The organism is Synechococcus sp. PCC 7502 (assembly GCF_000317085.1).
In the GTDB taxonomy this organism is placed as follows: domain Bacteria; phylum Cyanobacteriota; class Cyanobacteriia; order Pseudanabaenales; family Pseudanabaenaceae; genus PCC-7502.
On the sequence record NC_019702.1, the window covers coordinates 1,894,754 to 1,952,424 of the forward strand.

58 protein-coding genes (1 of these 58 cut by a window edge) are annotated in these 57,671 nt (G+C 40.6%); 30 read left to right on the forward strand and 28 right to left on the reverse strand.

Translation table 11 applies throughout. The annotated features are described in order from the left end of the window. Positions 1-30 precede the first annotated feature (30 nt). Positions 31-480 (reverse strand): universal stress protein, encoded by a 450-nt coding sequence (locus tag SYN7502_RS09310; protein WP_015168584.1) that lies wholly within the window; start codon positions 478-480, stop codon positions 31-33. Positions 481-822: 342 nt separating this feature from the next. Here SYN7502_RS09310 and SYN7502_RS09315 point away from each other — a divergent pair, with 342 nt between their 5' ends. Next, on the forward strand, positions 823-4,026 hold the full coding sequence (locus tag SYN7502_RS09315; RefSeq protein ID WP_015168585.1) for an efflux RND transporter permease subunit: 3,204 nt from the start codon (positions 823-825) through the stop codon (positions 4,024-4,026). Between the two features lie 21 nt (positions 4,027-4,047). Here the strand turns inward: SYN7502_RS09315 and trpS are convergent, their stop codons facing one another. Continuing rightward, the gene (trpS, locus tag SYN7502_RS09320) at positions 4,048-5,055 is read right to left on the reverse strand and encodes a tryptophan--tRNA ligase (protein WP_041430080.1); all 1,008 of its coding nucleotides are present in this window, start codon (positions 5,053-5,055) and stop codon (positions 4,048-4,050) included. 112 nt (positions 5,056-5,167) lie between these two features. Here trpS and lpxD point away from each other — a divergent pair, with 112 nt between their 5' ends. Beyond that, positions 5,168-6,214, forward strand: coding sequence for a UDP-3-O-(3-hydroxymyristoyl)glucosamine N-acyltransferase (gene lpxD, locus SYN7502_RS09325; RefSeq protein ID WP_015168587.1), 1,047 nt, complete (start codon positions 5,168-5,170; stop codon positions 6,212-6,214). 33 nt (positions 6,215-6,247) lie between these two features. Here the strand turns inward: lpxD and SYN7502_RS09330 are convergent, their stop codons facing one another. The 6 genes from SYN7502_RS09330 to SYN7502_RS09355 form a co-directional block, all read right to left on the reverse strand. Continuing rightward, positions 6,248-7,309 carry an Hpt domain-containing protein gene (locus tag SYN7502_RS09330; RefSeq protein WP_015168588.1) on the reverse strand — a complete coding sequence of 354 codons (1,062 nt, stop codon included), beginning with the start codon at positions 7,307-7,309 and terminating at the stop codon, positions 6,248-6,250. Between the two features lie 68 nt (positions 7,310-7,377). Continuing rightward, a complete protein-coding gene (locus SYN7502_RS18295; protein ID WP_015168589.1) occupies positions 7,378-7,863 on the reverse strand; it encodes a GUN4 domain-containing protein in 486 nt (161 codons plus the stop codon). Between the two features lie 6 nt (positions 7,864-7,869). After that, positions 7,870-9,738 carry a chloride channel protein gene (locus SYN7502_RS09340; RefSeq protein ID WP_015168590.1) on the reverse strand — a complete coding sequence of 623 codons (1,869 nt, stop codon included), beginning with the start codon at positions 9,736-9,738 and terminating at the stop codon, positions 7,870-7,872. 23 nt (positions 9,739-9,761) lie between these two features. Next, positions 9,762-12,056 (reverse strand): ribonuclease R family protein, encoded by a 2,295-nt coding sequence (locus SYN7502_RS09345; protein WP_015168591.1) that lies wholly within the window; start codon positions 12,054-12,056, stop codon positions 9,762-9,764. A gap of 318 nt (positions 12,057-12,374) precedes the next feature. After that, on the reverse strand, positions 12,375-13,379 hold the full coding sequence (locus tag SYN7502_RS09350; RefSeq protein ID WP_015168592.1) for a cysteine synthase A: 1,005 nt from the start codon (positions 13,377-13,379) through the stop codon (positions 12,375-12,377). Between the two features lie 310 nt (positions 13,380-13,689). Then, positions 13,690-15,039 (reverse strand): ABC transporter ATP-binding protein, encoded by a 1,350-nt coding sequence (locus SYN7502_RS09355; protein WP_015168593.1) that lies wholly within the window; start codon positions 15,037-15,039, stop codon positions 13,690-13,692. 418 nt (positions 15,040-15,457) lie between these two features. Between SYN7502_RS09355 and apcA the strand changes: the two genes are divergently transcribed. The 3 genes from apcA (at position 15,458) to SYN7502_RS09370 (ending at position 16,884) form a co-directional block, all read left to right on the forward strand. Further along, on the forward strand, positions 15,458-15,943 hold the full coding sequence (apcA, locus tag SYN7502_RS09360; protein ID WP_015168594.1) for an allophycocyanin subunit alpha: 486 nt from the start codon (positions 15,458-15,460) through the stop codon (positions 15,941-15,943). A gap of 77 nt (positions 15,944-16,020) precedes the next feature. Next, entirely contained in the window at positions 16,021-16,509 is a 489-nt protein-coding gene (gene apcB / locus SYN7502_RS09365) for an allophycocyanin subunit beta (protein WP_015168595.1), read from the forward strand. Between the two features lie 171 nt (positions 16,510-16,680). Then, positions 16,681-16,884, forward strand: a complete 204-nt coding sequence (locus SYN7502_RS09370) for a phycobilisome linker polypeptide (RefSeq protein WP_015168596.1) — start codon at positions 16,681-16,683, stop codon at positions 16,882-16,884. A gap of 161 nt (positions 16,885-17,045) precedes the next feature. On the opposite strand, the gene SYN7502_RS09375 is transcribed toward SYN7502_RS09370, so the two are convergent. Both SYN7502_RS09375 and SYN7502_RS09380 read right to left on the reverse strand, forming a co-directional pair. After that, positions 17,046-17,504: a hypothetical protein gene (locus SYN7502_RS09375; protein ID WP_015168597.1), complete on the reverse strand. Its 459-nt coding sequence runs from the start codon at positions 17,502-17,504 to the stop codon at positions 17,046-17,048. Positions 17,505-17,616: 112 nt separating this feature from the next. Next, entirely contained in the window at positions 17,617-18,699 is a 1,083-nt protein-coding gene (locus SYN7502_RS09380; RefSeq protein WP_015168598.1) for a DUF389 domain-containing protein, read from the reverse strand. A 177-nt stretch (positions 18,700-18,876) separates the two neighbouring features. Between SYN7502_RS09380 and pstS the strand changes: the two genes are divergently transcribed. The 4 genes from pstS to SYN7502_RS09400 all read left to right on the forward strand — a co-directional run bounded on the left by pstS (position 18,877) and on the right by SYN7502_RS09400 (position 22,613). Then, complete coding sequence (gene pstS / locus SYN7502_RS09385) at positions 18,877-19,965, forward strand: phosphate ABC transporter substrate-binding protein PstS (protein ID WP_015168599.1); 1,089 nt, start codon at positions 18,877-18,879, stop codon at positions 19,963-19,965. Positions 19,966-20,106: 141 nt separating this feature from the next. Further along, positions 20,107-21,207 (forward strand): glycosyltransferase family 4 protein, encoded by a 1,101-nt coding sequence (locus SYN7502_RS09390; protein WP_015168600.1) that lies wholly within the window; start codon positions 20,107-20,109, stop codon positions 21,205-21,207. An 88-nt stretch (positions 21,208-21,295) separates the two neighbouring features. Beyond that, positions 21,296-22,231 carry a 2OG-Fe(II) oxygenase gene (locus SYN7502_RS18300; protein ID WP_015168601.1) on the forward strand — a complete coding sequence of 312 codons (936 nt, stop codon included), beginning with the start codon at positions 21,296-21,298 and terminating at the stop codon, positions 22,229-22,231. Positions 22,232-22,304: 73 nt separating this feature from the next. Beyond that, positions 22,305-22,613: an ArsR/SmtB family transcription factor gene (locus tag SYN7502_RS09400; protein WP_041430085.1), complete on the forward strand. Its 309-nt coding sequence runs from the start codon at positions 22,305-22,307 to the stop codon at positions 22,611-22,613. Here the strand turns inward: SYN7502_RS09400 and SYN7502_RS09405 are convergent. Beyond that, the gene (locus tag SYN7502_RS09405; protein ID WP_015168603.1) at positions 22,610-23,095 is read right to left on the reverse strand and encodes a hypothetical protein; all 486 of its coding nucleotides are present in this window, start codon (positions 23,093-23,095) and stop codon (positions 22,610-22,612) included. The two genes, SYN7502_RS09400 and SYN7502_RS09405, sit on opposite strands and share 4 nt — an antisense overlap. A 130-nt stretch (positions 23,096-23,225) precedes the next feature. Here SYN7502_RS09405 and petM point away from each other — a divergent pair, with 130 nt between their 5' ends. Further along, entirely contained in the window at positions 23,226-23,330 is a 105-nt protein-coding gene (gene petM / locus SYN7502_RS09410; RefSeq protein WP_015168604.1) for a cytochrome b6-f complex subunit PetM, read from the forward strand. 21 nt (positions 23,331-23,351) lie between these two features. Here petM and SYN7502_RS09415 read toward each other — a convergent pair whose 3' ends face one another. The 3 genes from SYN7502_RS09415 to lysA all read right to left on the reverse strand — a co-directional run bounded on the left by SYN7502_RS09415 (position 23,352) and on the right by lysA (position 26,430). Continuing rightward, positions 23,352-24,095 (reverse strand): isoprenyl transferase, encoded by a 744-nt coding sequence (locus SYN7502_RS09415; protein WP_015168605.1) that lies wholly within the window; start codon positions 24,093-24,095, stop codon positions 23,352-23,354. Then, on the reverse strand, positions 24,092-24,979 hold the full coding sequence (gene cdaA / locus SYN7502_RS09420; RefSeq protein ID WP_015168606.1) for a diadenylate cyclase CdaA: 888 nt from the start codon (positions 24,977-24,979) through the stop codon (positions 24,092-24,094). The genes SYN7502_RS09415 and cdaA overlap by 4 nt, the downstream gene beginning before the upstream one ends. 113 nt (positions 24,980-25,092) lie before the next feature. Next, entirely contained in the window at positions 25,093-26,430 is a 1,338-nt protein-coding gene (gene lysA / locus SYN7502_RS09425; protein ID WP_015168607.1) for a diaminopimelate decarboxylase, read from the reverse strand. Positions 26,431-26,699: 269 nt separating this feature from the next. Between lysA and SYN7502_RS09430 the strand changes: the two genes are divergently transcribed. From SYN7502_RS09430 to SYN7502_RS09445, 4 genes are all read left to right on the forward strand, one after another. Further along, on the forward strand, positions 26,700-27,173 hold the full coding sequence (locus SYN7502_RS09430; RefSeq protein ID WP_015168608.1) for a DUF5412 family protein: 474 nt from the start codon (positions 26,700-26,702) through the stop codon (positions 27,171-27,173). A gap of 181 nt (positions 27,174-27,354) precedes the next feature. Continuing rightward, positions 27,355-30,192: a M16 family metallopeptidase gene (locus SYN7502_RS09435; protein WP_015168609.1), complete on the forward strand. Its 2,838-nt coding sequence runs from the start codon at positions 27,355-27,357 to the stop codon at positions 30,190-30,192. A gap of 211 nt (positions 30,193-30,403) precedes the next feature. Continuing rightward, positions 30,404-32,182: a SpoIIE family protein phosphatase gene (locus SYN7502_RS09440; protein WP_015168610.1), complete on the forward strand. Its 1,779-nt coding sequence runs from the start codon at positions 30,404-30,406 to the stop codon at positions 32,180-32,182. 132 nt (positions 32,183-32,314) lie between these two features. Next, a complete protein-coding gene (locus tag SYN7502_RS09445; protein WP_015168611.1) occupies positions 32,315-32,860 on the forward strand; it encodes a hypothetical protein in 546 nt (181 codons plus the stop codon). A gap of 35 nt (positions 32,861-32,895) precedes the next feature. Here SYN7502_RS09445 and SYN7502_RS09450 read toward each other — a convergent pair whose 3' ends face one another. The 8 genes from SYN7502_RS09450 to SYN7502_RS09485 form a co-directional block, all read right to left on the reverse strand. After that, on the reverse strand, positions 32,896-33,249 hold the full coding sequence (locus tag SYN7502_RS09450) for a 4a-hydroxytetrahydrobiopterin dehydratase (RefSeq protein WP_015168612.1): 354 nt from the start codon (positions 33,247-33,249) through the stop codon (positions 32,896-32,898). A 40-nt stretch (positions 33,250-33,289) separates the two neighbouring features. Further along, positions 33,290-34,615 (reverse strand): DNA cytosine methyltransferase, encoded by a 1,326-nt coding sequence (locus SYN7502_RS09455; protein ID WP_015168613.1) that lies wholly within the window; start codon positions 34,613-34,615, stop codon positions 33,290-33,292. 62 nt (positions 34,616-34,677) lie between these two features. After that, positions 34,678-35,130, reverse strand: coding sequence for an HNH endonuclease (locus SYN7502_RS09460; protein WP_015168614.1), 453 nt, complete (start codon positions 35,128-35,130; stop codon positions 34,678-34,680). 9 nt (positions 35,131-35,139) lie between these two features. Continuing rightward, positions 35,140-35,505: a hypothetical protein gene (locus SYN7502_RS18305; RefSeq protein ID WP_015168615.1), complete on the reverse strand. Its 366-nt coding sequence runs from the start codon at positions 35,503-35,505 to the stop codon at positions 35,140-35,142. 9 nt (positions 35,506-35,514) lie between these two features. Continuing rightward, a complete protein-coding gene (locus SYN7502_RS09470; RefSeq protein WP_015168616.1) occupies positions 35,515-35,961 on the reverse strand; it encodes a hypothetical protein in 447 nt (148 codons plus the stop codon). Positions 35,962-36,264: 303 nt separating this feature from the next. Further along, positions 36,265-37,062 carry a precorrin-4 C(11)-methyltransferase gene (gene cobM, locus SYN7502_RS09475; RefSeq protein WP_015168617.1) on the reverse strand — a complete coding sequence of 266 codons (798 nt, stop codon included), beginning with the start codon at positions 37,060-37,062 and terminating at the stop codon, positions 36,265-36,267. Then, a complete protein-coding gene (locus tag SYN7502_RS09480; protein ID WP_015168618.1) occupies positions 37,059-37,520 on the reverse strand; it encodes a hypothetical protein in 462 nt (153 codons plus the stop codon). Before SYN7502_RS09480 ends, cobM begins: the two co-directional genes overlap by 4 nt. 19 nt (positions 37,521-37,539) lie before the next feature. Next, entirely contained in the window at positions 37,540-37,773 is a 234-nt protein-coding gene (locus SYN7502_RS09485; protein ID WP_015168619.1) for a hypothetical protein, read from the reverse strand. A gap of 242 nt (positions 37,774-38,015) precedes the next feature. Here SYN7502_RS09485 and SYN7502_RS09490 point away from each other — a divergent pair, with 242 nt between their 5' ends. Further along, positions 38,016-38,303: a ssr2422 family thylakoid membrane protein gene (locus SYN7502_RS09490; RefSeq protein ID WP_015168620.1), complete on the forward strand. Its 288-nt coding sequence runs from the start codon at positions 38,016-38,018 to the stop codon at positions 38,301-38,303. Positions 38,304-38,321: 18 nt separating this feature from the next. Here SYN7502_RS09490 and cbiD read toward each other — a convergent pair whose 3' ends face one another. Continuing rightward, entirely contained in the window at positions 38,322-39,404 is a 1,083-nt protein-coding gene (cbiD, locus tag SYN7502_RS09495) for a cobalt-precorrin-5B (C(1))-methyltransferase CbiD (RefSeq protein ID WP_015168621.1), read from the reverse strand. An 87-nt stretch (positions 39,405-39,491) separates the two neighbouring features. Between cbiD and SYN7502_RS09500 the strand changes: the two genes are divergently transcribed. Next, entirely contained in the window at positions 39,492-41,045 is a 1,554-nt protein-coding gene (locus SYN7502_RS09500; RefSeq protein ID WP_015168622.1) for a cation:proton antiporter, read from the forward strand. Between the two features lie 11 nt (positions 41,046-41,056). On the opposite strand, the gene SYN7502_RS09505 is transcribed toward SYN7502_RS09500, so the two are convergent. Next, positions 41,057-41,734 carry a potassium channel family protein gene (locus SYN7502_RS09505; RefSeq protein WP_015168623.1) on the reverse strand — a complete coding sequence of 226 codons (678 nt, stop codon included), beginning with the start codon at positions 41,732-41,734 and terminating at the stop codon, positions 41,057-41,059. Positions 41,735-41,881: 147 nt separating this feature from the next. Then, positions 41,882-42,751 carry a phosphate/phosphite/phosphonate ABC transporter substrate-binding protein gene (locus tag SYN7502_RS09510; protein ID WP_015168624.1) on the reverse strand — a complete coding sequence of 290 codons (870 nt, stop codon included), beginning with the start codon at positions 42,749-42,751 and terminating at the stop codon, positions 41,882-41,884. 101 nt (positions 42,752-42,852) lie between these two features. Between SYN7502_RS09510 and SYN7502_RS09515 the strand changes: the two genes are divergently transcribed. Further along, entirely contained in the window at positions 42,853-43,752 is a 900-nt protein-coding gene (locus SYN7502_RS09515) for a c-type heme family protein (RefSeq protein ID WP_015168625.1), read from the forward strand. Between the two features lie 35 nt (positions 43,753-43,787). Here SYN7502_RS09515 and SYN7502_RS18310 read toward each other — a convergent pair whose 3' ends face one another. Continuing rightward, positions 43,788-45,335, reverse strand: a complete 1,548-nt coding sequence (locus tag SYN7502_RS18310) for a serine/threonine protein kinase (protein ID WP_015168626.1) — start codon at positions 45,333-45,335, stop codon at positions 43,788-43,790. 175 nt (positions 45,336-45,510) lie between these two features. On the opposite strand from SYN7502_RS18310, the gene SYN7502_RS09525 reads away from it, so the two are divergent. After that, positions 45,511-47,130: an adenylate/guanylate cyclase domain-containing protein gene (locus tag SYN7502_RS09525; RefSeq protein ID WP_015168627.1), complete on the forward strand. Its 1,620-nt coding sequence runs from the start codon at positions 45,511-45,513 to the stop codon at positions 47,128-47,130. 2 nt (positions 47,131-47,132) lie between these two features. On the opposite strand, the gene nadB is transcribed toward SYN7502_RS09525, so the two are convergent. Further along, positions 47,133-48,740: an L-aspartate oxidase gene (gene nadB, locus SYN7502_RS09530; protein WP_041429344.1), complete on the reverse strand. Its 1,608-nt coding sequence runs from the start codon at positions 48,738-48,740 to the stop codon at positions 47,133-47,135. Positions 48,741-49,002: 262 nt separating this feature from the next. On the opposite strand from nadB, the gene SYN7502_RS09535 reads away from it, so the two are divergent. The 4 genes from SYN7502_RS09535 (at position 49,003) to SYN7502_RS09545 (ending at position 52,410) form a co-directional block, all read left to right on the forward strand. Continuing rightward, on the forward strand, positions 49,003-49,812 hold the full coding sequence (locus SYN7502_RS09535; RefSeq protein WP_015168629.1) for a fatty acid desaturase: 810 nt from the start codon (positions 49,003-49,005) through the stop codon (positions 49,810-49,812). Between the two features lie 49 nt (positions 49,813-49,861). Further along, complete coding sequence (locus SYN7502_RS20195; RefSeq protein ID WP_168130352.1) at positions 49,862-49,999, forward strand: hypothetical protein; 138 nt, start codon at positions 49,862-49,864, stop codon at positions 49,997-49,999. Between the two features lie 30 nt (positions 50,000-50,029). Beyond that, on the forward strand, positions 50,030-51,172 hold the full coding sequence (locus SYN7502_RS09540) for a class I SAM-dependent methyltransferase (RefSeq protein WP_256377874.1): 1,143 nt from the start codon (positions 50,030-50,032) through the stop codon (positions 51,170-51,172). 128 nt (positions 51,173-51,300) lie between these two features. Then, on the forward strand, positions 51,301-52,410 hold the full coding sequence (locus tag SYN7502_RS09545) for a CO2 hydration protein (RefSeq protein ID WP_015168630.1): 1,110 nt from the start codon (positions 51,301-51,303) through the stop codon (positions 52,408-52,410). Positions 52,411-52,475: 65 nt separating this feature from the next. On the opposite strand, the gene SYN7502_RS09550 is transcribed toward SYN7502_RS09545, so the two are convergent. Beyond that, positions 52,476-53,153, reverse strand: a complete 678-nt coding sequence (locus tag SYN7502_RS09550; RefSeq protein WP_015168631.1) for a PFE-CTERM domain-containing protein — start codon at positions 53,151-53,153, stop codon at positions 52,476-52,478. A 187-nt stretch (positions 53,154-53,340) separates the two neighbouring features. Here SYN7502_RS09550 and rpsP point away from each other — a divergent pair, with 187 nt between their 5' ends. From rpsP to thrB, 8 genes are all read left to right on the forward strand, one after another. Beyond that, entirely contained in the window at positions 53,341-53,589 is a 249-nt protein-coding gene (rpsP, locus tag SYN7502_RS09555; RefSeq protein WP_015168632.1) for a 30S ribosomal protein S16, read from the forward strand. Beyond that, positions 53,582-53,917, forward strand: coding sequence for a KH domain-containing protein (locus SYN7502_RS09560; protein WP_041429346.1), 336 nt, complete (start codon positions 53,582-53,584; stop codon positions 53,915-53,917). Before rpsP ends, SYN7502_RS09560 begins: the two co-directional genes overlap by 8 nt. Before the next feature lie 23 nt (positions 53,918-53,940). Further along, positions 53,941-55,191 carry a competence/damage-inducible protein A gene (locus SYN7502_RS09565; protein WP_015168634.1) on the forward strand — a complete coding sequence of 417 codons (1,251 nt, stop codon included), beginning with the start codon at positions 53,941-53,943 and terminating at the stop codon, positions 55,189-55,191. Between the two features lie 54 nt (positions 55,192-55,245). Continuing rightward, entirely contained in the window at positions 55,246-55,380 is a 135-nt protein-coding gene (locus SYN7502_RS21165; RefSeq protein WP_015168635.1) for a hypothetical protein, read from the forward strand. A 10-nt stretch (positions 55,381-55,390) separates the two neighbouring features. Beyond that, positions 55,391-55,750, forward strand: coding sequence for a hypothetical protein (locus SYN7502_RS09570; RefSeq protein ID WP_015168636.1), 360 nt, complete (start codon positions 55,391-55,393; stop codon positions 55,748-55,750). A gap of 44 nt (positions 55,751-55,794) precedes the next feature. Then, a complete protein-coding gene (smpB, locus tag SYN7502_RS09575; RefSeq protein WP_015168637.1) occupies positions 55,795-56,253 on the forward strand; it encodes an SsrA-binding protein SmpB in 459 nt (152 codons plus the stop codon). 105 nt (positions 56,254-56,358) lie between these two features. After that, positions 56,359-57,291 (forward strand): biotin synthase BioB, encoded by a 933-nt coding sequence (gene bioB, locus SYN7502_RS09580; RefSeq protein WP_015168638.1) that lies wholly within the window; start codon positions 56,359-56,361, stop codon positions 57,289-57,291. 73 nt (positions 57,292-57,364) lie between these two features. Beyond that, positions 57,365-57,671: the start of a homoserine kinase gene (thrB, locus tag SYN7502_RS09585; RefSeq protein WP_015168639.1), read on the forward strand. It continues 602 nt past the right edge of the window; only the first 307 of its 909 coding nucleotides appear in the window; its start codon is at positions 57,365-57,367; its stop codon lies beyond the right edge, outside the window.

Here is a 57,671-nt window from a genome sequence, read left to right on the forward strand (position 1 = left end):
TGTCTCAGATTATTCTAAATCCTTTGGGAATTATCTGACTACTAAAACTGGGCAAGGGGCATGGTGTACAACATAATCACTTACACTACCGAGCATGAGCCGTTCCATTGAGCCTAGCCCCCTAGAGCCAACTACTAAAACATCAATATCTGTTTTTGCTAATTTACAAATTAAATCCCGTGGTGAGCCAAACTCTAGACTGGTAGTACATTCTACCTCTGCTTCTTGGCAGGATTTCTCAGCTTCTTGGAGAAGCGATCGCCCTTTTTCCACTAAAGCTTTTTCTAGTTCAGGATTAGGATGTGCTTGCCAACTAACCCAGTCTCCGGTGGGCATGATTAATTCAGGGTAATAATCCCTCAATGGTTCGATCACATTAATTGCCAAAATTGATGCATGGGAACTTTTGGCTAAACTAATCGCCGACTGTAAGGCTTTATAACCAGCATGGGAGCCATCGATCGCTACTAAGAACTTCATAGACTTAACCTCCCTTTCAATAACTTTAAGATTCTAAGAATTATGATTTAAGAATTATGTAGTTAAGCGTAGATTCTTTTAGGGGAATTACTATGCTTTGTAATTCTTTATACAATTCTCCCACAACAGTAGAGAGTAGTTAAGGTTTGTTTATGTAAATACACATATGGCAATCCTAAATTATCTCTTAATTTACAGAGAAATGCGCGGGAAATAGGTGGAAAAATAACGAAGGAATTAAGCTTAGTTCCAAAAATTGGAATTAGGTTATCATGGTCAAAAAGTTTTTGTCTGTTTTGATGAGAGCAATAAATAGCAAGATATAAAACTACTCACAAACCCATGATCCTATCAATCTCTAGCTTTTTTATTCGCAGACCAGTATTTGCGACTGTTTGCTCGTTGATTATTACGCTTTTGGGAACAGCTTGTATATTTTTGCTACCGATCGCCCAATATCCCGAAATTGCACCAACCAAAGTTACCGTCAGTTCCAATTATGTGGGAGCAAATGCCGAAGTCGTAGAGTCAACGGTTACTAATATCCTCGAAAGAGAACTAAATGGGATTGAAGGGGTGCGTTATATTACCTCAACCAGTGCCAATAATGGTTCTAGCTCCATTGATCTGGTATTTAATCTGGGTAAGAATAAAGATATTGCGGCAGTAGATGTGCAGAATCGGGTGTCAACGGTACAGTCACAACTACCAGGTCCTGTACAGCAAACTGGAGTCACGATTAGTAAGGAATCAACGGGTTTTCTATTTGCGATCGGGGTATATTCGGAAAAAGGTGAGTTTGATGATCTATACCTGAGTAACTATGCCGATCTGTATATAGTTGATGCCATTAAAAAAGTTAAGGGAGTGGGCGGGGTTATTATCTTTGGTGAACGTAAGTATGCCATGCGGATTTGGCTAGACCCAAGTCGTTTAGCAGCCAGAGGTTTAACTTCTCAGGATGTAGTTTCTGCCATTCAACAGCAAAATCTCCAAGTTGGCGTGGGACAGATTGGACAGCAACCGAATCTACCTGATCAACAGTACCAACTTTCCATATCAGCCACGGGTAGGCTTAAAGACCCCGATGAGTTTGGGGATATTGTGATTAAGACCGCAACCGATGGCACCTTAATTAAGCTCAAAGATGTAGGTAGGGTCGAGCTTGGAGCGGAAAACTATGGTTCTAGCCTAAGATTTAACGGCACAAGGGGCATTGGCTTGGGTGTATCCCAATTACCTGATGCTAACGCTTTAGATGTGGCTAAGGCAGTAAAACAGGCATTAAAGGAACTGGAGCCTAATTTCCCACCGGGTTTAAATTATGAAATTGCCTTTGATACCACTAGCTTTATTGAAGCAGGAACCGAAGAGGTAATCTTGTCATTATTAATTGCGATTGGTCTGGTAATTTTAATTATTTTTATCTTTTTGCAAAACTGGAGATCGACTCTAATTCCCGCGATCGCCATTCCCGTATCTTTAGTCGGAACGTTTATATTCATTAAGCTCCTCAACTTTAATATCAATACCCTGACCCTATTTGGTTTAACTTTGGCGACGGGATTAGTGGTGGATGATGCGATCGTTGTGGTGGAGGATATAACTCGGCGCATTCAAGAAAAGGGTGAAAATCCTATCCAAGCAGCGATTCATTCCATGCAGGAACTTCAAGGTGCTGTTGTTGCCAGTTCTTTAGTGCTAATTGCTGTATTTGTCCCTGTGGCATTTTTTCCCGGCACCACTGGTCAGTTATATAAGCAGTTTGCCCTTACCATTGCTTTTTCCATTACCGTTTCGACCTTTAATGCCCTAACCCTATCTCCAAGTCTGGCGGGACTATTACTAAAACAAGAGGCAACCCCTAGTAATTGGGCATTTGATCGAATTAATTGGGTAATTGATCGCATTCGCCAATTTTACCAATGGGGAGTTAGGCAACTAACTAAGTTCAAGGGAGTAGTAATTATCTTATTTATGGCTTCTTTGGCTCTTACCTATTGGGTCTATACAATTGTGCCGAGGGGATTTTTACCACCTGAAGATCAGGGCTATTTTATTACCATTGTCCAAGCACCCGAAGGCGTTTCCTTAAACTATACAGAAAAGGTATTAGAGCAGATCGAAGGCATCATGCGCCAAAAAGATGACAAGGGTGAGCCACTATATCCTGAAATTGCCAATATTTTTGCCGTGGGCGGCTTTAGCTTTAGCGGTAATACTCCCAATAACGGCATTGTTTTCTCCACCTTAAAACCTTGGAAAGAGCGAAAAAGATCGGCGGATCAAATTATTGGTGGTTTTGTCCCTGCACCTTTTGGGTTACTTCCACAACTAATTTCGATTAAAGAAGCATTTGTGATCCCATTCCCGCCACCCGCAATTCAAGGCTTAAGTAATTTTGGGGGGTTTGAGTTTCAGTTACAGGATAAGATTAATCAGGGTTTCCCAGCAATTGAGCAAACCTTAGGGGCATTTTTAGGTAAAGCTAGTACCTATCCTGATCCCAGCCGTCCCATGCTCGCAGGTTTAAGACCAAACTTTAATGGCAATACGCCACAACTAAGTGTGGAAGTTGATCGGGTTAAAGCTACCGCTCTGCAAGTGTCTTTAAGTGACATTTATAGTACTTTACAGACCTTGCTCGGCTCCCAGTATATTAATGATTTCAATGCCTTTGGGCGTACCTATCGGGTGTATGTCCAAGCTGATGCCAGATTTCGTGCTAATCCTGAGGATATAAATCGTCTGTATGTGCGATCACAAACAGGGCAGATGATCCCACTAAGTAATTTGGTTAATGTGAAACAAACCATAGGTCCGTCAATTATTACCCATTACAATCTACTGCGCTCTGTGCAAATTACTGGAAATACGGCTCCGGGTGTGAGTTCAGGGCAGGCGATCGAAGTAATGTCTAAAGTCGCCAAGGAAACACTTCCCAAGACTTTTGGCTATGAATGGTCAGGTTTATCCCTCGAAGAAATTGAGTCAGGAGGCAGTGCCATTTTTATCTTTGGCTTAGGAGTAGTATTTGTATTTTTAGTGCTGGCGGCACAGTACGAAAACTATATTGATCCAGTAATCATTATGCTCACTGTCCCTTTGGCAGTATTGGGGGCATTATCGGCGGTATTTTTGCGGAGCTTTTTTAATCCTAGTTTTGCCAACGATATTTACACGCAAATTGGGTTGGTGATGCTGGTTGGGATTGCCAGTAAAAATGCCATTTTAATTGTGGAATTTGCTAATCAATTGCGGGAAAAGGGTTTAAGCATTACTAAAGCTGTAACAGAAGCGGCACAGCAACGTTTACGTCCAATTTTAATGACAGCGTTTGCTACGATTATTGGGATTTTCCCCCTAGCGATCGCCACTGGAGCAGGAGCAGCAGCCCGTCAATCCCTTGGTACAGCCGTATTAGGGGGTATGTGTGTAGCGACTTTTCTAAGCTTATTTATTGTGCCAGTTTTGTATATTGTGATTAAAAACATTGAGGAACGCAATTTTCTTAAGCCCCATAAAGTTGAGGAAGAACCGCAATAATCTCTATAAATCCAGCAACAATCAGGCTAAGAATCCCATAGCATCTTTAACTGAGCGTAGGGTTGCGAAGGCGATCGCCGATGCTTTTTCTTTACCAGTGGCTAAAACTTGGTCTAAGTAGCCAGTTTCATTGATAACTTCCTGATATTTAGCTTGAATGGGCTGAAGACTAGAGTTAATGGTTTCAATAAGGATCGGTTTAAAGTCACCCCAACCCCTGAGATTTTGGCATTCAGCTATTACCTGTTCCTTGTTTTTTGCCGATAGGATCATATATAAAGATAAAAGATTATGGCATTCTGGGCGATTTGGATTATCAAACTCCAGTCCCCGTTCGGCATCGGTTTTACATTTTTTGATTTTTTTCGCGATCGCATCTGGAGTATCTAGTAAATGAATTCTACTCATATCTGAAGGATCGGACTTAGACATTTTGCTATTACCATCGGTTAGGCTCATTACCCTTGCCCCTGCCTTAGGAATGAGGGGATTGGGCAGTTTAAAAATAGGTTGATTTTTACTCCCAAATTGATCATTTATCCTAATGGCAATATCACGAGTTAGCTCTAAGTGCTGCTTTTGATCTTCCCCCACTGGCACCAAGTCGGCTTGATACAACAAAATATCTGCTGCCATGAGGACAGGATAGTCTAGTAATCCAACATTAACATTTTCGCCCTGTTTGAGTGCTTTTTCCTTAAACTGAATCATACGTTCTAACCAATTTAAGGGGGTAATACAGTTAAACAGCCAAGCTAGTTCAGCATGGGCAGAAATATGAGACTGGACAAAGACTGTAGATACCTCTGGATCAATCCCACAGGCGATATATAGGGCAGCGGTGCGGCGAGTATTTTCTGCTAGTTCATGACGATAGTTAGCCCCAGTAATGGCATGGAGATCGACAACACAGAAAAAGTTCTCATATTCTGCTTGACTTTCTACCCAATTGCGAATAGCTCCTAAATAGTTACCGATATGCAAATTACCTGTGGGTTGAACGCCTGAGAGTACTCTTTTTTTCTGTATCATGATTTAGTTATTTATTTAGCTGTTTGATTTAATTATTTGGCTTAATTGCTTGAACTGAGCTTAAACCGAGATCAATAATAACGTTTCTAAAAATCTAATTTTAACTAGCATGAAACTTTCTGAGTTGGTAACTTATATCCCTGATGCTAATTTTGAACTCGCAGATAATCATAATGATCCAGAGATTACAGGCGTAGCAGCTATTGATTCAGCCCAAGCGGGTGACATTACTTTTTTAAGTTCAAATAAGTATTTAACCAAGTTATCTATAACCCAAGCCAGTGCGGTAATTATAGACTTACAAACTCCCTGTGCCTTACCCTGCATTCGTACCAAAAATCCTCGATTGGCATTTGCGCGGGTCTTAAATTTATTTTATCAACCGATTAAACTGCCTTCGGGCATTGATCCTACGGTGGTATTGGGGGCTGGAGTCTTAATTGGTGCCAATGTGGCGATCGCTCCCCATGTAGTCATTGGTGACGGCGTAATCATTGGTGATGATGTTAGTATTTTTGCCAATACGGTCATTTATCCGCAAGTCAAAATTGGCGATCGCTCGATCATCCATGCGAACTGTGTAATTCGTGAATATACGGAAATTGGTCAAGACTGTTTAGTTGGTGCTAGTAGTGCGATCGGGGGAGATGGCTTTGGGTTTGAATTAGATCAGCAGGGACAATGGTATAAAATTCCCCAAACAGGCTATGTCAAACTTGGCGATCGGGTGGAAATTGGCAGCCTTACAGCGATCGATCGTCCAGTTATGGGGATCACTGATATTGGTGCAGGTACCAAAATTGATAATTTAGTTCAAGTTGGGCATGGGGTTAAAATTGGTCATAATTCCATGATTGTGGCGCAGGTGGGTTTAGCAGGTGGAGCAGTTTTAGGTAACTATGTGACTTTGGCGGGGCAGGTTGGGGTTGGTGATCAAGCAACTATTGGTGATCAGGCGATCGTTGGTGCCAAGTCTGGGGTAATTAGCCATGTGGAAGCAGGGGCAAGAGTTATCGGATATCCCACGGTTGCCGAACGAGAATGGAAACGCACTATTGTTGCCCAACATCATCTACCACAGATGGTTAAGACTATTCAGAAATTGGAAAAACAAGTGGCTGAACTTGCAGCCAAACTAAATCAAATTGAACCGTAATTATTCCTACGTTTCTTGGTTAATTAGAACTGGTTAACTGGGACTTTGATCAAGGCGGGTAATAAATTTTTGGAGTTGTTCCTTTAGTTCTTCACCTTCTTGATCGTTGGGATTGTTCCATCCTGCCAACCAAATCGGTGCGGGCAAGTGTCCCACGGGAGCAGAAGTAGAGAAATTAATTTGATCATTATTAATCCAATTAGCTTTAACTCGCCATTGCAAGCGATCGCCAAATTTTTGCCAACTTGTATCTGGGATAAATTTCCCAAAAATCAGACTAATTTCATCATCCCTGTCCATTGTTCCTGTTTCAGGCTGTGGAATCAGAGCCTTAAGTTGAGCCGAAATCTTAATTTCCTGCTGAGATAATACTGATTCTTGAGCTTGCTTGAGGTCTTTAATAATAATTGGAGCTAAGGTGCGGTAAGTATGATTAGGGTTAGCTATTGCTAGTTTTACCAATTGGATTAAATCACACCATGTGACCAGATCAAACTGTTCTCCCATTAGCTGTAATTGATCACAAATAATTTGTAACTGTTGCCGACTGGTGGGGCGATCAGGCTGCTTAAATAGCTGGAGCATATCCCGAAGTCTAGCAGGCACATCGGAGCGAAACACCATAGTTGTAGCTCTGAGTTCTTCAGCCGATTTATTAATAACTGGCACAGCTGGAACTAGATTACTAATTCGAGTTTTCAGTTGAGCAAATAGGGGTTCGGAGTTGGCTAAAGTTTCTTGAGCGACTTGATCATTTGCCTCTGAGGGGTTTTGGAGTTGTTGCAGCAGTTCTTTGAGGGTATCTAGGGCAGTGAGCAATAAACTTTGGAAATCTTGATCTACTTCCGTTTCAGGATGATCCTTCAATACCTTAAATGAATCTTCTAGGTTATGGGCAACGTGCTGCATATCCGTAATTCCTAGCATTGCGGCTCCACCTTTGATCGAATGAGCGGCTCGAAATAACTCATTCATCATTTCTGGGTCGGCTAAGGTGTCTTGTAGGTTAACTAGACTAGATTCAATGGTATTAATGTGATCGGATGCCTCTTCGATGAAGTAACCTAAGATCTGTTTTTGCTTATCTGAATCCATGAGCGTGAATATATTTTAATTAGTTATATTTATTTCTGAATTTAGTTGTGAGTTATTGTTGATTTTCCTTAACGGCTTTCTTTATAAATACGACTCTGCACGGTAAAACCAAACTTACCATCACTATACTTGTGCCATAGCTTATCGATCGCATTTAGAGTGGCATTGGGAATTTGGTCAATATCTTGGGTAGTCAGACTTGTGCCGAGTTTTTTATGGATGGCAACACAGAGCAGATTCCATGTTTCTTGGTTAGCTTCCTGCCATAGCTTATTTGCCAGCAGATTTTCTAATTTTTCGTAGGTGTTTGGGGAAGTGGTCGATCGCTTAAATTTCAGGGTCATTGCTCCTGTGCCTTGACTGCCATTGAGGAGAATTACTTGCCCATGTTCAGATATTTTAATTGACACAGAAAGCTCTTCTAGCTCTAAACCTCCTGTTGTCGTAGGAATTTGGCTAATTAAATTTATTAACTGTTCTAAATTGAACTGTAAAACCAGGCTATCTATGGCTTGAATACGTTCAGACGAGGTTTCGATAAGAATTTGGAACATAGTCTTTTATGAGGATTTTATTGATTCCTGCTCTGTTAGGCGTAAAACCTGATCTTTGGTTAGCATAGAGCTAGTTGCTTCAGTTTCAATTATATTGGGGAGTTCGGTTTTGGTTGCAGCAATTTTATCAGCGATCGCTTGTTTAGTTAAAGCGGTACTGTAGGCAGTTGTAATTGCCTGTCTTTCGATAATACCTAAAACTCGACTGGTAATGTTGCGATCAACTACGGGTAATTGTCTTAAATCTCTGGTTTCCATCCGCCGCAGAGCTTCTGCTAAAGATTCATCGGCATGGGTATATAGTAAATCTCGACTGCAAATTTCACTAACGGTCATGAGGTTTAAGCGTTTACTAAGATTGCGCTCTATATCTTGAGTTGTCACTATACCCACTAATTGATGGGATGAGTCCATTACTAAAGCACTATGAAAATAGCCACTGGTCAAAACCTGTGCTGCTTGTAATACTGGCATTGAGGCTCTAAAGGACATGGGATGGGAGTTCATAACTTCAGCAATTTTAATTTTTTGCAAAATATCTGCCTCCGCCCTTACCTGCTTTCCCTGTTGGGGGTAAATTTGCTCGACCATCCACGCACATAGTCCCACGGCTGCCATAAGTGGTAAAACTATGCGATAGTCACGGGTCATTTCAAATAAAAGCAATACTGCGGTTAGGGGAGCGCGGACTGTACCTGCTAGGACTGCTGCCATTCCGACTAAAGCATAGGCAGGAGGAGCAGCGATCGGCATGGTCACGGGCATGATTAACCCCAAAGCCTGACCATAGGCACTACCAAGAATAGCCCCCAAGAAAATAGCAGGAGCAAAGGTTCCGCCCACAAAACCACTGCCAAAGCAGATACCTGTTAGTAATAATTTGGCTCCCAGTAAGAGAAGGCGAAACCAGAGGGAAAAAGGAGAATCTTGCAGGATCGACTCTACGGTTTCATAACCTATGCCCATGACTTCAGGTAGTTGGGTCGCCGTTAAGCCCACGCATAGTCCCCCGATCACAATCTTTAACGGCATGGGAATTTCTCCTACGATCGCTAATCTAGGAATTTTCCCCGCAAATAAATCTTGGGATATTTTTAAGGTTTTACTGAAGGAGATCGCCACAAAACTGGCTAATACTCCTAAACCAAGATATAGAGGTAGTTCCCAAAAACCGCGTACATCATAGACAGGCAAATTAAAAGCAGGTTCTCCGCCTAGTCCAATTTGGGCAACTAGTCCTGAAACCACCGCCGCAATCACGACAACTGTAATTGTATTGTTAAGATTAGACCGTTCCGCCCCTAGAGAACCACCTAAAACCACTTCAAGGGCAAAAAATACCCCTGCGATCGGAGCATTAAAGCCTGCCGATAATCCCGCCGCCGCCCCCGCACTCACCAGTAGCCGAATTCTTTCGCTGGAAAACTTTAATACCTGCCCCAGCAAAGAACCAATATTACTGCCAAGTTCTACACTTGGTCCCTCTGGTCCTAAGGAGGCACCTGCCCCAAGGGACATCGCTGCAGCTAGGGTTTTAAGGGGAATTTTTGCATAGGGCAATCTTCCCCCTTCCTTGGCAACGGCATTGGATAAACCACTAAAACCCGCTTCAGTTTGTTGAATATAAATTCTGAGAAAGCTAACAACAAGACCTCCTAGTACTGGAATAATAGCGATCGCCCAAGGATTAATCGTATTAAGCTTCAGAGCTAGATCATGCCAGTACAGATTTTGCATGAAGCCAATTAAAAACCTAAATAGGCAAACACCAATTCCCGTAGCTATGCCTACAATCATTGCTACCACAAGCATCACAACGGCGGCTTGAGGCTGAAAGCGATTAAGCAGGTTAACTAATATGGAGGAAATTTGCATATTTAGCTTGCATATTTAATAGATTAACTAATGATTTCAGAATCTACATCTTCAAATTCTTCAAAGGTATCCAAAGATTCGGGCAGTTCATCTTCAAATTCTGTGTTGTTAACATTACCCACACTGCTTCTAACTGCCACCAGATCGATCTGCTGACGATAATAGTCAACACTTTTAACTTGGACTTCAACCCGATCGCCCAAGCTATATTGTCTCCCACTGCGTCGCCCTACTAATACGGTGGCACCACGACCTTTAGCCCTAGTAGTAGTTTGAGGAAATTCGTACCAGTCATCCTTGAGAGAACTAACATGGACTAAGCCTTCCACCAATAGGGATTCAATTTCTACAAAGAAGCCATAGGACTGCACACCCGTAATAATGCCAAAAAAGTTCTCTCCCGTTCTTGCCTGCATATACTCAGCCTTACGCAAGCTTTCGAGGTCTGACTGTGCCTTAAAAAATAGGTTTTCTTGCTGATTCAGTTTTGGTAGTACCAGTTCAATTTCCGCCCGCAGTTGCCGTTCACGATCAGGAGGTAGCACACTCCAATTCACTTGACCATGACAACTGGAACTATGCAGATCAACTCCTTCTTTAATCCGACTGCTACGGCGATCGCGACCTTCAGAGAATAGAAGATGTAATAGTCGCTGTACCAGTAAGTCTCCATAGCGATGTTGGGGCGCAACCGCATGAATATAGGGCTGGTCAATTAGGGATAAACCAAAATGTGGTTCGGGTTCTACGGTATATTCCTCTAAGCGCATTAGTGACAGAAAAATATACTTAACAATTTCTCGGCTGGTAACTTCGGGTAATTGCTCGATTGCCGCCAATATATTTTGATAATCCTGAGGTTGCAGTTGGTCAGCCCCAATGGCAGGCACTTGAACCCCCATACATTCCAAAAGCTTGAGCCAATCTCCAATTTTTACAGGATCGGGAGCAGGATGGGAGCAAAATATGCCTGGTAGGGATAGAGCCGCTAAATGGGAAGCGATCGCCTGATTCACTAAAATCATAATTTCTGAGACCAGCCCATATATAGGAATCCCCTCAGGAACTACCGATATACCGCGATTACCTTCATCGGGTTCTTGGGTTTTAGCCTGTGGCAAGATTAGTCTATAGGCAAGCGATCGAGATTTTTGCAAACTCTGGCTGACATCAACAATATTGTGAATCAAAGCCTTAACTTCTGGACTAAGATCACCTGAGTCTTGATTATTGAGGACAGCCTGAGCTTCTTGGTAACTTAAAACGGCATTTACAGAAATTACCGATGGATGAATAGAAAAAGATGTTACGGTTCCATCTGCTTCGAGTTTGATCTCCACAGACATGGCTAAACGCTCAGACTGCTGTAAAAACTTAATAGGGGGCAACATCGGAATTGTCGTATCTCCTAAACCTACGGAGCGCAAACGTTGGCGAGCCGCATCATCAATATTAGAGCCGATCGCCACATAACCAGAGACATCGGGAATATGCACAATCAAATTCCAGCCTTGATCAACTGGGGTAAGGGAAATAGCAGCAGTGCCACCAATTTCAACGGATAATATCGAGCGCAGGTCTAGGCGATTTTCAATGGCAAAAGACTTAGGCAGATTTTCTACTTCGGCTAGCACCTTATCACTAAACTTGCGAGGTAAATTATACTTACAGCAAACCAAATCCACATCCGCCGTAGATTCAGCATTACTTCCCAAAATTTGGGCAATTCGTCCTTGGGGCAAGTGACTGCCAAGGGGATAGCGCACCATTTCCAAGTGGATCAGCTTGTCGATCGCCACAGATAGGTCTGGCACATTTTGATCGGGAACCAGTTCAATTTCAAATAACAGTCGATCATCTAAAGGCGTAGCCCGATAGCCAGAATCAGTGGCTTTGACCTTAGCCAATAGGGTGGGGTTAGACCTCTGGGTAATCAAACGCACCTCACCTTCGGGACTGCGGCGGCGCACACCTTCTTTCGTAACTTTGACCAAAACCCGATCGCCATTCCAAGCAGTACTCAGACGACTTTCACGAATATAAATATCCTCTGCTCCTTCCGTATCTTGGATGGCAAAGCAAAAACCTTTACTAGAGCAGCGCAGTTTACCTTCGACTAGACCATCTTCAGGTGTGCGGCGGTAACGTCCTTTATCTTTTTCTAAAATGCCGACTTTTTCGAGGGCATCCAGTGCGACCTGGAGCTTACGAATATTTGATTCATCTTCACTGATGCCAAGTTTTTTTTCTATAACCTTAGGAGCAACAAGCTTTTGATCAGAAAAGTTTTCAAGTAGTTGAGCGATCGAGAATTCCATTGATGTTGATTAAAATACGGGTTAATACGTTGATTTCGTCTAAATATTAATTAAGTAATTGATCTTAGTAAGACTCACACTTCAAGCCAGTCTTTACTAGCCAATTAACCTAACTGATTCAATTATGTAATAAAAAATCGGGTTTATTCTCAATAAATGCTTTATCTAGATTAAGCTAGTGCTTTTAGATTCATTTAGATTTATATATCGCTATTAAAGGTAGCTAATCTCAACAGTTCATAAGTATTATCCCCATATCCAAGTCTAAGCCCAAATCTAACATAGAGCGATTCAAAACCCCTGTCATCCAGAAGACAATCAATCTAAAATACTACTGATGCTACCCGTGGGTGTTAACTGTTTTTCAGCCAACCATTGAGAGTTAAACATTCGGCTTTGATACCTGCCCCCGCCATCACACAGGATAGTGACAATCACCTTGCCTTTACCTAGTTTACGTGCCAGTTTTACAGCCCCAACTACATTTAAGGCGGCGGAACTACCAACAAATAAGCCATCATTTTTAAGTAAATAATGCGCCATTTCGATCGCTTCTAAATCACTACCTTGAAAAGCCCCATCGAGCTTAGCACGATAAAAATTAGCTGTACCTCGATTAATACCAATGCCTTCTGTAATCGAACTACCTTCAGCTTTGAAAGTACCCGTAGTCATGTAATTAAATAGCCCAGACCCCGGAGGATCAATCAAATAACAGGCAATATCTGGCTTTTGGGATTTTAAGTATGCAGTTACCCCACCAATAGTGCCACCAGTCCCCGAAGACATGACAATGCCATCGATCGCTCCACCAGTTTGTTGCCAAATTTCAGGTGCAGTGGTTTGGTAATGGGCATCTGAGTTCGCCATATTCTCAAATTGATCAGCCCAAAAAGCATTATCTATACTCTGCGATCGCCGTTGGGCGGTGTGATAAAAATGATTAGGATTACTGAAAGCCACAGGTTCGACTAATTCAACTTCTGCCCCCAGAGTCCTCAATAAATCTATTTTCTCAGGGGACTGATTACTAGGCATAACAATTACACAACGATAACCTTTAGCATTTGCCACCAACGCTAACCCGATCCCAGTATTTCCTGCTGTACCTTCAACTATGGTTCCACCTGCTTTGAGCTTGCCATCTTTTTCTGCTTGCTCCACCATAAATAAAGCTGCTCGATCTTTAACGCTCCCACCGGGATTTAAAAACTCGGCTTTTCCTAAAATTTTGCAGCCTGTGATTGCTGATAATGATGGGATTTCAATTAAGGGAGTGTTACCAATTGCCCCTGCAAAACCAATGCAGATATTAGTCGCCATTTTAAATTCGGTTAAAATTTGGTTTAAAAATTCTACTATCCTAAATTTACATTCAAACCTACAGATTAATTTCCCGTAATTTAGTAATCTTCTTTAAAGATAAATCCAGACTTGGGTTAACTCAGGTACTTGCTGATGAATTTATCAGTGGTTAAGCATTCAAAATCAGCGATCGCCTGAATTAATTTCCTAATTATCAGAAACAAAAGATTCGGCTTCTCCCACAAAGTACAAAATTATTGGGGCTAATGTCTATAATTGGTTTGCCAAATGCCACTACTGTAATATTTAATCCCTCGTTAGGCTGTAATTAACTATCGGCGATCGAAGTTTCTTGATTTACCTCAACATTCTGCTCTAGGAAAATAATTCCAGCAGGTTCATCATAGCTATATAACTCCGAATAGCGTCCCCAGTCTATAGCAGTAGCTAGTTGGCGTTGTGCTTCATTGGGGCTAAAGTGTGCTTCTAAAATGTCTAAAATTAGTTCTTCAGGTAACCTTTGATTGCGCTTAGCTTGGAGTAATAGCCTAATTTGCTGAATTAATGGAATATTAGCAAGCAACTGATTTTGAACCAACTGTTTGCGCTCATCTATGTTCCCAGCAATAAACTGTAAACCCAAAGGGGTGAGGTTAATATCTCCTTCCGTAACCGTAACAAAACTCATAAGCTTTGCGGCTTCGACAATAGGAAGAATATCATCCACTTCCAGTTGCAAATCCTGCCCTAAACGATACAAATCCTTCTCTTGCCGATCTTCCAATAGCTCTAAAAGTCCAGCGATCGAACCAATGCGAACCTGAGGTAAAGACTGATATTTAATTGGCTGTGGCGGTTGGGGAACTTGAATCGGTGGCTCTTGAATTGGCTCTAATTCAGGATGGGTAAGAATTTTATAAACTTGGTCAACTAATGCTTGAAACTCTGAACTTTTGCGATCGCGGTAATGACTCAAGGTTACTGGCAAGTCTGCCCTAATCCGCCCAGGATTGCGACCAAGCACAATAATTCGATCTGCCAAAATTACCGCTTCTTCAATCCCGTGGGTGACAATTAATACTGCCTTTGTGGGAATTCGACGTTCTAGCCATAAATCTAATAATTCAAACCTTAAGTTTTCTGCAGTCAGCACATCCAAAGCCGAAAATGGCTCATCCATGCATAACAGTTCTGGTTCCACTGCCAATGCTCTAGCAAATCCAACCCTTTGACGCATTCCGCCAGATAGTTCCTTAGGGTAAGCATTTTCAAAGCCATCTAAGCCAATAATATCGATCATCTTTAAAGCCTTAGCACGGCGGGTAGTTACTTCCACACCCAAAGCTTTTAAGCCTAGTTCCACATTTTCCATGACAGTTAACCAAGGATATAAGGCAAAAGCCTGAAAAATAATAGCCACACCAGGATTTAACCCTAACATCGGACGATTACGATACAGCACTTGTCCACTACTAGGAGCAATTAAGCCCGCAATAATCCGCATCAAGGTTGATTTCCCCGATCCAGATGGACCTAACAACGCTACAATCTCACCCGTTTTTAATTGGAGATTAATATTTTCCAAAATCGGGATTTGCTGACCATTAGGTTGTTGATAGGATTTACCCACCATTTGCAAAGCAATTAATTCCTTTGAGTCAATTTTTGCCTCTACCATAGGGTTTATCGTGATCTGAGTGAGCCTTAAAATCTTATCAAGCTTTGGTTATTACTAAGTATCAACATCTAGGCATCAACAGCAAGCTCAAGAATCATAACTTAAGTACCTTAAAATCAGTACCTCAAAAATCCAAGAACTAAAATTGACAGATAGAAAAGCAAGTTAAAAATCAACTTAAAAATAAGTATCAAGAAATTATTAAGAAGTGTGACCTAAAAATGCTGTGTATGACCTAATGATTCAAAATATTGATGTGACCATTTGTTTGGAAAAAGCTTTAACATATTTGCTAAGGCTATAAATAACCATCCAGTTCTGGAAAGCTGATTGCTTTAGAATGTATCTCTGGCGATCGCTCAAATGCGTTAATTTACAGTTTATTTTTATTCACATTTTTTCTGTTGGAGGAATTTAGATGAGTGTAGTCACAAAGTCTATTGTAAATGCGGATGCTGAAGCCCGTTACCTTAGTCCTGGTGAATTAGATCGAATTAAAGGTTTTGTATCTTCTGGCGAGCGTCGTTTACGCATTGCTCAGACCTTAACCGAATCTCGCGAGCGTATTGTTAAGCAAGCTGGTGACCAATTATTCCAAAAGCGTCCTGATGTTGTTTCTCCCGGTGGTAATGCCTACGGTGAAGAGCTAACTGCTACCTGCTTAAGAGACCTAGATTACTACCTACGTCTAGTCACCTATGGAATCGTTTCTGGCGATATTACCCCTATCGAAGAAATTGGTTTAGTAGGCGTAAAAGAAATGTACACATCTCTTGGCACCCCTATTGCTGGTGTAGCTGAAGGCGTGCGTGGCTTGAAGAGTGTTGCTGCTTCTTTACTATCTGCTGAAGATGCTGCTGAAGCTGGTTACTACTTTGACTATGTTGTCGGTGGATTGTTGTAATTTACTTGTAATTTTACAAAGCTCCGAGTTTCTATTTCAAATTATAAATAACTGCAAACCTACTAAAAAATATCAAAATGACTCAAGACGCAATTACCTCGGTTATTAATACTTACGATGTTCAAGGCAAGTACCTTGATGTCGCTGCTCTCGAAAAACTCAAAGGCTACTTTGCTACTGGTGAGCTCCGTGTGCGTGCTTCTGCCACCATCAGTGCCAATGCTTCTGTAATCGTTAAGGAAGCTGTTGCTAAGTCTTTGTTGTACTCTGATGTTACTCGTCCAGGTGGCAACATGTACACAACTCGCCGCTATGCTGCTTGTATTCGTGACCTAGATTACTACCTACGCTATGCTACCTACGCTATGTTGGCTGGTGACGCTTCCATCTTAGATGAGCGTGTACTCAATGGTCTTAAAGAAACCTATAACTCTTTAGGCGTACCCATTGTTTCTACAATCCAAGCAATCCAAGCAATCAAGGAAGTAGCTGCTTCTTTAATTGGCTCTGATGCTGGTAAAGAACTAGGTGTTTACCTTGACTACATCAGCTCTGGTTTAAGCTAACTCAGGGTTGTGGGCGTGGAAGTAGTGGTTAACTAGTTAAGCTATTGCAGGCTAAGTTCTTTGGCTTTAATGTTTAGCTGCTGTCGCTACTTCCTCGCCTAATTTTATGAATATCAATATTAAAGATTTTTAATCCAAACTTAATTTAGTTACCCCTAAAGGAGAAATTATATGCGGTTGTTTAAGGTTACCGCCGTTGTACCCAGTCAGACTCGCATTAGGACTCAGCGCGAGTTGCAAAATACTTACTTTACTAAGCTAATCTCCTACGATAACTGGTTCCGTGAACAACAACGCATTACCAAAGCGGGTGGGAGAATTATTAAAGTTGAATTGGCTACTGGCAAAATTGGAGCTAATACTGGTTTGTCCTAATCAAAAGATTAATAATTTTCAGAAGAACTAAGTTGGCACGGATATAGATAAGTGTCATTCTTGGTTCTTTTTTTGTGAAAATTTTTCACATCAGCAGTGAGATCGAGTTCAAGGAAAGTAAAAGAGGTCTAGACCAAATCGAAAAGGACTCCTAGATAGCATTAGTTACTTACAGTTACTTTAAAGGTAAATTTGAAGGGTTTAAAGATTGATCCTTTTTGGGGAGTTCCAGTTAATTCCAAATCATATATACCTACTTTGGGAAATGTAATATCTGCACTAGGGATATTTTTATACCCTTCTGTGGATAATGGCTTTAGTACAGGTTTAAATAAAGAAACTAGATTTTTGGAACGAGGCTCTTTATAGATTTCTAACTTACAATCACACTGATTTAAGGGAATAATCTGACCACCAATTTTAGTTAACGCAAACCAAGCTTGTGAAGACTTTCCAGCTTTAGCAATGTCATTTGGTTCAATATGAAGTGTTGCGCCTACATTACCAAATGAATCGGTTTCGGTGTAATGACTATAGGCAGAATCATTACATAACTCACTACTTATAAATACAAAAAATATTGATATTAAAGTAGTTCGAGTTGCGGATAGGAAATTCATAATTTATTGTTAGATACAGATTTATGTAGCTATGAAATTTACAAGACATTATTCATAGTAAATTCTGACCTAAAACCAACTAAAGTGAAAGTAAAGCAGGAGAAATCTTAATTTAGTTATTGCCCATTGGATTATTCCTAGTATTTTCATCATCTAGGCTATTATTCCTAACTTCCTTAACATAACTTACTTCAAAGATCAAAGTAAAAGGTCTGCCCATTTGCTTCTGTACAAATTCTTCTAATAGCTCAACTTGACGGGGAGTAACTGGGTCTTGGGCATAGACATTTAGGTTAACTTCTGGTGGGTTTGCTAACCAATTTGTCCTAAACCTAATTAATCCTAAACGCCTAAATGTTTCCGTTTGAGTAAGTAATGCTTGACGCAGACTCGTTTCTAGGCGGGCTTGGTTAACTAACTGGGAAAATCCAAACCCAAGGGGAATAGCAATTATAGAGGTTAAAGCTAGGGCAGTTACTAGGGCTTTGCGGGCTTGGGTGAAGGGGGCATAACCTGATCCTAAAAATGCCAACATACAGGCGAGGGAAATTCCAAGTAGGTTAGTTAAAAATAGTAAACTAGCACCCCAACTAAAAGCCCAATTTGCTTGAGATAGACCTAAGCCAATTACACAAACTGGAGGCATTAAAGCTACGGCGATCGCTGTTCCCGCCACTGTGCCAGATACTTTGGATTCCACTTTGGCATACCCCCCAATTCCTCCTGCGGCTACGGCAATGCCTAAGTCGAGAAGTGTGGGCTGAGTACGAGCTAAAATTTCACTACCAAAACTACTAATGCCTGCGATCCAGCCAAGAGTACAGGATAAAACTATGCCAATGCTAACTCCGATCGCTAAGGAGATAGCACTTTGCCGAAATAAAAGGGAATCTCCCACCAATGCCCCAAATCCTAAAGCCCGAATTGGTAGCATCAATGGTGCAATAATCATGGCTCCAATAATTACACCAGCACTATTTGATAGGAGTCCAAAGGTAGCGATCGCACAGGAACTAATTACTAGAACTAAGTAGGGAATATCTAATTTCGCCTCATCCAATAATTCTGCGGTGATTTGCTCAGTATGGGGGCGATCTGCTTGATGCCAAGCTAGTTTTGCTGCTGTATTTTGATAAACCAACTTTGTTTTAAATAGCAAGTTATCTATAAATCTATGGTGAAAGGGCTTACTCATAGCAACTGTTCCAGATTTAGTACCAGAATAACCTGATGTGTAAGTATTTTTATTTTAAGCTTTTAAGCTATTATCCTGAGGTTCTTTGAGCTAACGAAAATTCAAGCTCCTAATTAGTGCAGTATGAAAAAATTTAAGAAAACCTTAAATTACTGATAGTGAATTTCAGATATTCTCATGGTTGGAGTTTACCCAAAATATATGCTAGTTTCCCGCCGCTATGGAATATACCTAATGTTTGGTGCGATCGGTTTTAGCTTAAATGCTTGTGCTAATTCCCAACAGCCAGCCACTGATAATCAACAGCAAAATAATCAGCCTATATCCCTCTATGGTGCTGGTGCATCTTTCCCTGCTCCTCTTTATCAGCGTTGGTTTGCTGAATACAGTAAACTTCATCCAAATATTAGGATTAGTTATCAATCTATCGGATCTGCTGCTGGGGTAAATCAGTTTATTTCTCAGACCGTAGATTTTGCTGCCAGTGATTTAGCTATGACCCCAGACGAAATCGCCCAAGTTCCAAAAGAAAATGGCGCAGTTTTATTGCCAATGACCGCAGGTAGTGTTGTGCTGGCATACAATTTACCAGGAGTTCCCGAGCTTAAGCTATCTCGGCAGGTATATGTGGATATTTTTTTGGGCAAAATTAAGAGATGGAATGATGCGGCGATCGCTAACCTGAATCCCAATGCTAAACTACCTAAATCTAAAATTTTTGTGATTTATCGGGCTGATGGTAGTGGCACTACAGGTTTATTTACTAAGCATCTTAGTGCTATTAGTCCAGAGTGGAAATCTCAAGTTGGCGAGGGTGCTGCGGTTAAGTTTCCCATCGGTTCAGGGGCAAAGGGAAATGAAGGCGTAACCGCTCAAGTTATTCAAACTCCTAATGCGATCGCCTATGTTGAATATGTCTATGCCAAGGAAAATAAACTGACAACGGCTGCCCTAGAGAATAAATCAGGAAAGTATGTGCAAGCTACCACGGCATCAGTGACTAACTCCATAAATGGCATTGAATTAGATGAAAATCTGATTGGTTTTGCTCCCGATCCAGTGGGAGAAGATTCCTATCCAATCGCTAGCTATAGTTGGATTTTACTGTATGCCAAGTATGAAAAGCCAGCACAGGCGCAAGCTCTAAGAAATGTATTCAAGTGGGCGATTTCCGATGGTCAAAAATATAGTGAGGCAATAGGCTATGTTCCTTTACCTGTATCAGTAATCCCAAAAGTAGAAGCAGCGATCGATAAAATTAGCTGAAACTTAGCAAACCAATCTTGACTAATAATCAGTTAGATTTATTTTGGTATTTCTTGAGCCATAATTAATCTGGGTTTGAAAGCCTTGATCAAAAAATTGTATTTCTAAACAAGAATCTGTCCTGATAATTAAAGTAAATCTTTGCTCATTAACCTATCTTTTTTATCATCAAAGCCAACGGGCATAAGTGTTTATGCTAAAAATCTCTGTAATTATTTAGGGAGATCGCTTGATTCAACTTTACTTATATCTAAGCCTGCTTTAGCATCATTTTCCCAATTATGCCTTGACTCATCAAAATATTATTTGATTCCCGACACCATGACCCCGATCCAAGGCACAAGAGGACATGCAGCCAGATTAGCTTGGACACAATGGCAATTACCAAAGATTTATCAAGAGCTTAGATCAAATCTACTTTTTTCACCTGTGGCTGAAGCTCCTATATTTACTAAATGTCGTTATGTAGTTACGATCCATGACATCATTCCTGTGAGATTTCCCCGATGGTCATCCTCTTTAACCTATTACTATCGCTTTTGGGTACCTTTAGTTTTGAATCAGGCGGAACATATTATTTGTAATTCTGAAGCTACAGCCAAGGACGTTAGCAGCTTTTTTAATATTCCATCTGCAAAAATTACGCCGATTTTACTTGCCTATGACCACCTCCATTTTTATGAACAAGATGTTGTTCTGTCACCCAAGATTCCTTACTTTCTCTATGTGGGTCGCCACGATCGCTATAAAAATCTGGAACGATTGATTGCTGCCTTTGCTTCTTTGAAAAATCATCAAGATTATCAACTGTGGATTGCGGGGGCTAGCGATCGCCGTTTTACCCCAGATTTACACACCCAAGCTCAAGCATTAGGCATATCCAGCTTAGTTAAGTTCATAGACTATGTGACCTACGCCCAATTACCAGACCTAATCCGAGGGGCGATCGCCTTAGTATTTCCGAGTTTATGGGAAGGCTTTGGATTACCAGTTTTAGAGGCTATGGCTTGTGGCACACCTGTGATTACTTCCAATTTATCTTCTTTGCCAGAAGTAGTTGGAGATGCAGGAATTTTAATTGATCCCTATAACGTGGGGGCGATCGCTGATAGCATGCAAACGATTGGAGAATCGGCTAGTTTACGTTCCCAGCTTAGAAACTTAGGATTAATTAGAGCCAAGCAATTTCGATGGGAAACCACATCTGCCCTAACTGCTGAAGTTTTGCAGCGATTTATCTAAACTTTAAATTTAGGATTTTGCCTAGATTTCCACATAAGATTGCCGCCAACCCACTTTAGAACCTTTGATTTAAGCCTAACTAGAGACCATGCAGAAACACCATCTGGATAAAACAAATTTCAGTAAAATTGATGCCCTGATCAAGCACCTAAATTTGGTGAAGCAAATTGCCGAATCTGGTTACTGGATTACTACCGATGAACTATGTAACCTCCTAAGCTTTGATAGTGCAGAGTTAGAAATACTAAATGGGCAAGAGCCCAACTATAGCTTTGCTTGGCGTAATTTTACGATCTCCCAAGTTACGCGTCAGGGTAGTACTAAACTGTGGAGGATTTTTGATCGACAAATTTCCGAGCCAACTCCCGAAATTGTTTCGATGCCTAAACAGCAACAACTTCAAGCCTCTCCATCTGTATCAGTTTTGGAAGAAGGTAAGATTATTTCCTCTGAGTATGCTTGGGTTGAAAACTTTTTAACGGCGGCACAGCATGAGAAATTACTGGCGTTTGTGCGATCGCAAGAACAGTACTTTGTCCCTTCTGCTAATTCTGCCAATGATCCAGACTATCGGCGATCACAGGTGTTGCATAATTTCCCAGAGTTTGCCGAAATTATCAAAAATCGGATTAATGCCATTTCCCCCTATATCCAGACCTATTTACGCATAGATAGTTTTACCCCAAGCCGCATTGAAATCCAGCTAACTATGCATAATCATGGCAACTATTACAAAATTCATAACGATAATGGTAGCCCTGACTGCGCCAATCGAGTTTTGACCTTTGTCTATTATTTTTATCGGGAACCCAAAGCTTTTACGGGCGGGGAGTTAGTCCTATACGACAGTCAAATTGCTAACAATAGCTACGTTGCTGCTAGTACCTATAAGACTGTTCAGCCTCAAAATAATAGTATTGTCTTTTTCCCTAGCTACTATATGCATGAGGTGCTGCCTGTAACTTGTCCTTCACAGGCTTTTCTTGATAGTCGGTTTACGATTAATGGCTGGATTCGTAACTAGCAAATTGCTGTACAGGAATTGATAAGTTTAGGAACCATAAAAATCAGAGGGATTTTATGGAATAATGCAACTTATGCGTAAAATGACCTTCCCGACCCTAGAGCAAATATCCCTAACCTCTGTACTCTATGCCTTAAGCGATCCCACCCGATTGCAAATTGTCAAAAGTCTGGCAGAAAAAGAGGAAATGACCTGTTGCTCATTTGTGTTTAAGTCGGCGATCGCTAAATCCACACTATCTCATCACTTTAAGGTACTCAGAGATGCGGGTGTAATTCTGACTCGAGCTGAGGGTACCCAAGGCATTAATTCTTTACGCAAGCAAGATTTAGACCAAAGGTTTCCGGGAATGCTAGATGCGATCCTTAGAGTTACTGATTAGGGTTTCTCTGTAACTTGGAGTAAATAGGGATAGGAAGCATTAATATCGTATGAGCCAATCCAAATTTCGTAAGTCCCCTTAAGCCATTCACCGGCGATCGCTGGGTTACGTCCATTAGTATCATCGCTACACCAACTTCCACCTGGACCTTTAATCAGTAAAACGGTATCTCCAGGGCTTAAGACCTTAAGGTTTAAAAACTTGAAGTTTCCAGTTAGAGTAAGTTTATGGTCTGGCAAGGCATCGACAAAGCCTATACATTCACCTGTTTCGGTTTTAGCTCTACCAGAAATTTTTGTGGTTGCTTCGCCACCACCGCTAATACCTTGAAGTACCTGGGGATCATGGGTGAATTTAGGAGTAAGGGTTAGGTCTTGAAATAGGACTACTGATTTTTTCGTAGGTATAGGTTGGGCATTGACCGATGGGGACAGCAGCAGTATTCCTAAAAGGCTAAATTTGAGTAGATTATAAACTTGCATACATAGCTAAATGGGGTAGTTAAATGCGTTACGGGTAGGAATCACTTGTGGAGCAGGTACTGGTTTAATATAAACTTAACTTGTATTTTCATTTATATTTTCGTTTGTAATTTTTAAGAGGTAGATAAAAATGGGTGAACTAGTAAATGCAATTGTATTGTGCATGGTTTTGATTCCCGTGGGCATTGGTTTTGGTTATTTTCTGTTGAAGCTTCAGGGTGGGGAAACAGAATAGCTTTGATTTTAGGGTAGAGATTTAGGCTTTACCAAATCGGCGATCGCGCCCTTGATAGTCCAGTAAAGCTTGATGAAATTCACTCCGATCAAAATCGGGCCATAGGGTTGGAGTAAAGTAAATCTCGGTATAGGCGATTTGCCATAGTAAAAAATTACTTAAACGCATTTCGCCGCTGGTACGAATCAAAAAATCGGGATCAATTTCTCCAGATGTATAAAGATGTTGTTGAAATAGAGCTTCATCAATTTGTTCCAGTTTAATTTCTCCAATTTGCACTGCTTGTGCTAGTTGGCGACAAACTTTGATAATTTCATGACGGCTCCCGTAATTAATGGCAACAGTGAAATGAATTGACTGATTGTTAACCGTTGCTGCCATAGACTCTTTAATCTCTGCTTGCAAAGAAGTTGGTAGCGATGCTAAATCCCCCACAAAGGTAATTCGCACACCTTCTCTGCACATTTCTGCCAGTTCTCGGCGTAAAATTCTCTCAAATAAGATCATGAGAAAATCCACTTCTTCTGTGGGTCTGCCCCAATTTTCCGTAGAAAAAGCATAGGCAGTTAAAGCTTTAATCCCCCAATCTTTACAACATCGCAGTAAATCCTTTAAGGCATCAACCCCTTGACGATGACCAATAATCCGAGGCAATCCCTTTTGCCTTGCCCAGCGTCCATTGCCATCCATAATTACTGCCACATGACGGGGTAACCTTGCTTGGTCTAAATCTGATGGTAGGGTATGCAGTAGCTTAGCGGTCATTTTTTCCTTGAAGATTTTTGATTAAATATAGATTGCCATCCCAGCATCTTACGCAGGTCGTTAAATCCAGTTTTGCCAGCGATAGTTACAGGTCGCTTCGTTGCTAATTTTACCTCTAAGACTTCCCTAAGTTTACTACTAGTAATAGGACGATCTAGGCTGCCTTGGTCTGCGATCGCAATTGATCCAGTTTCCTCGGATACGACTATACAAAAGCAGTTAGATACACGCTCGGTAATTCCCATGGCTGCTCTGTGCCTAGTCCCAATTTCCCGTGAGGCATAGCGATCAGATATGGGGAAAATAACCCCCGCCGCCAGAATCCGCTCTTCTCGAACCCACACTGCCCCATCATGGAGTAAGGTTGAGGTCTGGAAAATAGTTTGTAGAAGTTCCTTAGATAAGGTCGCATTTAAACTTACCCCCGATACTGAGAATTCATGTTCTTCGATCGGTTCACCTGTTTCAATTAAGATTAAGGCACCTGTTCGATTTTGAGATAGTTCCAGCACCGCTTCCAGTAATTTTTCAATGACACTGTCAGCTTTAATGGGACTGCGTCGAGAGGGTTTGACTAATCCCACCAAATTTCCTCGCCCTAACTGCTCTAGGAATCGCCTGAGTTCCGTTTGCAACAGTACTGCCATTGAGACCGATGCCCCAATCAAAAGCTTATCTAGGACAAAGGTAAGTAATTGTAAACCTGAACGACTACTAATAATATCGATGAATAAGATCACGATAAATCCTCTGACCATTAGCAGAGTACGGCGATCAACCGTTAGTGCCAAAATCAGATAAACAACTATCAATACAGCTAAAAGATCGATTGCCCTTAACGTTAAGACAATCGGATCGGAGACTATATTGATTAACCACTGCATCCAAATCCCTCTTCAGACAATGCTCTTAAACAATCCTAACTACCAAATTTCACTGAATTTTACTCATAAATTACTAAGTTAAATTCCTTAGCTAAATTACTAAATGTGAGTATTTACTGTAGTTTAGTTGGCAGCACATCCTGACGAATCAAATCTGCATAGGTTTCACGCTTGAGAATAAGGTTAGCAGTACCAGCATCTACTAAAACAGCAGCCAGTTTAGGGATACGGTTATAGTTGGAAGCCATACTGTAGTTGTATGCTCCGGTGGCGGGAACTACCAGAATATCTCCTGGGTTAGTTTTGGGCAGTTTAATATCTTTAATTAAAATATCCCCTGATTCACAATGTTTACCTGCGATCGTGATCACTTGATCCGCTTCAGTACTCATGTGATTAGCAACCATCGCTAAATATTTGGACTGATAGGTAATTGGTCGAGGATTATCCGACATACCACCATCAATGGTGATGTAAGTACGCCCTTGGGGGACGGTTTTATTGCTACCAATGGTATAGGCAGTAACACAGGCGGTTCCGATTAGCGATCGCCCCGGTTCGGAAATTAGTTTGGGTAAAGCTAAACCTTGAGCTTCACAGGCTGTGATCACACTATTGCTAACGGTTTTTACCCATTCGGTAATGCTAGGGGGATCATCGGATTCGGTGTAACTAATGCCCAATCCACCGCCAATATTTAACTCTGTGAGGTTTAATCCATAGTTGCTAGCGATTTTAAACCATGAAATCATCACCGCCCCTAGGTCTTGATGGGGTTGTAGTTCAAAAATTTGGGAACCAATATGGGCATGAATACCCACACATTGCAATAGGGTTTGATTGGAGAGAAATGCAAAGACTGATTCTACTTCTGTGGGGTCAAAGCCAAATTTACTGTCTAGGTGTCCTGTTTGAATATACTCGTGGGTGTGACATTCGATGCCAGGGGTAATTCGCAGCATGATCCGTGGGGACTTACCCAGACTTTGTGCCAGATTACTGGCATTTTTTAGCTCTAGCCAGTTGTCAATAATTACAGTGCAGCCAGTGGCGATCGCATATTCTAATTCCGATTCGGATTTATTATTACCATGTAAATAGATGACATCGGGCTTAACACCTGCTTGGAGTGCTGTATATAGCTCCCCCCCTGATACCACATCTATACCCAGTCCTTCGGAAGCAACGATCGCACAAATCGCCAAACAGTTCCAAGCTTTAGAGGCATAAATTACCTGAGATTCCCCATGATAATAGGATTTAAACCCATCACGATATTGCTGACAGGCGGTGCGGAGACTAAGTTCATCTAAAATATATAAAGGTGAACCATACTGTTCTACTAGTTCCACCACATCACAACCGCCTATTTCTAGGTGATCATTAGCATTAGTTTTGGCAGTTAAGGGTAAAAGTTGTTGGTTGGGCGATCGCTGATCAAAGGGAGCCATTGCTGAGATATTATTTTTATTTTTTAACTATTATGCCCTCAAAATCACTACTTTTCTGCTAATACATTATTTCTCCCATAGTTATTACGATGCTTCTTATCAACTTCAGGTAATGGGTACATACATATACAAAAAATGACGGTGGAATACAATAATCTCAGGCTAGGACTGACCAATGTTAGATTTGCCACATTAGCGATCGCCTTCGGATATTTCTGGATTTATAGCCGTAATTAGTTAATTGAAAAACCATGAGGAGCCAGACATAGTTGAAGAACCAAATAGATAATCAACCTAATTATTTGGGTATAAAATTCTTTATTTTGGGTGTTTTAACAGCGGTTGCACCTTTCGTTACAATTTTTGGATTAAAACTTGCAATCGATCATTTAATGGCAAGCGATCATATAAGCAATTATAAAGTCATCAGCACCTCAACTTCTCCCGATCATGATTTTGTAGCAACTGTATATATATCTTCAGGCGGAGGGGCAGCAGGTTGGTGTAGTACTCGCGTGAGTATCAATACTTCATTAGCAAAACTTGAGATCACTGAGAATAGTATTAAGAATCCTAAGGATATATTCTTTGTTAGCTGTAGCAGTAAAGTTGAGACAAAATGGCTTAGTAATAGAAGTATGACTATTTCATTTAAGGACTTGGAAGAATCAATAAGCATTTCTAAGATGAAGTTAGATATGAGTAGACAAGTTAAAATCAAATATCTGGAAAAAGTAAATTAAAACCTTTGACATCTGCTTCTAATATATATAGTCGAGTAAAAAATTTCTAAATCCTCTCTTTATGAGTTTTAAAGCCATTGTCAGCTTAGAGGCAAAAACCAACCTCATACACTTCAAAAGCTAGACCTTAGAGATTCATCATGAAAGCTATAATATTCAGGTAATAAACTAGCTAAGATTTATGAATTCCGTTTTGAGTGTGGCGATCGCCCTAATTTTAGTTTTAAGTCTCCCCATATCATTAACTAGTAATTTTGTAGGCAATTTAGCAAGTAATTTTTTAGATAGTTCAGCGCAAGCGGCGATTATTAATCCCCATCACCCCATAATGACATTCCCCCTCAAGCCCGAATCAAAAAATCTTAACTCCAGCCCAGTTCCTGGCGATACCCTAACCGAAGGTGTAACCAAGACCGTACTTAAAAATGGATTAACTGTATTAACCAAAGAAATTAACACTGCCCCCGTTGCCACTGTCCAAGTATGGTATCGAGTCGGTTCTCGCAATGAAAAGCCGGGAATTACAGGGATTTCTCACCAATTAGAGCATTTAATGTTTAAGGGAACCAAGGATCGTCCCATTCAGTTTGGTCGATTATTTAGTGCTTTAGGTAGCAGTTCCAATGCTTTTACTAGCTATGATATGACCGCCTATTTTGGTACGGTTAGCAGCGATAAGCTGGAATCTTTATTAGTACTAGAAGCCGATCGCATGGTTAATACCGTGGCAGGAGCCACCGAACTAAAAAGTGAACGAACTGTGGTTCTATCGGAACTAGATGGTGGTAATAATAATCCCAGCACTCGTCTATATCGGCAGGTAATGGCAGCAGCTTTTCCCAATAGTACCTATGGTGCGCCCGTAATTGGCTATAGAAGTGATGTAGAGGCATTTAGCCCCGACCAAGTGCAGAAGTATTATCAAACTTACTATCGCCCTGATAATGCCACTTTAGTGGTAGTTGGGAATTTTGAGACTAAGGCACTCCTGAAAAAAATTGAAAATATCTTTGGGAAGATTCAATCTCCCCCTGTACCTAAATTTATTGAGGCGACTGCCACCTATACTCCACCCGCATTTACGGGTAATCCCATTGTTTTGAAAGAACCGGGCAGTGTGGCATTTTTGCAGGCGGTATATCCTACCTTACCTCCCGTTGGGCATCCAGATATTGCCGCCATTGATGTGATGGATACGGTACTAACGGCGGGTAGAAATTCTCGACTTTATCAGGCTTTACAACAAACTGGTTTAGTCAGTAGCTATAGTGGTAGTGCTTCAACCATGATTGAACCCGGTTGGTACATTTTCAATGCTACGGCTGCCCAAGGTAAGTCTTTAGAATCCATTGACAAGGTCTTATTAGCAGAAATTACCAAGCTCCAAACCAAGGGGGTTTCACCTGAAGAATTAAATCGCGCCCAAACTCAACTGCAAACGGGCTATATTCTCGGTAACAGAGACGTGAGTTCCCAAGCCAGTCAATTAGGCTATAACCAAACCGTGGCATTGGACTATAGGTATAGCGATCGCTATTTAGCCGATGTCAAAAAAGTTACCACTGCTGATGTCCAAAGGGTAGCAAATCAGTACTTAAATCCTGAAAAACGCATTTTAGGATTTTTTGAACCCACAGCCATTGTTGCCACTGCCAATACGGGTAATGCTACTAGTACTTTAACTAGCTATACTTCTGGCACTCCCGTTGATCCTGAAGAAGTTGCTAAATATTTACCCTCAAGTACTGTAGCTGCTAACGAACCGAATCGTAACCCTGATAAACCTGAAAAATTTAAGTTGCCCAATGGCTTAACTATTCTTTTGCAAAGCGATCGCAGCAGTCCGACCGTGACTCTAGTGGGTGAAATTAAAGCTGGTACGGGATTTGATACGGAAGCAAAAGCAGGACTGGCGAGTTTAACTGCTCAAAACCTTTTAAATGGAACTAAGACTAAAGATGCCTTGGCGATCGCCTCAATCTTTGAAGATCGTGGAACTAGCCTCGGATTTTCTGCCAGTCGAGAAGGAGTTAATCTGTCATCGGTATTTTTAACCACGGATTTACCCGTAATTATTCAACAATTGGGTGATGTCTTACAAAATGCCACTTTCCCTGAAAATGAACTGGAACTAAGCCTCAAACGCAATTTAGTTAGTCTTAAGTCAGAATTAGATAATCCGGGTAGTTTAGCCCGACGGACTTTTCAACAAAAGCTGTTTCCTAAGGGACATCCATACTTTGCGATGAGGACTGAAGCCAGCCTTAAGTCGATCGCCCGCCAAGATGTGCTGAATTTCTATAGGTCTTACTATCGCCCTGATACTACCACTTTGACTTTATTAGGTGATTTTGATCCTAAAACGGTGAAAGAGCTATTAATTAAAGAATTTGCTAACTGGAAATCAAGTGGTAAGCCCCAGAAATTGAAATATACATCGGTGTCCCTACCCCAGCCTGAATCCGATCAACTAACCTTAAACGGGAAAACTCAAGCTGTAACCCTAATTGGTCATCCTAGTATTTCCCGAAGCGATCGCCGCTATTATGCTGCGTTGGTGTTAAATCAAGTTTTAGGTGGAGATACTTTATCTAGCAGATTAGGCACAGAACTTAGGGATCGCCAAGGACTAACCTACGGAGTTTATAGCTATTTCCAAGCGGGACAGGGAGCGGGGCAATTTGTTGTTCAAATGCAAACCAATCCTCAAGATACCCAACGGGCGATCGCCAGTGCCTTGGAAATTTTGAAATCTGTCCATGCTAAAGGGATTACATCATCGGAACTCACAGCCGCAAAAGCCAGCTTGATCAATAGTTTCCCTGTGGATATTTCCAAGCCCGAAAGTGTAGCTAGTTCAGTTTTAAGTGATGAAGTATTTGGGTTACCTGTGGGAGATTTTTATCAGTTTCCCCGTAAGGTAAAAGCTGTAAGCTTAGAAGAGGTTAATGCTGCGGCTAGGGAATTACTCCATCCTGATAATTTAGTTATAGTTACTGCTACTCCTCCCCTGAAGTAGGCACAAACTAGATAGATAATTCAAAAATCCTCTAAAGATATTCTGAAAAAATTTAGTAGGTGTCATCATAGTTGTAGTTGTGTCAAAACTACTAAGGCTTCTGGTGGCATCTTTTTCGTTTTGGTATATGTCTGGAAGTAATATAGGCATCAATAAAATATTCTGGTAGTTGTTGTTACGCTATCGTCATTAAACTGCTCTTGAATTCCTTATGCTTAGAAAATCTATTAATAGTTCTTGGTGCATTGATAACGGGATGATTGCTGCCCTTTATCTAGGCGTTTGTACCTTAGTCTTTCAATTACCCCAATCCTTACTAGGTGCGCCAGTTTTTCCTGCGGCGGGTATTGCGGTGGGGGCATTATTAGCACGGGGGCGATCACGAGCATTTGGGGTATTTTGCGGAGCAGCATTAAATAGTTTTCTGATCATTAAGGCACCGATTTTGTTTGCGCTTGTGGCGGGAATTGTGCCAGCGATCGGGGCTTTGGTATCAACAACATTAGTTTTATATTTCAATCGCACCAATTATTTTTTGGGTTATGTTAAACATTTTGTTGGATTTGTAATCGCCATTACTTGTAGTGGCACCCTAATTCAAGCATTACTAGGCACTTTGAATGTATTGCAGGCAGGATTAATTACATCGGATATTTACTGGAATGTGACATTAAGTTGGTGGGTAGGTGATGCTGTCGGGGTTTTAGTATTTGCGCCTTTAACCCTAGTATGGTGGTCTGGATTAAAACTGCGACATCAATTTGATCTCAAAGAGTTACTGGTCACGGTACTGAGCTTAATCATCATCTCCTATCTGGCACTTATAGATGGGCAGCCGATTGAATATTTATTATTGCCACCTCTATTATGGACAGCTTTGCGGTTTGGTGCCAAAGTTACAACCTGCATGGTTACGGCTACTGCTATGGTTGCAGCTATTAGTACAGCCTATCAAACTGGGATTTTTTATCAAGTATCACGCCAGAGTAATTCCCTTTTGTTACTGCAATTATTTATGGGTGTGATCTCCGTAACGACGATCGCTGTATTAACACTGGTTACTGAAAATAATAGGGCAGCAGAAAAGCTCCAAGAACAGGTGGTTCTGAAGGATCAAGCTTATCTTCAACTAGATCAAGTGAATAAAAACCTAGAGGAGATCATCGCAGCCAGAACCAGTGAATTAGTTGCAGCTAATCGGGAAATTAACTCTTTAAATCAGCAGCTAACTGCAGAAAATTCGCGCATGAGTGCTGAACTAGCGGTAACCAAACGTTTACAGGAGATGATATTACCCAAAACTAAAGAATTAAACAGTATTAAAGCACTGGATATTGTGGGATTTATGGAGCCTGCGGATGAAGTGGGTGGTGATTATTATGATGTACTGCAACAGGATGGACATATCAAAATTGGGATCGGTGATGTCACAGGACATGGCTTAGAAAGCGGTGTAATTATGTTGATGGTACAAACCGCAATCCGCACTTTACTGATTAATGGGGAAACTAATCCGATTAAATTTTTATCTACCGTTAATCAGACCATTTATGAAAATGTGCAGCGCATGAATTCCGACAAGAATTTAAGCCTGATTTTAATGGACTATCACGAGAATATTCTGCATTTAAGCGGACAACATGAAAGTGTAATCGTGGCTCGATCGGATGGTGAAATTGAGATTATTGATACCGATGCCCTAGGATTTCCCATAGGTTTAACAGAAGAGATTACAGAATTTATTTTTGAAGTCAAGATTCACTTAAATATTGGCGATGTCGTTGTTTTATATACGGATGGGGTAACTGAGGCTGCCAATGAATTTAAAGAACAGTATGGGCTGGAACGTCTAAGTCAAGTAATCCTTAGCTCCTACCACAAGCCCGTTGAAGAAATTAGAGAAGTTGTTATTGCCGATGTCAGAGAATTTATCGGTTCTAGCAAAGTCTATGATGATATTACCCTTGTGGTTATAAAGCGGAAACTTTAATATTCTCGCCCTTTTGCAGTTGGGTTAATCTTGTCATCAATCTTTACCTATTTAGCTCTCATTTCTTAACCAAGATATAAACGTAACTTTAACTTGATCTCTTAGGCTTAATTGAAGTTCTGAGGGTTAGTAGTGGAAGTTATTTTAGAATTCATTAAAGCGATCGCAACCATATTTCTTTTACTTTTGATAGGCGACTTCTTCTCAACTTTTTTCTATCATGTACCTGAGCACGTATTTGGTAAATTTCATACAATTGTGCATCATGGTAAAAACCGTAGCTTTCTGCACTATGCCGTTCTCACCAGAAATCCCTTGGTATTGTTAGATGGAATTTTAGGGGCAGTGCCATATTTTATATTTACGCCTTGGCTATGGCAGTTATCGGCGGTGGGAACAGTAATGGGCTTGCTCCTAGGTGAGTTTCATGTGGTTTGGCGACATGTCTCGATTCTGAAGTGGCAGACCCCACAACCAGTTAGAGTTTTTTGTGATTTCTTATTTATTACTACTCCTGAAAGACATTGGTTGCATCATCAAAATGCCTTTGCTGCCTATGGAGATATTTTTTCCTTTTTTGATTATCCCGCCCAAAAATGGCTAACTTCCTTACGCATGGTCAGACGCTTTTTTAACAGTAAATATAAGCAATTACATCAAGTTAAGACGGTTCAGTAAGTTATTCTGCTTTTTTTATGGTCACAGATTCTATTTCATAAAAGAGCATTGATCTTGGTTGCCAACTCAATATCTAAGCTAGTAATTCCCCCCGCATCATGGGTGGTTAAATCAATAGATACAGAGTTATAAATATTTAGCCATTCAGGATGATGCTCTAGTTTTTCCGCAGCGATCCCCACTTTAGTCATAAACCCAAAAGCTTGAACAAAATCTTTAAACTTAAATTCCCTACTCAGTTTTTTGCCCGCAATTACCTGCCAACCTTGGGGAACTATCTGTGCTAGTTGCTGTGGATTAAGCTTACCATTGTTAGCATTAGCTCCGTTGGCTGTTGCTCCCATAAGTCCAGTAACTGCTAATCCAGATAGTAAGATTCTACGGCGCATAGATGTTCTCGATTTTTAAATAACAACTTTTACTCATAAATTATCTATTTTGCTTGTCTAGTTCTAGGCTTTCTCGATTTCTTGGTTTTCTTAGTTCGATAATATGTCGATCCACTCCAAACCAATTAGCAGCCTCGGTCATTTTTAATTGTAGTAATTCTTCTTGATTTGATGATAGAACTTGTTGGGGTTTAACAGGTTGAATATTTAAGACTTTAATCAATTCAGAAGCTACCACCTTTGCTAATAGTGGAGGTACAGAGTTACCAACTTGTTGGAAACCATGCCATTTTGTGCCATGAAAGCGAAACCAGTCTGGATAGGAATGTAGTCTTGCCGCTTCCCGTACTGTAATACATCTGGGTAAGTAGGGATGAATAGGACGAGGAGAAGTAAAAGCTCCCCGATTACTGGGAGTTCCTGCACGGAGAGTATTACAAATACCATTGGGATCAAGTTTATGAAAGTGACTAATTGGTTCAGTTTTGCCATAGTCAGTTGCTTCAAACCGTTCCATAGATTGTAATGAATGAATAGTTCTGATACTAGAGGTTAAAAGCTGGGGATTCCATACACGCAGATAGGAATAATCATCACTGCTGTTTATAAGCCCTTTCATTAATCGAGCATAGTCACTAATACATTCGCCATATTCAGCAATGCAAAAATCTCGAGACATTAATTCAGGATAGTTTTCAATCTTTGGGAGGTCAGCGATCGCATCCCAAACCGTTGGGCAGTTGGGAAGACTTACGAATTCCTGTGGTGGATTTTTCCCTAACTTGGGAGGTTTAGTAATCGGTAATGGATAGTTTGGCAACTTTAATCCCTGACGACAACCAATGAGAAATAAGCGATCGCGACTTTGCGGTACTCCATAATGGGAAGCATTCAGAACTCTATAATCTCTTAGCACCTCATAGTTATGGGATTCAAATTCTGCAATTACTTCAGCTAAAAACTGGCGATGTTTACCAATAGTTAGCCCTTTCACATTTTCTAAGACAAAATATTTGGGATTCAATTCTGTAACTAACCGCAGGAAATGAGAGACTAAAGCATTTCGGGGATCATCTAAAGCCCGCTTCCCAATTAGGGAAAACCCCTGACAGGGCGAACCACCAAACACCACGTCAATCTCGGCATTATTAATTGTTGATTTAGTCCTAATCTCATCCCCAGATATATCGGTGACACTTTGGCAAATAACTGACCAATGGGGAAAGTTAAATTTGTGAATAGCACAATGAACTGGATTAATTTCCACAGAGGCAAGTACATCAAATCCCGCCTGTTCAAAGCCAAGGGTCATACCTCCCGCTCCAGCAAACAAATCTACAGCAATGGGACGGCGTTTGGGAAACATTTAATGAAGATAGGAGCAAGAATGGCTTAGCTATTATAATCAGTTATCCACAATTGAGATATTTATTCTGTTTTTAGTAATTCCAGTAGAGATTTGGGGCGATTAAGTTTAATAGTTGGGTAGCGATCGGGATAATTAAGCAACATATATCGTTCATACTCATACCAGTGCATTTCTGCTTTTTCTTGATTACAACTTTGACAGATCACCCATAGATTCATAAATTCCATAGATAGCCAAGGATACTGCGATCGCGGCAACTTGTGATCAATAGTCTTACCGCCTTTTTGTGTATAGTTCTCTTTGCAAACTGGGCAAGAGCGATGAGAGTGAGTATTAACCCAATCTCGACTTTCTGGGGTTGTTCCACATTCATAATCCCCATTTATATATCGCCAAAAATCAAACTTTCGATAATCATCAAAGTCTTGTTCAGTTAATTTGTGATAGCGTTTCTTGCCAATTTTATCTACTAATGCAAATAGCTGTTTGAGGTCTTGATCTTGAGGATTCATAATCGGTGGCTATGGTTTCCTAAAATCAATAATCTTAATTTCGATATCGGGGAAGTAGTGATCAATTTGAACTTCTATATCATTAAGTACCTCAGCTAGCTCCTGATTTGTCTGATTAATTTCACCAACAGTAAGGTACTTATTGCCAATCCGATCTGCTTCTAAAAATAAATCTTCGAGGCTAACTTCACATAACAATTCTTCAATCTTCTCATAGAGTTTAATTACCTGCTCCCATCCGATATTTTTATAGCCATGATTTTTTAGAAACTTACGACTTTCTTGATCTAGCTCTTTATAGTTGCTGGTATTAGCGGCTTGAACTTCTCTATAGCCCATACTTTTGAAACGCTGCGCTTTTGTAATCTTAGTCATAGTGTTTACCTAGCCTTGGCTACTTTTAAACCATTTACTCAATGCCTTGCGAATTTCGCTATCCTCGTACTGCATTAATTTACGCACATCAATAGCTATTTGTAGCTTGATCCGATCAACTAAGTTTTTTAAATCTTTGTTATCCTTTTTTAATTCTTCATTAACTTTAACCAACTGTGCCTTTTCAGAACTAAGGTTGAGAGTCTGTATGTATAATTGCTGGGTTTCAGCATTTTTTAGATCAATTTCCTTGTTTTTCTTAGTGACTTGACCTTTTTGTGCTGCTTGTAGTCTTTGGCGATTACTTAATTCAGTCCCAGCAAATTCTGAGATTACGCGCCGAATCGTTAGTTCATCAGGATTTTGAGCAAAATCTACTTTTTCCAAGGCTCGTTTAGCATCTGCTTCTGTCCATTTTTCATCTTTAAGCAGTCTGATAGCTTCGGTTCTATTCATTGCTGTCGGCTTAACCTGTTGATTTAAGATTGAGGTGCAATCATTATAATGATCTCAATTACCAGAATAAAGGTATTAAAAATGTGGCAATAGATTTAGGTACTGTATATTTTGCGATCGCCCAAAATACCAAATCCAGAAAACAGAACTACAGATGATCTAATACAAGATTTGATGGTTATATACTCTTTGAAGTATCTATAGCTAAATCTTAAGGAATTGGGATAAAAGATCAGGCATTGGGTGTAGTCGCCCCTTTACCCCATTTAATTAGGACTATGTTTATATTAGAAAGGGAGTAACCTAATCGCTCCTAGGACGAAATATATGACTGTGACTAGATTTATATAACTGCGATCGCTGAGAATTTAAGCTAGATTTATTTTTCAAACTATTTTTTATAGCAGTTCTCAAAGCGGGGCTAATTAAATAAAGTGTGGTTCGGATTAAGTTCTCAGACTCTGTTACCGCAGCCATTTCCTTTAAAGGCACCGTCAGAATTTTTTGATCTTGCCACCCCAAATGGAAACAGATAGCAACGGGAGTATCGGCGGGATAGTGCAGCATTAATTGAGCTTGAGCCTTAGCCACATGACCCGCACTTAAATATAGGCACAAAGACGCTTGATGGGCAGCTAAACGGGCTAAATCCTCTGACTCTGGCACTTGAGTTCTTCCACTGGCACGGGTAAGAATAATAGTCTGGACTAATTCGGGAATGGTTAACTCCACCTGTAACTGCGCTGCTGCCACCTGAAAAGCACTAACTCCGGGAATAATCTCTACGGGAATATCGGCTGTTGCTAGTCCTACAATCTGCTCATGAATTGCTCCATATATACTTGGATCACCATCATGTAACCGCACTACTGATTTTTGCGATCGCACCCGATCTATGAGAATTTCTAAAATTTGTTCAAGGGTTTTACTGGCAGTGGGAATTATCTCTGCGTCATCTCGGCAGAATTGCAACATCGTCTCTGGAATTAAGGAATTGGCATACACCACTACATCCGCTTGGGTAAGGAGATCACGACCTTTCACTGTAATCAAATCTGGATCACCAGGTCCTGCCCCAACTATATAAACGGGTCTATTCATTCATCTTTATTTTTATTTTTGGTTAAATGGGACAACCCAATTCCTGCCCCACCACCAACCACTATATTAATTAGCTTGTCAGGGAGGGTTTTATCTCCAGTAACTCCAGAATAGATAAATGACATTAAAATCATGCCAACAATACTGCCAAGAATCATCCTATTTGTATTTTCTCGGCGCTTATTTTGATCATCTTTGTGTTTAGCAAGCTGACTATGATAGTCAAACTGTCTCTGGTCGTTTTTATCTGCAAACTCTATCAAAGCTGATGGCTGATGATGGGCAAGTGACTCTACGACACTTGGATTTACCATCATTGTACTTAAGGATTTTTCGTCTTTTTGGAGAAGTATTTGTAATATCTCTTGCTTTTCAAGCTCAGCCCTTTTTGCTTCTTCATTTTGTTTTAAAGATTCAGATGGGGTGGGATTTATTGATTGAGGTGTCAAATCTTCCATGACTAGTTTTTAGTATGCCCTAATATCCACTAATAAGACTTCTAGTAAGTGCGGAGGCAATTTTGGTACTTACTATGGCTTTTCTATCCCGAGATATAGAAATTAGATATGCTTCTTTTTCTGATGGCAATGACCAGTCACTAGTAACTGACATTCCTACCTTTCTGAGATGTGCGAGCTTTACATCAAATAATTTCTTATGATCCTTTGATGCTCCCAATGGTAAAGAGAATCTAACTACTGCCGTACTCATTGCAACCCCTACTCCAAAGATTAATTTAACAACTTTAAAACTTTTCAAAAAAGTGCTGTCACTATAATTTTGTCAGTAAATAGTAAATTTTGGGGTAAATTTTTGGTGATCTTAAATTATCTAAAGCTAAGTGAGGGGAAAAATTATGGAAAAATATATAAATCTTAAGTAGCCATTGCACCATCCCCTATTATTTACAGGGGGTAAACTATCAAAGCCATAAATACAAGTTTTTAAAACCTATGACTGATCGAAATACCCAGATGATTTTGGAGCATATTGATCGCCTTGAGCAGCGATTTATTGGGTTAGAAAGACAATTTGCCAACCTAGATATTAATCTGAAGACCGAACTCAAGGATGCGAATGTCAGGATAGATGCTTACCAAAAATCATCGACTCAAGTGGTAAGAATGGCTATTGCTGTGATTAATGCTACGGCGCTCGTCCTGATTCTTAGTCCGCTAGTTCAAGCACTAACTCCTACACTGGTATCTGTAGTTGAGAAATTTATGGCGACAAGAGTCTAGGTAATTAATTGGTTAAAACTAGTTATCCAAGATTAATTGAGAATGGCGATCGCACAGAAAAACCTTAACTTCCAAAGTTTGTCCCGTATATTTTTGGATATATGCCTGAGCTTTTTGGCTAATTTGATCGGTTAAGTACTTAAAAATAACTTGATCCAGCCCTTGGGTGATTAGTAACTTATGCACAGCCTCGGCAGTGGGCGATCGCTCAATTTGCTGAATAATTTCTATGGGTAATTGGGCATGGACAGCCGCACGGGTGAGAATATCAATGCGTCCATCAGCAAGATGACTAGAAGTGTTAAAAATTCCGCCTGCAAGTTTTAATAATTTACCGTGATAGCCTACTAAAGTAATAGAGTTGACGTTTAATAGTGCCGCTTCAATTAACATCACCCCAATCCAATTAGCAGTTTGTACCAGTTGATCAGGTGAAAATCCCATGTTTTGAGCCGTTTGATAGCCATTGGCACCGATATAAAAGACTAAGTCAGGATTTTGCCTAGCTTTAACTTGCAGATTGGCTCTAAACTCTTCTAATTTATCTTCCACTGATAACGGCTGAGATACTGCCCTAGTTCCCAGTAGTGCTAATCCTTCTAAAATTCCAAAGGCAGCATTAGAAGTACGCTTAGCTAGGGATCGCCCTTCAGGAAGGATAAATTTAATTCGTGCCGAAGTATGTGGTGGTAATAGGTGTAAAAGATTAATCTGTGCTAAGGTTTTTGCCAATTTATAAATAGCAGGTTCCCCTGTAATTGTTTTGCCCAAGCCTTCGCCTGCCTCAAGGATAATTTCAGGATTTGCTGAGGCTTCACTTATTTCATATAACTGTACCCAAGCCCAAACTGGAGTGCCAGCAGTTAAGTCTAAATTATCCCCGGGATCGCTGATTGTCATCCCTAGGGCAGTATTTTGATCTAATGGAGCAGACTGGGCGATCGCAATTTTCCCAATCCTTGAATTTAACTCAGAGTCTAATCCTGCATCCAGTAAATCTAAGTACACAGCCTCTAAATTCTCGCTGGGATTTGCCAATCTTAAAATAGCCGCCTTAGCCGCAGCGATCGCAAATACAGGCAATGTATAACCAGTTTTCATTAATTTAGCTTAAGACAAATTAACCTATGATGGAAAGTGATTTTAGATAGTTAGCAAAACATTAAGAATTTACGATAAATAATCGGCGTGAATGTTACCGATCTAGTTAAGGTTTCCATAATTCTCTTACTCGTTGCCACTGGGGTTGCGTTATTGTCACGGCGGTTGCGTGTTCCCTATGTTACAGGGCTAGTATTGGCAGGTTTACCAATCACAGAATTGTTATCACGGCGGATTGGCTTAGACCCTGCCCTAGTTTTAAATCTTTTTCTACCCATTCTAATTTTTGAAGCTGGAATTAATACGGATGTTAGTCGTCTGCGCAGTACATTTAAACCCATAGCACTTCTCGCTGGACCGGGGGCTTTAGTTTCTAGTGGAATTATTGCGGTTCTCTTAAAGTTTGGGCTGGGACTAGAGTGGATACCTGCTTTATTTGTGGGTGTAATTCTAGCAAATACTGATACGGTTTCTATGATTGCTGTGTTTAAGGAAATCCCAGTTCCCGCCAGACTTTCTAGCATTGTGGAAGGAGAAACCCTTTTTAATGATGCGGCGGCTTTGGTTGCATTTAATCTGATTTTTCAAGTGTATGCCACAGGCTCTCTAACAGTTATAGAGGGCATCCAACAACTGCTATTTATTGCGATTGGCGGCGGCATTGTAGGAGGAGTTCTAGGTTATTTATGCATTCCTATATTCACTCGTTTGGATGATCCCCTTGGTAGTTTATTACTAACAGTTGCTCTTGCCCTTGGTACTTTTCAAGTTGGACAGATGTTGGGGGTGTCAGGAGCAGTAGCGGTAGTAATTGCAGCTTTAATTTTTGGCAATTTAGGGCTTTCTGCCAATACTTCTGCCTCAACTAAAATTACTCTATCCAGCTTTTGGGAATATGCCAGTTTTACCGTTAATACCTTTATTTTTCTCTTAATTGGCTTAGAAATTAATTTGGTGACTTTATGGATGACTTTACCAGCAATTCTATTTGCAGTTTTAGCATTTCAGATAGGACGAATTGTCACAGTCTATCCTTTGCTAACAGGCGTGCGGTGGATTGATCGTGCCATTCCCCTGCGTTGGCAGCATCTAATGTTTTTTGGCAATATCAAAGGCTCTCTCTCTATGGCATTGGCTTTAAGCTTGCCGACAACTCTACCTGGACGAGATATTCTGATTGCTATCGTCTTTGGCTGTGTACTGGTGTCACTGATTGGACAGGGTTTAAGCTTACCGTGGCTAGTAAAACGCTTAAATTTATCTCAGGTTTCCGCTGATCAGCATCAGGTTGAGGAATTACAGGCACAGCTAATAACAGGTAAGGCGGCACAGGATGAATTAGACAGCCTATTGAAATCAGGAGTGCTACCAAAATCTGTCTATGAAGAAATGCGGTCTAGTTATCAAGTTCGTATTGCTGGTGCCGAAAAAACACTAAGAGAATTTTATAATCGTCGCCCTGAAGAATCTGAGCCTCAAAGTGGCGATCGCCAGAAACTGGATACTATTCGACGGCAGTTACTATTGGCAGAAAAAGGCGCATTAAATGAGGCATTGCGGAAGCGGATTTTATCTGAAGGAATTGTCCGAGGACGAATTCAAGTCATTGATCAGCAATTATTACAGCTTGATGATAATTAATAGAACAGAAGCTATTTACAGCCCTCAATAAAATCTATAACTTGATGTAAACACTTTGGTTTAGTTACGATTAAAACAGTTGAATATGGCTCTAATACTGTGCTGCCATTGGGAATCATTAAGTCTTCGTGGGGATGAGGTTGATAGCCAATAATTAAAGAGCCAGTGGGAAAGCGTTGATCTTGGGCAATTTCAGCGACACTGCGACCCACAACATAACAGTTATTAGGAATAGATAGTTTTAACACTTCAATTTGTCCCTGCTCAAAATGCATCATTGACTCGACTTCAGGAAATTCGATCGCATTTACCATAGTCGCAACTCCAAGTTCAACAGTACTGATAATATGGTTAGCTCCAGCAATGCGTAGGGGTTCAGTAAAATCAGTGTGGCGCATTCTACTCAAAACATGGGGAACACCATAATGTTTAGCCAAAGTTACCATTGCCAAATTTAAGGCATCACTTCTCAAGACCGCAGCCATAGAGCCAGCTTTACGAATTCCTGCTTCTAATAATACTTCGGTACTTACAGCACTACCTTCAAAAGCCATTGCACCAACTTGCTCACGGGCATAACGACAGGCTACTGGATCAATATCAATGACGGCAACAGTATGTCCCAGTTCTATAAGTTTTTGCGCTAAAGATAGCCCAACCAAGCCTGCACCGCCAATTAGTACGTACATATTTGCCTAATACCCAAAGACTTAACTACTTCACTCTCAGTGTATAGCTTAGCAAGTCAGTGCAGGTGATTTTGATAATGTAACCCCTTCGTAAAATAGCCGCCTTAGCCGCAGCGATCGCAAATATAGGCAATGTATAACCAGTTTTCATTTTTTCTCATCATTTTTTTCATACAATGGTGCTGGTTTTTGTCTAATTCGGGTAACAATTGGCTTAACCCTCTTTACCACTTCAATTAAAAAAGTATAGTCAGGGGGTGGAACATTGGTAATATATCCAGCCTCGGCAATAATTGTCGGTGAAGCAGATTTCATCGCTGTAACAATTTGCTCTTGTAAATTTCGTTCCACTGTTGGCGATAGTAAAACCATGCCGGGCGGAACACCTTGGGAAACACTGGGTAGAATACGGAATTTTTGCTGACCAAATTCACTACTAAATCGATCATATTCTGTTTTAGATACTGCTCCTGCTGCAACTTCTCCACTATTTACCATTTCTAGGATCGCTTTAGGGGTGGGTGCAAATAAAATCTCTGCCAGTTTCAAGCCATATAGTTCATATATTGGTAAGTAGTAACCCGTAGCAGAACCGATTTGTCCTAGGGCGATCGCCTGATTTTGCAAATCCAGTATTTTTTGGACAGGGCTATCTTTGCGTACCACCAGCACAGAGCGCAGATTGGGAGAGCCTTCCATCGAGAATAAGGGTAAGTATTTTTCCTGAGAAATGGCAACCGCAGCTAACCCAGGTGTAGCAAAAACTAAAGACCAATTGTGACGTTGGATTTGTTCTAATGCCTTAACTTCATTAAAAGCTGGCTCTAGTTCAATCAATGTATTCGTTTGGGTCGCTAAATAATCTTGAAAGCGTCCATACTGATCAATAGTCTTGTTGCCCTCACCATAACTAACAATGCCAATCACAAGCTTATTTCTGGTGACCAGTTTCTCGGTGGCACAACCAGCCAGTAGCCCCATTAAAAATTGACTTAGGAATAATCGACGTGAAACCATAATTCACTAAAATCTTATCAAACACTTAGAAATCACTTTGGACTGCCAAGGATGGGTTTATACTTATACAGTCCACATTGTAAAGCCATTTCAAAGCCACAATGTTAAATAATCTTAGACTTGGTGCAAAGTTTAACCTACTGCTAATAACAGCTTTTCTAATTAGTATTGTGATTAGTGGGATAGCTTTGTCAGCGATCGTAAATCGTAATGCGGAGGAGCAAGTTGTTTCTAAAGCTTTAATTTTGATTCAAACTATGAACTCTGTGCGTAATTATACTAGTACGCAAGTTAATCCACAGTTGGCAGCCAGATTAGAGACAGAATCAGAGTTTTTACCTCAAACCGTTCCAGGGTACTCTGCCCGTGAAGTCTTTGAAAATCTGCGGACAAATAGGGACTATGCCGACTTTTTCTATAAAGAAGCCACATTAAACCCCACGAATTTAAGGGATAAAGCGGATAGCTTTGAGTCAGATTTAATCCAGAGTTTTCGGAATAACTTGAGTACAAAAGAATTAACAGGCTTTCGTTCTTTTCCTGGTGGAGATTTATTTTATATTGCTCGACCCATAACTATTGGCAAAGAAAGTTGCTTACGTTGTCACAGCACCCCTGAAGCTGCCCCCAAAAGTATGATTGCTAGTTACGGACGGGATAATGGCTTTGGTTGGAAGTTAAATGAAGTTGTGGGTGCTCAGATTATTTCTGTTCCTTCCCAAGAGATTATTAATAATTCTCGACAGTCTTTAATATTAGTGATGTTGGTGGTGTGTAGTATATTTGCGATTACTATTTTGATTATTAATTTACTGTTAAAACAGGCGGTAATTAAACCCCTCAAGAGTATGGCTCAGGTTGCCCATGATGTGAGTACGGGAAAAATGGATAGTGAATTTCAGCAGACATCCCATGATGAGATCGGAGTTTTAGCTAATGCCTTTAACCGCATGAAACTAAGTTTGGTAATGGCAATGGAAATGTTAAATAAGCCTCAATAGTTTCAATTTCTAGTTTTAAGTTCTGATTTTAATTTTTAAGAAATCAAACTTTGACGAAATTTAGCGGCAGACGCAGGATTAGGGATGTGTTGAGCCAGCATATCCACTAGCTGATTCTGAGAGGGGCGATTTGCCAAAGCTTTTTTTAGGATAATTTGTGCCATTGGTCCGATTATTTCCGCCAGTTCTTGTTCGCAGTAATTAATAAAATCCTGACTTATTTCATGATTTGCGTTTAGATTGAGGACAGAAATAGTTTTGATCGATGGTTTTGTTTGCGGTATAGCTTCTTTATTAATCTCTTTATCATCTTCTGTATTAATTTTAGCGATCGCAGCTTTAATTGCTGTTTTAAACTCTGACTGTTGGGCGGGTGGAATTTGTTGACTAATTAGCTCTATTAAATCTGAGGGGTTTGTAGCTTTTAAGCTTGCCTGCTTAATTAGGATCGATGCAATTGGTCCCACATAGTTCAGGAGAATTTGCTCTAGCTTTGATTGAATCTGAGTAAGACTAACATTTGCTTCCTGTGAGTCCTGTGATTTTATAACTGAGGTGGGGCGAGGCTGAATAGCTTGCATTGGCGTGGTTTTAGCCAAATCAGAGTCGGATGTCCTCATGGATTTGAGCATGGTTGTAGCATCGAGTTTGACTTTTGCGGCTGCTTGTAAAGCTTGGCTTAACGCCATAACTGAGCTAAAACGTCCGTTGGGTGACTTTCTCAAACACTGCATGACAACTGCCTCCAGATTAACTGGTATATGGTCACAATTTGGTTGGGAACGGAGCGATCGCGGGGGTTCGGAAATATGCGATCGTAACCAACAAGTACCTCCTGCGGCACGACCTTCTAGGCTACAGCCAAAGGGATCAGTCCCACTGAGCATTTCATAAAGAATCATCCCGATGCTATAGATATCTGCGCGCAGATCTAAATCTTTTCTAACCTCTATTTGTTCAGGCGCAGCATACTGAAAAGTTCCCATGAACAAGCCCGTATTTGTAGATTGCTGATCTCGACTAAAAACCTTAGCAATACCAAAGTCTAAAACCTTTACCAGTTCACCAAGGGAAGTACGTACCAAAAAAATATTTTCGGGCTTTAGGTCTCGATGCACAAACTGCACCCTTTCTCCCAATGTAGCTCCATCATGGGACATTATTACTCCCGTATGAGCGCTATGTAAGCCATCGCAAACTTGGCTGATAATTCCTACCGTTCGTTCTATGGAAAGCCGTTTCTCTTTTTGTAATAGCTGCCCTAGGGTTTGACCTTGTAAATATTCCATGACAAAGAAGGGATAGCCATCGCTGCTAACGCCATAATCTTTTACCTGTACAACATTTTCACTTTGAATGGCAGCACATAGTAATACCTCCCGTTCAAATCTTTGCCTGATATCTCCTTCGGATAGAAGTTTTTCCTTCAGCAACTTTAAAGCTACCTGCTGCCCCAATAGAGTATCTACCGCCAAGAACACATCTCCCATGCCACCGCCGCCAAGTCGATTGGTAATCCGATATCTTTGCCGATCACCAATAGACTGCCCAATCCAAGAATTTGAGTGCTGAGAGTTTGTCATGGGAAAATTACCTGATTAATTTCACCCGAGTTTTGAATTTCTAAGGTCATAATTTGCAGCAATACCTTGTTTGGATAAAAACTATGACTTTGGATATTTTATATAATAATCCCTATACTTAGGGCTAGTCTCAACTACAGATAGTAGTTATTAAAATTAACCTAAAAAAAAGTCAATGCCATACTTGATTCGTAAGTCAGAGCAGCCTGATCAAGAAATTATTCAGCTAAAGCTAGGTTTAAATCGGATTGGACGTGATCGCAGCAGTGACATTGTAGAGACTCATACCAGTCTGTCTCGACAGCACGCCACGATAGAGGTTACAAATGATCATATTATTCTTACCGATCTGCAAAGTCTCAATGGTAGTTATGTTAATGGCGATCGAGTTAGTCAATATTACCTCCAGGATCAAGACTCCATCCGTTGTGGGGATATTGTTTTTAAATATAGGCGATCGCTGAATGAGATAGCTAGTAATACGGTCATAAACACCGAGCATCAGCATTTAAATATCTTGGAAAGGCTATCACCCGAAGCCACCAGCATGAATACGGATAATCTTTTACAAAAAAAAGCGCATTTGCAAGGGATGTTGCATGAACAGGACTTAAACTTGCGATCGCGAAATAAGCTGCAAATTATCCTTGAGGTGAGTAAACAGCTATCTTCGCCCCAAGAACCCCAAGAACTCCTAGAAAAAGTGCTGGAATTAATTTTTAAAATTATGAATGTGGATCGAGCCGCAATTTTAATCATTAATGAAAGCAGTAACGAACTAGAAGAGAAGGCGGTAAGAGCAAGAACAGGAAACCATTCTCAGTTTTATAGTAAGAAAATCACTAACTTTGTTCGCGAACAGGGGGATGCCATTCTCACTTCCGATGCCTTATTTGACCAACGATTTTCTTCTTCGGAATCAGTTTATGCTCAAACTATCCATGCTTCTATGTGTGTGCCGCTCAAGCCCAAGTCAAAAGTGATTGGGGTTTTATATGTGGATAACCTTTCTGTAACTAATATCTACACGGCTGAGGACTTAGAGTTTCTAACTGCCCTGGCGAGTCAAGCGGCAATTTGTATTGAAAATGCTAACCTTTACAAAAAGATTGAAGCAGAAGCAATCATGCGTAACAAGTTTGAGCGTTTTTTCTCCCAATCTGTAATCCGAAAGCTTAAGGAAGAGGAAGAACTAGGAATTATAGAAACGGAAGCAACTTCTTTATTTTGTGACATCAGTAACTACACCGAAATGTCAGCAACTATTGAGCCACACCAAGTCATTGCCATGTTAAATGAGTATTTTGAAGTTATGGCAGAGGGAATTGTATTTCAGTATGAAGGTACCTTAGAAAAATATATTGGTGATGCCCTTTTATCAGTTTGGGGTGCACCATATCCCTCCCCCGATGATGCCGATCGAGCAGTGGCGGCGGCGATCGCGATGCAATTTGCCATGCAGGACTTAAATGCACAATGGATGCGTCGTTACAATTTACCCGGACAGATACATATTGGACTAAATACAGGTAGGGTGGCGGCGGGCAATATTGGCTCTAGTCGGTTAATTCAATATGCCACCATTGGCGATACTACTAATGTTACTAGCCGCATCTGTAATATTGCCAAGGCGGGGGAGATTATGCTTTCGCAAAGTACTGTTGATAAATTAATTCAGAAAAACTTACCTCTGGAAAAAATGGCACCAGTTTTAGTGAAAGGCAAAAGTCAGCCTATCCAAATTTATCGATTGAACTGGCAAGATTTAAAACACAGTGTTAAAGCTGTAAATTAAGCTCAGTTAGTAATTGCTTGAGTCCTAATCCTATGATTTTGGATTACAGTATGCACTTGCCAATCAGCTTTCGTCTCAGGATAGTCTATACGGTAATGGGCTCCCCTACTTTCAGTACGAAATAAAGCTGATTTAATTACTAAATAAGCAAAATCGGCAAGATTACGAGTCTCTATCCATAACCTTGAAGGCGATTGAAGTTCTTGTATCTGTAGCTGCCAGAGTTTAATTTGGCTTAAAGCTACTTCTAATTCGGTTTGTTCTCGACAAATACCAGCAGCTTGCCATGTCAAATTTTGAATGCCTGTTTTAATTGCTTGAATCCTCTCTGTGATTTGCTCGGAAGGCTCAGAATTTAACTTGATTTCAGGTTCACTAGAATTACTTTGTATCTTGAATTTAGAACTGGATTGAGAACTGGCAACTTTTCGAGCTAGGCGTTCCCCAAATACAAAACATTCTAATAACGAGTTACTAGCAAGGCGATTGGCACCATGTACGCCCGTACTCGCAGTTTCTCCCACTGCATATAACCCAGTAATTGAAGTGGCACCATCGGCATCGACTAATATTCCTCCCATACAATAGTGGGCAGCAGGGGTCACAGGAATTGGTTTAGAAAAAATATCAATCTGCCAGTTGTGACAAATTTTAATAATATTAGGAAATCGATGGGCGATCGCCTCACGGGAAATTGGAGAAAGGTCTAAAAATACCGTAGGTTCTTGGGTAATTTGCAAATGCTTAAAAATGGCACGACTGACCACATCCCTCGGAGCAAGTTCACCTTTGGGATCATAGTTAAATACAAAGCGATCGCCTAGATGATCAATTAAGTATGCCCCCTCGCCCCTAACCGCCTCACTGATTAAAAACCTAGGAGCATTAGGTATTGCCAAAGCGGTAGGATGAAACTGGATAAATTCCATATCTCTAATTACCGCCCCTGCCCGCCAAGCGATCGCCACCCCATCTCCAGTACTAGAAGCGGGATTCGTATTTTGAGCAAAAACCTGCGCTCCCCCACCCGTTGCCAAAACCACTACCGATGATTGCAGATAGCTAATCTGGTGATGGCGATCTAGATAATAAACCCCTGTGCAAAGATTTGTTTCTACGGCGAGTTCTATGGATAAATCCAAAATTAGAGTTTCCGCAAAAACCTGAATATTTGATGTGTGCAGTACCTGTGCCGCCAATTTACTGACCAACGCCCTACCTGTGGTATCCGCAGAATGTAAAACCCGCCGATGGGAATGGGCTGCTTCTAAGGTTAATGCCAAGGAACCATCCTGTTGTCGGTCAAAGTCTACACCAAGACTGAGAAGTTTTTGAATTTGTTTAGCAGCTTCATTAACTAAAACATCCACTGCCTTGGGCTCACATAAACCTACCCCCGCCTTTAGGGTATCTTGGGCATGAAAACGGGGCGAATCATTTTGATCAACTACCGCTGCAATTCCACCCTGCGCCCAATCACTGGCTGAAACCGCCAGATTATCTTTGGTAATTAACCCAATTGTCCAATCAGGTGCCAACTCAGACACACACAAAGCCGTATAAAGCCCTGAGGCACCACCACCGACAATTAACATATCGAACTCAGACATGGGGTTGATTACTAATTATTCTAGATATGCTAACTCAGACAGGGATTAGATCATTAAAGCTACTGTACTTTTCAGTTTTATGCGGCACAAAAAGAAATATAAAACCATAACGGGGAACCTAGTCCTGCAACTCTGCTTTGTCCACTTTTTCCCTGAAAATTGCCATAAGGTGAAATCGAAAATATAAAGAATTTGTAAAAAAGCTTAATAAAACTATAAAATTGAGTAATACAAACCTTAAAGCGTAGTTTTAGGAAGAAAAATGCCTCTAAGCAAATTAATTACCCCAAGCTACTTTAAATGGGTTTTAAGATTACATCAGAAATATAAAAGATATAGAAATAAATATGGGCGATCGCTCGATCCGAACTTAGGTTTGATTAGTGCTGCTTTAATATTTTGTTTGTGGATTTTCACATTTGTCTTAAGTTGCCAAGTTGATCTAGGGTCAGTATCAATTTGGGTAGGAACTTTAATTGTTGTAGTCAGAACTTTTTTACATACAGGTCTATTTATTATTTCCCATGATGCGGCTCACGGTACAGTATTTACAGGCAATAGACGGCTGAATGATTGGATCGGGGCGATCGCTCTATGGATATACGGATTACTACCCTATCAAAAATTTGTAATTAATCATGGACTCCACCATAAACATCCCGCCACTGCCCAAGACCCAGATTTCCACGATGGCAGGCACTCTAGCATGACTAAATGGTATCTCGGCTTTATGTATCGCTACATTGATAAAAAGCAAGTCCTGACCTTATTTATAGGTATGACCATTTTATTCCACGGTATTAGAATTGGGTTTAATGTATCTGCTGTGAACTTATTACTATTTTGGATATTACCCCTGTTATTAAGTTCGATGCAGTTGTTCTATTTTGGCACCTATTTGCCTCACCGTGAGCCAGTCCATAAAGATCGCCATAACGCCCGTAGTAGTAAGTTTCCCGTCTTAATTTCATTTTTTACCTGTTACCATTTTGGCTATCATTGGGAACACCACGAATATCCGTACTTACCCTGGTTTAGGCTGCCTTCCGTGCGCAAATATTCAGGACACTAACTGATCCAATCTCGTTTATAATCTCGTTAAATCTGAAGTGGGAAATTTGATGAGTGAGTCTAAAGTAGATAAAGTTCGCGAGCAGTTCGATCAACTTCCCTATCCCAATATTGCCATTGAAGAAACTCCTAAAAATGAACTTAATACGCTTTTTAAGTTTTCTCTAACTACTTCTCAATATCGGTGATCGCAAAAAGTCATATATTCCGAAGGCAAAATTATTTTAGATTTGGGTTGTGGCAGTGGCTGGTTAACCTTAGGACTGACCCTAGCTAATCCCGGTGCCAGAGTTATTGGCATAGACATTTCCCCTCAATCCATAAAATGGGCAAAAAATCGTCTCAATTATCATGGATATTCAGAGGCAGAATTTTATGTGATGCCCTTTGAAGAAATTCCTAAATTAAATATCAGGTTTGATTTCATTCACTGTAGTGATGTGCTCTATCTTTTACCTGATCCCTTAGAGGCATTAAAAGTGATGCGGTCATTACTGGCACAAGATGGCATCATTCAGGGAAATCTGCATAGCATTTATCAACGTCATTATTTTTACCAAGGGCAGCAACTATGCAAATATTTGGGATTAATGGATACTGCTCCCACGGATATGGAATTTTCTTTAATCCGAGAACTAATGAATTCCCTTGATGATCGGATACTACTTAAGGATAAAACTTGGAATAGCAACCCTACAGACTCCTTTCTTTCTGCTAATCATCTTCTGCATGAAGATAAGGGTTATACGATTCCTGAGATGTTCCAGATGCTGGCTGAAGCAGATTTAGAGTTTATCAGCATGACCAATTGGAATCAATGGAATATTAGGGATTTATATAAAGATCGGAATAATCCCTCTGAATATTTAGATATGATCTGGGAAGCAGCTTCTATAGAGGAAAAGCTACATATATTCGAACTTCTAAATCCAGTACATCGCCTCCTTGATTTTTGGTGCTGCCATTTAGGCATGGTTGAGCCAAGAATTCCTATTAGTGAATGGCAGGATAATGATTGGGGAAATAGTAGAATTTATCTGCACCCTCAACTAAAACATCCCAAAATTAGAGAATCTCTTGATCAGGCGATCGCTCTCTATGCTCCCTTTAATATTCATGTGTTCTTAAATATCAACTCTGCCCAATCCATCAGTTTATATACTATTTCCTGCGCCTGCCTACATTTACTATGGGAGCGTCCATTGACCTTGAGTGAATTAGCTAAGGCATGGCAAACAATTAAGCCAGTCAATTGGTTAACAAAGGCAGTGATTTCCGCCCAAGATGCCTTAACAGAGATTAAAGAAGCTGTAATTGAAATGGAATTCCTGATGCTAGTTCTTGTTGAAAAATCCGACTAGAAAACTTCTGAACCTAGATAAGCATTTAGGTAAACTTAACTCTTTATACTTAACTCTTTATTAAGATATAGAATTAACAAATAATAAAGAATTTTTTGTCCTATCGTTTGTTGTAGCGTTTATAAACCATGTCTAAACCCCATCCCCTAGAACCTTTTATTAAACGGCTGAAATCAGGGCAAGCATTACTGCCAGATTCAAAAAATAATTTAATGGAAGTGGTGGGAATTTTAAAAAGCTACGGAGTAGTCTTAGATGCCTACTATCAAAACTTAATTTATATCTCTGAGCATCAGTTTTTAGTACTTTTTCCATTTTTTAAGTACTTCAATGGTAAGGTCACAGCGGCAAAACTAGGAAAGCATCTCTGGCACGATCGCATTAATTATGAATACGCTGAATACTGCATGAAAACTATGCTCTGGCACGGTGGTGGGGGCTTAGACCGTTATTTAGATTCCGATGAATTTAAGCAAAATTGCCAAAAAATCACTAATATCAAGCTTAAAAATAATTTGCCTATCAAGCTCATTAACCAAATATTTCCAGAGTTTTTATTAGAACAAATTCGGATGTTGTCCTACTACAGTGGACTGGGACAGTTTTGGCGAGTGATGGCAGAGATATTTTTAACCCTTTCAGATAAATATGATTGTGGTGAAATTCAATCTATTCCCGATGTGGTAGAGCATATTAAAAACGGTTTGGTCCGAGCTGCAAATAACCCTTTTAGTTACTCTGTGGATATAGATGGCAACAGTTATGACATAATTCCTCGGTCGGCAGGTTTGACGTTTTTGTCCGATTTGGCAATTCCCTATGTCGAAGCCATCTTTTTTCGGGGAACCCCGTTTTTTGGTACCGTCTCCTTTAATGCCCAAGCCCATCTAATTTCACCCGATCAGAGTCGCTTTAATTACGGAGCTTTATATGCCGATCCCTTACCTGTAGGTGGAGCAGGGATTCCTCCTACTTTGTTAATGCAGGATATGCGTCACTTTTTGCCAAATTACTTAGAGGAAATTTATAGCGATCGCACCCGTGGAAATTATGACCTCAGAGTTAAAATCTGTGAAAGCTTCCAAAAATCCATGTTTTGCGTAACTACAGCCACTATTTTAGGATTAGCCCCATTTCCCCTAGATTCCGAAGAGCCAGAGCAAATACTGAAAAATCAAGTCTATTTAGAAGGTTGGATGAATAGATTTGAAGACTCTCGACTTTTAAGCGTGCAGTAAGTTAGGGCGTTAATGCTTTGGGGGATGTAAAGCGATCGCCCTAAATCTTTAATTAATTTCTAGCATTACTTTTTTACAGCCTTTTTGGTCATAAATTTCTTAACCCCGAATACCGCCCCAAACCCAACTAGCCCAAGGGCAGGATTGAACTCAAAGGGTACAGCCGAAGGAGCCGTAATCTGAAAAGCAGCTAGAGCATTGGCTTGGTTGTTGTAATCTAGATCATAAGTTGTTGCAAAGTTATTAAAAGCAATTAGAAACTGATCTGGGTCGTTACCGTCACTACAAGCAACTGCATCACAACCAAAGAAACTTTCAAAACTATTAACTTGAGTAAAAGGATTGCCCGCCGCATTAAAACTAGCAGACTTTCCATCCACAGCAATCACTCCACCTGCATTAATCCAAGCAGTGAATTTGAAACTGTTAGTACCATCGGTGACGTTAATATTCACATTGGAAATATCGGCATTGGTAAAGGCTTCACCTGCATTTTTATTAATATCCATGACTCCACTAGCAGTCAGCAATGTGTTATTAGGACTAAGATTAAGTGTCTGAGTTTTGACATTAGGATCGTTACTGGTATAGAAAAAATTAAAGCTTATGGCATTGGCAGGATTAGCAGTTGTTAATACAGAAGCAACAAAGCCAGTGATAGCAATAGTTTTAGCGTTTACAGGGGGGGGGTAAGTTTGAACATATTGTTGTTGTTTGGGAATGATCAATATCGAAACTTTCACAAAAATATCACGACTCCTATGCCTACGTCATTATGACTATAAAAGCGATCTTGCCCTAAATCAGATGTTAAGGTTTATGGACTGGATATTTGAATGAAAATCGCTGCTAATTCATAGTAGGTATTTCAATCTCATACTTTATCTGCTACTATAGAGGACTGCAATTACACTTAAATCAACTTGTCCAATGGTTAAACTAAGACTAAAACGCTTCGGTAAAAAGCGTATGCCCAGCTATCGTATTGTTGCTATTAACAGCACTACCCGTAGAGATGCTCGCCCCTTAGAAGAGTTAGGCATCTATAATCCCCGTACCAAAGAAACAAGACTGGAAGTAGAAGCAATTGTGACTCGCCTCAAACAAGGAGCGCAACCTACAGATACAGTTAGAGCTATCCTCGAAAAAGCTAAGATTTTTGATTTAGTCGGTGCATAACTACATTACCCTAGTTAAATTCCTGATGGAGCCATTGTTGGATAATCCCGATGCGCTCAAAGTTAACTGCGAAACTAATGCCAAGGGCGATCGCATTTGGATCAGGGTTGCCTTTGATGCTAGGGAAAAAGGTCGTATATTTGGACGTAATGGGCGCACTATTCAAGCCATTCGGACTCTTCTATCCACTGCTGCCAATACCAATAACCAGAGTATAAAGTTTGATGTATTCGATCCTGAACCATCGGAGCCGAAATCTGAGCCTAAATTTACAGACAAACCGATAAAACCTACTTCTAAGCCTAAGCCTAAACCCAAGTCAGAATAAAAAGTAAATTCTGATTATTTCCCATGACTATAAGTGCTGAAATTATCTGCATAGGGACTGAGCTACTGTTGGGAGAAATCCTTAACAGTAATGCCCAGTATCTGGCACAGCAGTTAGCTAGCCTTGGTATTCCTCATTTTTATCAAACTGTGGTAGGAGATAATCCCGAGAGAATTCAAAAATCCTTAGCGATCGCCGCCAACAGATCAAATTTAATCATTACCACTGGTGGTTTAGGACCCACGCCCGATGACTTAACTACGGAATCCATTGCTGACTTCTTTGCTACCCCTCTAGTCGAGCATCCCCAAATTTGGGAAAATATTCAACAAAAATACGCAGGACGCACAATCACTGCCAATAATCGTAAGCAAGCATTTTTACCCCAAGGTGCCGAAATTTTAACCAATCCTGTAGGTACTGCCCCTGGGATGATCTGGCAACCTCGGCAGGGTTTAATGATTTTAACTTTCCCCGGTGTCCCCACGGAGCTTTATCCCATGTGGGAGCAATTTGCTGTACCTGTATTGCGATCGCAGGGCTGGGTCAAAGAAACCTTCTATTCCAAAGTATTACTGTATTGGGGGATTGCCGAGTCCGCCCTAGCCGAGCAGGTAAATTCCTTCTTTGATCTAACTAATCCCACAGTTGCCCCCTACGCCAATTATGGACAAGCTCGTTTACGCATTACCGCCCGAGCCGAAACCCTCGCAGCTGCCCAAGCCTTAATTGCTCCAGTGGAGGCAGAAATTCGGCAAATCACAGGTAAATATTGCTATGGCGTAGATGATGATACCCTTGCTGGTGTTGTTGGCAATCACTTAAAAAGTCAGGGGCAAACTCTTGCTGTAGCTGAATCCTGCACAGGTGGATGGCTAGGTGAAACAATCACTAGTGTTGCTGGTAGCTCCGCTTATTTTTTAGGTGGAGTAATTAGCTACAGTAACGAAGTTAAAGCTCAGGTTTTAAAAGTATCTCAGGCTGATTTACAAGAACATGGGGCAGTCAGTTCTGAAGTTGCTATGCAAATGGCACTGGGCGTAAAGAATTTGTTACAAAGTGATTGGGCAATTAGCATCACTGGTATTGCTGGTCCCGATGGTGGTTCAAGTGTCAAACCAATTGGGCTAGTATATATTGGACTCGCTGATCCTGATGGTAATGTGGAAGCGATCGCCTATAAATTTAATCCTCATCGCGATCGACATTGGATCAGAATGGTGAGTGTTTACTCCGCATTAGACCAACTTAGACAAAGATTTGTTATGATTTAGTTAATTTATTAAATTAAGTCTTTAAACTTATCCAGTTCTCGCAGGAGGCATTGCATGAAGTCTATTCAAAAAGCGTTAAAAAAGTTAGGTGAAATCTTTAATCGAGTGCTTGATGCTCTGCTAGAACAATTAGGAGGGAAAGAGCCCGAACCCGAAATGATCCCGATTCCAGTAAGAGATCGCCGTTAATTTTAGATTCATGGCTAGATATACCCAAAACTATGTAGTTACAACCAATCCGAGTCATGTGCGTGATGTTGTGGCAGACATTCTGAGTACCTGTAGTTTGGTTGTCAGCTATATCACCGATGACTACGTTATGGCGCAAGAACAATCGGGTAAGATAAATTTTTCAAAATTAGTAACCGTCGAAGTCTTAATTCATCAGCCTTCCCTGGAGAGTAACTCCATAAAATTGACCTGTGTTACCAAAAATGGAGAGTTACCCCTACGGCTAGGTAATCACTGTCAACTAATGTCTGAGTTGGTGGATAAAGCTTTCTGTACTTCTCAGGCATGGCAACTTCTGGAAAGTAGTCCCACTCCCACTCTAAACTAAAAACCTAAAACTAAAAAACTAAGCTATGGGCTAGAATAGTTTAAATGAGTGGATACAATCATATATTTGCCGATAACCGCCAAGCTAGGTTTAACTATGAAATCCTAGAAGTCTATGAAGCGGGAATTGAATTAACTGGAACCGAAGTAAAATCGATTAAATCTGGATTGGCTAATCTTCGAGATGCCTATGGAATTGTGCGTAAGGGCGAAATTCTGATCCTCAATATGTATGTTTCTCCCCATAAGACGACTAGCTTAATTTTTAACCATGAGCCAACTCGAACGCGCAAGTTACTCATGCATAAGCAAGAAATTCGGAAACTGATTGGCAAAGTAGAGCAAAGGGGGTTAACCTTAATTCCCCTCAAACTGCATCTTAAAAATGGTTGGATTAAGGTTGATCTAGCATTAGCCAAAAACAAAAAACTCCATGATAAGCGTGAGGATATTAAGAAACGGGAAGATAAGCGTGATATTGCTAGGGCTATGAAGTTTAATTAATTGCTAAGTTCAAGCTCACTAAATTGATGAAATCCTGAGATCAACCATAGTCTAAATTAATCCAAAATAATGTAGAGTGAAAATTATAAAGTATGGGAAAAGTTTTTGATTTCTATAGAGCGTGTCACCGAAATTTATTTTACCCCTCTTAACTCTCTGATATTTGAGGCGCAAGGTATTCATCGTCAGTACCATGATGCTAATACTGTGCAGATGTGTACTCTATCGAATATTAAGTCAGGGAACTGTCCTGAAGATTGTAAATATTGCCCTCAAAGTGCTAGGTATAAAGCGGATATTTCGGAATATGGATTGCTCTCTGTAGAAGAAGTACTAAGTCAGGCACAGTTGGCAAAGGCTAATGGTTCTACCCGACTATGTATGGGAGCCGCATGGCGACAGGTCAAAGATGGAGAAGACTTTGAGCAGATCTTAAAAATGGTGGAAGGCGTTGCTAGTTTAGGTATGGAAGCTTGTGTCACCTTGGGAATGCTGCGGGAAGATCAAGCTCAACGACTAGCAAAAGCGGGTTTAACTGCGTACAATCATAACCTTGACACATCAGAAAAATTTTATCCCGAAATTATTAGTACTAGAGCCTATGGCGATCGCCTAGAAACAATCAAAAATGTGGCAGCCGCAGGTATTCAAGTTTGTTGTGGTGGTATTGTCGGTATGGGTGAAACAGATAGCGATCGCATTGAACTACTGCACACCTTAGCTAACCTCAATCCTCAGCCCGACTCGGTTCCAATTAATGCCCTTTCGCCCGTAGAGGGAACCCCTTTAGGAAATATGCCGATCATTGATCCGATAATTTTGGTGCGGATGATTGCCACTGCGCGTATTTTAATGCCCATGGCAATGGTGAGATTGTCCGCAGGTCGTAACCAATTAAGCGTCAGCGATCAGGCATTATGTTTCCTAGCAGGTGCTAATTCCATTTTTAGCAGTGAGAAACTGTTAACCACGACTAATCCCAGTCTAGATCAAGATGCTGAAATGTTTGCAAAGTTAGGAATAGCGGCAATGACGTAATATAATCCAAGCTTAATCTTAACCATAGACTCTAAATATTCAAAAAATATTCAACTAAACATAAATAAAATAAATGACTTCTTTTGTAGTTGCTGTCCCTGCCACCACTGGAAATCTTGGGGCTGGTTTTGATTGTCTTGGGGCGGCTTTAAGTTTATACAACAGGTTTGAATTTGCTTTAGCTTCTGAATTAGAAATCAAGGCATCAGGAGTTTATGGTAAGTCAGTGGCAAGGGATGAGAGTAATTTAATTTACACCAGCCTAGTCAAGTTTTTTAAGTATATAGATCGCCCGATTCCAGCCTTATCCCTTAATATTGAAGCAAATATTCCCATGGCACGGGGGTTAGGTAGTTCTGCTACAGCAATTGTCGGGGGCA

Bases quoted from the DNA above. Each gene is read 5' to 3' on its own strand.
- SYN7502_RS09415 (WP_015168605.1), bottom strand. From the start codon at position 24,095: ATGACCGCTAAGCTACTGCATACCCTACCATCAGATTTAGACCAAGCA.
- SYN7502_RS09435 (WP_015168609.1), top strand. From the start codon at position 27,355: ATGAATTCCGTTTTGAGTGTGGCGATCGCCCTAATTTTAGTTTTAAGT.
- SYN7502_RS09470 (WP_015168616.1), bottom strand. From the start codon at position 35,961: ATGAATAGAACCGAAGCTATCAGACTGCTTAAAGATGAAAAATGGACA.
- SYN7502_RS09340 (WP_015168590.1), bottom strand. From the start codon at position 9,738: ATGCAAATTTCCTCCATATTAGTTAACCTGCTTAATCGCTTTCAGCCT.
- SYN7502_RS09490 (WP_015168620.1), top strand. From the start codon at position 38,016: ATGACTGATCGAAATACCCAGATGATTTTGGAGCATATTGATCGCCTT.
- SYN7502_RS18305 (WP_015168615.1), bottom strand. From the start codon at position 35,505: ATGACTAAGATTACAAAAGCGCAGCGTTTCAAAAGTATGGGCTATAGA.
- SYN7502_RS09510 (WP_015168624.1), bottom strand. From the start codon at position 42,751: ATGGTTTCACGTCGATTATTCCTAAGTCAATTTTTAATGGGGCTACTG.
- cbiD (WP_015168621.1), bottom strand. From the start codon at position 39,404: ATGAAAACTGGTTATACATTGCCTGTATTTGCGATCGCTGCGGCTAAG.
- SYN7502_RS09480 (WP_015168618.1), bottom strand. From the start codon at position 37,520: ATGGAAGATTTGACACCTCAATCAATAAATCCCACCCCATCTGAATCT.
- lysA (WP_015168607.1), bottom strand. From the start codon at position 26,430: ATGGCTCCCTTTGATCAGCGATCGCCCAACCAACAACTTTTACCCTTA.
- SYN7502_RS09460 (WP_015168614.1), bottom strand. From the start codon at position 35,130: ATGAATCCTCAAGATCAAGACCTCAAACAGCTATTTGCATTAGTAGAT.
- smpB (WP_015168637.1), top strand. From the start codon at position 55,795: ATGAGTGGATACAATCATATATTTGCCGATAACCGCCAAGCTAGGTTT.
- SYN7502_RS18310 (WP_015168626.1), bottom strand. From the start codon at position 45,335: ATGACAAACTCTCAGCACTCAAATTCTTGGATTGGGCAGTCTATTGGT.
- rpsP (WP_015168632.1), top strand. From the start codon at position 53,341: ATGGTTAAACTAAGACTAAAACGCTTCGGTAAAAAGCGTATGCCCAGC.
- SYN7502_RS09535 (WP_015168629.1), top strand. From the start codon at position 49,003: ATGCCTCTAAGCAAATTAATTACCCCAAGCTACTTTAAATGGGTTTTA.
- SYN7502_RS09565 (WP_015168634.1), top strand. From the start codon at position 53,941: ATGACTATAAGTGCTGAAATTATCTGCATAGGGACTGAGCTACTGTTG.
- cdaA (WP_015168606.1), bottom strand. From the start codon at position 24,979: ATGCAGTGGTTAATCAATATAGTCTCCGATCCGATTGTCTTAACGTTA.
- petM (WP_015168604.1), top strand. From the start codon at position 23,226: ATGGGTGAACTAGTAAATGCAATTGTATTGTGCATGGTTTTGATTCCC.
- SYN7502_RS09450 (WP_015168612.1), bottom strand. From the start codon at position 33,249: ATGCGCCGTAGAATCTTACTATCTGGATTAGCAGTTACTGGACTTATG.
- SYN7502_RS09350 (WP_015168592.1), bottom strand. From the start codon at position 13,379: ATGGCGACTAATATCTGCATTGGTTTTGCAGGGGCAATTGGTAACACT.
- SYN7502_RS09440 (WP_015168610.1), top strand. From the start codon at position 30,404: ATGCTTAGAAAATCTATTAATAGTTCTTGGTGCATTGATAACGGGATG.
- SYN7502_RS09375 (WP_015168597.1), bottom strand. From the start codon at position 17,504: ATGAATTTCCTATCCGCAACTCGAACTACTTTAATATCAATATTTTTT.
- SYN7502_RS09380 (WP_015168598.1), bottom strand. From the start codon at position 18,699: ATGAGTAAGCCCTTTCACCATAGATTTATAGATAACTTGCTATTTAAA.
- nadB (WP_041429344.1), bottom strand. From the start codon at position 48,740: ATGTCTGAGTTCGATATGTTAATTGTCGGTGGTGGTGCCTCAGGGCTT.
- SYN7502_RS09525 (WP_015168627.1), top strand. From the start codon at position 45,511: ATGCCATACTTGATTCGTAAGTCAGAGCAGCCTGATCAAGAAATTATT.
- SYN7502_RS09370 (WP_015168596.1), top strand. From the start codon at position 16,681: ATGCGGTTGTTTAAGGTTACCGCCGTTGTACCCAGTCAGACTCGCATT.
- SYN7502_RS09570 (WP_015168636.1), top strand. From the start codon at position 55,391: ATGGCTAGATATACCCAAAACTATGTAGTTACAACCAATCCGAGTCAT.
- SYN7502_RS18300 (WP_015168601.1), top strand. From the start codon at position 21,296: ATGCAGAAACACCATCTGGATAAAACAAATTTCAGTAAAATTGATGCC.
- SYN7502_RS20195 (WP_168130352.1), top strand. From the start codon at position 49,862: ATGAGTGAGTCTAAAGTAGATAAAGTTCGCGAGCAGTTCGATCAACTT.
- SYN7502_RS09330 (WP_015168588.1), bottom strand. From the start codon at position 7,309: ATGGATTCAGATAAGCAAAAACAGATCTTAGGTTACTTCATCGAAGAG.
- apcA (WP_015168594.1), top strand. From the start codon at position 15,458: ATGAGTGTAGTCACAAAGTCTATTGTAAATGCGGATGCTGAAGCCCGT.
- SYN7502_RS09455 (WP_015168613.1), bottom strand. From the start codon at position 34,615: ATGTTTCCCAAACGCCGTCCCATTGCTGTAGATTTGTTTGCTGGAGCG.
- SYN7502_RS09310 (WP_015168584.1), bottom strand. From the start codon at position 480: ATGAAGTTCTTAGTAGCGATCGATGGCTCCCATGCTGGTTATAAAGCC.
- lpxD (WP_015168587.1), top strand. From the start codon at position 5,168: ATGAAACTTTCTGAGTTGGTAACTTATATCCCTGATGCTAATTTTGAA.
- SYN7502_RS09545 (WP_015168630.1), top strand. From the start codon at position 51,301: ATGTCTAAACCCCATCCCCTAGAACCTTTTATTAAACGGCTGAAATCA.
- SYN7502_RS09355 (WP_015168593.1), bottom strand. From the start codon at position 15,039: ATGGTAGAGGCAAAAATTGACTCAAAGGAATTAATTGCTTTGCAAATG.
- SYN7502_RS09485 (WP_015168619.1), bottom strand. From the start codon at position 37,773: ATGAGTACGGCAGTAGTTAGATTCTCTTTACCATTGGGAGCATCAAAG.
- SYN7502_RS09515 (WP_015168625.1), top strand. From the start codon at position 42,853: ATGTTAAATAATCTTAGACTTGGTGCAAAGTTTAACCTACTGCTAATA.
- SYN7502_RS09405 (WP_015168603.1), bottom strand. From the start codon at position 23,095: ATGCAAGTTTATAATCTACTCAAATTTAGCCTTTTAGGAATACTGCTG.
- pstS (WP_015168599.1), top strand. From the start codon at position 18,877: ATGGTTGGAGTTTACCCAAAATATATGCTAGTTTCCCGCCGCTATGGA.
- SYN7502_RS21165 (WP_015168635.1), top strand. From the start codon at position 55,246: ATGAAGTCTATTCAAAAAGCGTTAAAAAAGTTAGGTGAAATCTTTAAT.
- SYN7502_RS09315 (WP_015168585.1), top strand. From the start codon at position 823: ATGATCCTATCAATCTCTAGCTTTTTTATTCGCAGACCAGTATTTGCG.
- apcB (WP_015168595.1), top strand. From the start codon at position 16,021: ATGACTCAAGACGCAATTACCTCGGTTATTAATACTTACGATGTTCAA.
- SYN7502_RS09345 (WP_015168591.1), bottom strand. From the start codon at position 12,056: ATGGAATTCTCGATCGCTCAACTACTTGAAAACTTTTCTGATCAAAAG.
- SYN7502_RS09400 (WP_041430085.1), top strand. From the start codon at position 22,305: ATGCGTAAAATGACCTTCCCGACCCTAGAGCAAATATCCCTAACCTCT.
- cobM (WP_015168617.1), bottom strand. From the start codon at position 37,062: ATGAATAGACCCGTTTATATAGTTGGGGCAGGACCTGGTGATCCAGAT.
- SYN7502_RS18295 (WP_015168589.1), bottom strand. From the start codon at position 7,863: ATGTTCCAAATTCTTATCGAAACCTCGTCTGAACGTATTCAAGCCATA.
- SYN7502_RS09505 (WP_015168623.1), bottom strand. From the start codon at position 41,734: ATGTACGTACTAATTGGCGGTGCAGGCTTGGTTGGGCTATCTTTAGCG.